Consider the following 57671-nt stretch of genomic DNA (forward strand, 5'->3'; position numbering starts at 1 on the left):
CCGGAATTGAAACTTTGGATAATCCGCTTCCACCATTAATGGCTGTTAACACAACAGCAGGTACTGGTTCAGAATTAACCCGTCACGCTGTTATCACAAATGAAAAGACACACTTGAAGTTCGTTGTTGTTTCATGGCGTAATATTCCATTGGTATCATTCAACGATCCAATGTTAATGCTTGATATTCCACAAGACATCACTGCTGCTACTGGTTGTGACGCTTTTGTTCAAGCCATCGAACCATATGTTTCAGTTGACCACAATCCAATTACTGATAGTCAATGTAAAGAAGCAATTCAATTAATCCAAACTGCTTTACCAGAAGTAGTTGCTAATGGTCACAATGTTGAAGCACGGACAAAGATGGTTGAAGCTGAAATGCTTGCCGGAATGGCCTTCAATAACGCTAACCTCGGTTATGTCCACGCAATGGCTCACCAACTCGGTGGTCAATATGATGCTCCTCATGGTGTTTGCTGTGCCTTGCTCTTGACCACTGTTGAAGAATATAACTTAATCGCATGTCCAGAACGGTTTGCTGAACTGGCTAAGGTAATGGGCTTTGACACTACTGGTCTTACCCTTTACGAAGCAGCTCAAAAGTCAATTGACGGTATGCGTGAAATGTGCCGGCTTGTTGGTATTCCATCATCAATCAAGGAAATTGGTGCTAAGCCAGAAGACTTTGAAATGATGGCTAAGAATGCCCTCAAGGATGGTAATGCCTTCTCTAACCCACGTAAGGGTACTGTTGAAGACATTGTAAAGCTTTACCAAAAGGCTTACGATGGTATTTACTAATAAGTAAATAAACACAAAGAGGCTGGAAATCAGCTCAGTCTCTTTACTGTTTTACGTATTAAACTGCCAGCCAACCTTACGGAGGTGGGACTATGAACTAGCCAAGCTAATTCTGTCCCCCTCTTTTTTTGTCTACTTTTAATTCTTAATATTTTGAATTTTTTTCACAAAGTTACTTGCAAGCGTATTCTTTTGAAACTATAATAAAAATTATTCTAAGAGAGAATAAGAGGAAAAGAGAAAATGATATATTTACTTGCTTTAATTCCAGCAATTGGTTGGGGTGCGATGCCATTAATTACTGGTAAAATTGGTGGTTCACCAGTTAATCAAATGTTTGGAATCGGTGCTGGAGCTTCAATTGTGGGAATTATTGCATATTTGATAACAAAACCAACCGTCAGTGTAACTGCTTTTTGGTTCTCGCTAGCGATCGGTTGTTTATGGACAATTGGACAGGTTGGTCAGTTTATCTCGTTTAAACATATGGGAGTTTCAAATACGATGCCCCTTTCTTCAGCATTTGTGTTAGTTATGACGTCGTTTGTCGGCATCTTTTTCTTTGATGAATGGCAAGGAGCCAGAGCATTAAGTATTGGGTTGACAGCGTGTGTAGTTGTAATTATTGGGGCTGTTTTAACCTCGATTTCGGACGGAACATCGGATAAAAAGGTTTCGACTAAGTGGGTATTATTTTTATTAGTAACAACAATTGGTTACTGTGCTTATTCGATTTTTCCTAAAATGCCACAGGTTGCTCATGAAAGTAGTCAGGGTATTTTCCTACCAGAAGTATTAGGAATTTTACTTGGTTCAGTAATTTATACTATTTGTTCGGGTAACGCTAAAGCATTTAAGCAAAAAGAACAATACTTAAATATTTTAGGAGGACTTTCATGGGGGATTGGTAACTTTGCCTATGTTTTTGTTGGTAAAGCTCTTGGAGTAGTGACTGCTTCAATTTTTGGTCAAATGAATGTTATTATTTCAACATTTGGTGGTATCCTACTTTTGCATGAAACCAAGACCAAGCGAGAAATGATATATACAGTAGTTGGAATTATCCTAATTGTAATTGGTAGTATTTTAACAGTAATTGCTAATTAATTATTGAAGATTTTAGGTAATATCAATAAATGAGAGAGGAAACGCGCAAAATCAGCTTTTTAACCGATTTTACGCGTTTTTTTAGTCTTATATTATTTCCCAGGTTATATTGTGCTATTTCTTATCAAGTAGATCAAACCTAATTTGTCCAAGTTGGAGTTTTTCAGGTTGCTTTGCGCCGTGAAAGATAAGTTTAAATAATCGATTTTCAACGCCAGCCGTGAAGACAAGTTGCTTATTTCCAATATTGATTGTATAGGTATCACCCTCGCTCACTACTTCTGCTTGTAAGAGGGCTGACCATTGCTTAGCTGCTTCTTCCGGGTCGCTAACATTAAAGATAGCTTGTTTAACAAAGAGGTCGCCGGCTGGGTGGAATTTAATTAATCCCTGTTTCTTTAGGTCTTCGCGACGTTTATCATCATCTTCACTCCATTGAATAAAGAATGGGGCAGGCAAATGATTAACAAGTTCGTCATCGACATAGAAAATCTTCCATTGAATGAGTTTGCCAGCAGGATCAATCCGTTTTCCATCAGTAATATCACCGACATTAAGGCCCAGTCCCTTTAATCGCCGGTGGGTTTCTTCGATGTTATCAGTCCGAATGGCAATTGTTGTGATTCGCTGAATACCAGCAAAATAATCCTCAACAGCATCATGAATTGCTGAGTTGTTTTCATATGGAAATGCCTTAGCTTTTTCCTTATTGGCGACTGTTAAGAGTTCAATATAGTTAAGTCCAAAATAATCTAGTGCGTTTTTCGTTCCCCAATATTCATGATGACCACCAGGGGTAAAGGCTAGCCCTTTAGAGTTAAAATAATCAATTGCATCTTGTAGATTAGTTACATCGACCATTGTATGATCCCAATTTAACGTTTCTGTCATTTTAATCACCCTTATTCTGTTTGCCTAATTCCTTTGTTCGTTTAACAGCAGCAAGGACAGCATTTTCGATTCCGGCTGAAAAAGAGCTTTTGTCTAACTCGTGCTGAGCTGTGATACCCACTCCGCCAGCAGAATTATTAATATCAAGTAATTCGGCAGGATGTTTACCACTTTGTTCTACAAATGCAGCGGCTGCGCGTAAATTCTCAAGAGCAAGTTTGTTTGCTTGTTGGCGAGGCATTCCGGCAAGCACGCCTGCGTTTGTAAAACTAATTAGAAAGTTATAGATATAGTTTGGTCCGGCCACGCCATATCCAGTAAATACATCTAGCAAGGATTCATCAATGTAATCGACTTTTCCAAAACTATTTAGAAAGTCTTCAATGACAGTTTGATTAGCTCGATCGTTTTTAACGACACCGCTATAACCCATGGCAACATCAGTCAAAGTATTGGGGATGATCCGCGTAATTGCAAAAAGATCAGCCTGACTAGCGAGTTGTTTAACGGTCACTCCGGCAATAATTGAAAGGACGTCCTTGGCATAATCATGGTTGACTAGTTCTTTCATGATTTGCTGCCAATCGTCTTGTGGCCGTACACCAAGAATTACAAGATCAGCAGTAGTAATTGCTGTCCAGTCAGGTTGTTGACTTGCTTGAAGATGATAAGTATCAGTTAAATAATTGACTCGGTCAGCCGAAATATCAGTAACTCCTGTGGTTTCAGCTTTTATGATTCCCTTCTTTAAAGCGGCTCGCAGCATTGCTTCAACCATTTGACCGCCACCGAATGCATAAATTTTGATTGCCATTGAAAAACATCCTTTCTACATGTATCTAAATTAATCCTAGCCTATTTTTGTATAAGACGCTAACCAAAAGACTTTTGTAAAATTTTAAATTCACTAATTGGTATAGGTGAAATTTGTGAGCGAACAAGGAGTGCTTTAATAATTAGCATTTACTAGACATACACACTTTTTATAACGATATATTGTTATGTAATGAACTTAACTAGTATCAAATGTTGAAAAAATCAGAGTGAAATTAGTTGAATTGGTCTATTGATTAGTTATAAAATGTAAGCGCTTAGTTAAGGAGGAACAATTATGGCATATCAAACAATTAATCCATATACTAATGAAGTTGAGAAGACATTTGAAAATACTACAGATGAAGAATTAGAACAGACATTAGCAACAGCCCATCAACTATACTTAGATTGGCGGAAGCATAATGACCTTGAGGAACGTAAGCAGGTAATCTTAAACCTTGGGCATATTCTACGTGAGCGACGTGAAGAATATGCAACGATTATGACAAAAGACATGGGTAAATTAATCGGTGAAGCGAAAGGCGAGGTCGACCTATGTACTTCATTTTGTGATTATTATGTAGCACACGCTGATAAGTTTTTAGCACCAGATATTATTGCAACAACTAGTGGTCGGGCAAAGGTTATTAAGCAATCATTAGGGACCCTTGTTGCAGTTGAACCATGGAATTTCCCATTTTATCAGATTGCACGGGTATTCATTCCTAACTTTATCGTTGGTAATCCAATGATTTTAAAGGATGCTTCAAATTGTCCGGCTTCTGCTCAAGCCTTTGCGGATGCCGTTAAAGAAGCGGGTGCTCCTGAAGGCAGTTTAACCAATCTTTTCTTATCTTACGACCAAGTAAATAAAGCAATTGCTGATAAAAGGGTTGCAGGAGTTTGCTTAACGGGTTCTGAACGTGGTGGTGCTACTGTCGCTAAAGAAGCTGGCGCAAACTTAAAGAAGAATACGATGGAGTTAGGCGGAAATGACGCCTTTATCATTTTGGATGATGCTGACTGGAATCTCGTTGAAAAAGTTGCTCCAGCAGCACGGCTCTATAATGCAGGGCAAGTATGTACCTCATCAAAACGGTTTATCGTTCTTGAAAAAGATTATGACCGTTTTCTAGAAATAATGAAGGATGCTTTTTCAAAAGTTAAAATGGGTGATCCGCTTGACCCTTCCACTACATTAGCTCCCTTGTCTTCAAAGAAAGCCAAGGATAAGCTTCAAGGACAGGTTGACTTAGCCGTAAAGAACGGGGCCAAGGTTTATTACGGAAATAAGCCAGTGGACTTATCAGGACAATTCTTTATGCCAACAATTTTGACCGACATTACGCCAGATAATCCAATTTTTGATCAAGAGATGTTCGGTCCGGTAGCGTCAGTTTATAAGGTTAAATCTGAAGAAGAGGCTATTGAACTAGCAAATAATTCAAGCTATGGTTTAGGAAATACCGTGTTTAGTAAAGATTATGATCATGCTGAGCGGGTAGCGGCGCAAATTGAAACTGGGATGAGCTGGATTAATGATGGTTGGGCCTCGTTACCAGAATTACCATTTGGTGGCGTTAAGCATTCCGGTTATGGCCGTGAACTTAGCGGTTACGGTATTGAAGAATTTATGAATAAGCACTTAATTTATGAAGCACGTCATTAACATTTAAGGCGTCATTTCTTAATTGAAATGGCGCTTTTTATTTCCCAGGAAATATCGTCCAAGGCAGGGATTATTGGTTATTTTTCTTGTAAGCTTTATAAAGGAATTATAAAATGAAAATAGTTAATTATAAAAGTTTTATAAAACAATAACAAACAATTATAAAGGAAGTATAAAAAGATGCCTGACAAAAATATGCTTAATCCATTTATGCCTAGCTTTGGTCGTTTTCCAAAAATTGTCATTGACCAGCAACAAGCACTAACAGACTATCTCACTGGTCTACAAGCTCATGATGCTAAGTACCAAACTTCGCTAGTGTACGGTACAAGAGGGGCAGGGAAAACAGTGTTCCTGTTAAATGTTCAGAAAGAATTAAAAAAATTAGATAATTGGTGCTTTATCCGGTTAAATAACGGGCAAGGTAATTTGCTATTTCAGTTAATGCACGCGCTACAGCGGGCAGCGGGAATATCGTTGGTTGATATGTTGAAGAGTATCAATGGGTTAAATGTAATGGGGAATGGTATTAGTTTAAATTCCATGCACGCGGCTAATCAGATTGATTACGATGATTATATTCCGGCGTTACTAGCCCGGCTAAAAAACCAAGGAAAATCAGTCTTAATAGGAATTGATGAGATCGAAATTAGCGATGACGTGCGAGCGTTCGGTTCCGAATACCAAACATTGATTGGCGATGATTTTGATATTTCGCTGTTAATGACGGGGTTACCTAGTCGAGTTTCTGAAGTACAAAATGATAATACATTGACTTTTCTCTTGCGGAGTCACCGAATTTATTTATCGCCATTAGATGCGGAATCAGTTTCACAAAGTTACGAACAAGCCTTCAAGAGTGGTAATCGCGAGATCGATTATGTCGTGTTAAATCAAATGAGTGAGGCGGTTAAAGGCTATGCTTATGCTTTTCAGACAATTGGTTACTATGCTTGGCGCTATAGCCAGAAATCACTATTATTAGACGACGGGGTATTAAAGCAAACTTTAGTTGCCTCAAAAGTTGACCTTTTTAGAAATGCCTATGAACGAATGTATATGGATCTCTCAAAAACCGATCGGGCATTTATTAATGCTATGGTTGAAACGGGGACTGACATTGTTTCGACTAATAAGTTACAACAGTTATTAAAACGCCCAGCAAACTATGTGTCAGTTTATCGTGCCCGATTGATGGACGACCAATTAATTTCATCACCACAACGGGGCTTTGTTGAATTTACAATGCCGTTTTTTGCGGAGTTTGTTAACCAATATAATGAAGAACACTTTATTTAATGGCTATAATTGCCTCTGAGTATTATAGAGGAAATAGAAGACTCATCTTATACTTAGAGGCTTTTTTCTTGTGGGAAGAAAATCTAAATCCTCAATAACGAAAAAGCGGTCTATTCTAGAAGATGCACTAAAAATTGACATTCCCCAAGCAGCTAGAAAGTACAAAATTGGGGACACAACGTTAGCTAACTGGAGGTCACTTTATAAGTAGCAAGGTCTAAACGCACTTAATTTGACTAGAAAAACGGCTTGACCACGAAACAATTCCGCAATCAAGCCGCCTAAAAATATTATCTATTTGACCTGTATCATTGATAGAATACAGTGCTGAATCTTATAACTTTGTGCCCCAGTTTAATTTGCCGCACAGTTTTATCATACTTGGAACTAATAATAGTCGAACAATAAAGGCATCGGCGAATACCCCAAATGCTAGTGCAAGACCCATTGATTGAATAATAATCTCATCAGTAAAAGCAAAACTAGCAAATACCGTAATCATAATCAAAGCAGCTGCAATAATTGCACTTCCCACTTTAGATAACCCTCGCTCAACAGCCAATGATATATTATTAGCTGATTTTAGGTATTCCTCATGAATTTGACGAACAAGGAATACTTCATAGTCCATTGCTAAACCGAATAGAATACCGATAGTAATAACGGGAAGGAAATTTAAGACTGCTGTTTTTCCAGGTAAATGTAGCAATCCGGCAAAATGTCCTTCTTGAATTGTGAAAGTGACTGCCCCTAGTGTTGCAATTATCGATAAGATAAAGCCAATCACTGCAACTAGTGGAATGACTAATGAACGCAGAGCAATCACTAGTAAGATAAAAGCAAAAACAGTAATGATCAATAAGAACTTGGGTAGAACAGAATTTAATTTTTCTGAAATATCAATATTCATTGCTGTGCTACCTGTTACCTTTATTTGTTGACCGTCAACTTTAATCTTACGAAGATTTTTAACTAATTTTTCTGTATTAATGTCATTGGAATCTGTCTTTGGTGTAACAGAAAGCATTAAATATTTACCATCCTGTGACGGAATAATAGGGGTTACCATTTTAACATTAGATTGATCTTGCACAGCTTTAACGTAATTAGAAGCTAACTGTGGCTTCTGGGTATTCCTAATCACCGTTACTAACATGCTATCATTTCCTGCACCATAGGCACGAGCTTTGATATCATAGGCTCGCCGTTCAGTAGTATTTACTTGTTTGGAACCGTCATTAGGTAATCCAAGGTGCATCTGTTGAATTGGTAGTGCTGCTAAAATCAAAATTAATAAACTGCAGCATACGGTAATAACACTATGGTTAACTACCGCATTCTTAATGAATTTAATTGGTAAGAATCGCTTATTCTGTTCTTGCTTTGGTCGACCAATTGCTGGACACAACTGTAAAGCAATTGGCACTAATAAAAGGGTTATTAACACGGTACTAATTACAGCAATTGCTGCCATGTTTCCCATGATTCCTAAGAACCCAATTCCCAGGACGTTCATACTTAACAATGCAATTACAATCGTTGCTCCAGCAAAAACAATCGAAGGACCGGTATACTGAACTGCATTAATCAGGGCCTGAGTTCTCTCCGCGTACTGACGTTCTTGTTTATACCTTGCTACTAAGAAAAGGGCATAGTCGATGCCGACAGCCAATGAGACCATCGCTGCTAAGGAAATATCATAGCTAGGAACATCAACGAACTTAGCACAGTAGAAAACACCACCAATTCCCGTCAGTAAACCAACTAATGCCGAAATGATTGGCAATCCTGCGGTGACTAAAGAAGTAAAGGTGATCGCAAGGATTCCTAATGCCACTAAAATACCAACAATTTCCGGTACTTCACTAACTGCAACCTTCTGACTTATTCCTGACAATTCAATTTGGGTATCCCGATTGCCATAATGGCTAGCTATTCGCTTAAGGTTATTAGTTTCGTGGTCAGTAATTTTCTTGTTCTTATAATTAACGGTAAAGTAGCCAACATGATCCTTTTGTGCTAACGTCCGTCCCATTACTGGCGAAATAACCGTTGCAACGTTTTTATCCTTCGCTAACGAGGCTTCTATTTTCCCCATTAACTTTTGATTTTTTGTTGTTGTTAATTTACTGTGACTTTTTAGGACCACCTGGGCCTGTGCACCATTATTCGATGGAAAGTGTTTCTTTACCAAGTCAGCAGTTTGCGACGCTGGCGTGTTATTAATCGCCAGTTCCTTTGTTGAAAGGCTACCACCGAATTTAAAACCGGCTAACAACATTATAAAAATGATAATTATTCCAACCCCCAAAATAGTTTTGGGATGAACTGTTGTCAATTTTCCGTAACGTTGAAAAATTTTTTCCAAATGATTTTCTCCTCTCTATTAATTCAACACATTGTCGTCATAAACACTAAATAGTATAAAATAGGATTTATATCCACTCAATCAACAATTTCTGTTGGATTGTTGAAATAAAATAATAAGGAAAATCAGTAATGACCAATAAAGTAAACAATAAACGCTCACTTGAAACTCAAACGATCCTAGCTAAAAATTTTCTTGAACTTTTACAAGAAAAACCCGTATCTCAAGTGACAGTAACAGAAATCACTAAGCGTGCTAACGTTAATCGCGGCACATTTTATTCTCATTATCAAGACGTTTACGATCTACTAGAAAAGTTAAGTCAGTCCTTTATTACCGATTTAACAGCTACAATTAAACTAAACGAACGAAGTCCTAATCTTGAAGAAAATTTAGAACAGATGCTAAAGACTATTCAACGTCATAAAACCGTTGCCCGCATTTGCCTTAATAATCTCCAAGCTGATAAAAGAGTTTCTAGAGCTTTTATTTCAATCAAAGAAGTCACTTTTAAGATTTTCCGTAAAGAAAATGAAGATTTGAGTGATTTTGAATGTGAACTTAAATATACTTTCTTTACTCAGGGTAGTATTGCTCTGATTTTGAAATGGCTTGACATACCAAACCAACTTTCTGTATCAAACGTTGTCCAATTACTCATGGCCCTTTATCTCTAACTCTTTATTAACGTGATGAATTCCGTAAGTAAAGTAAATGATTAATCCTAATGCAAGCCACCCAAGCATCAAGAATTTTGCACCAATATTCAATTTCCAAAAAATAATCGCAGAAACTATTGCTGAAAGTGCAGGCAGAATAGGATATCCAGGTACTTTAAACTTAGGAGCTGGTAAGTCTTTGCCTTCTCGTTTTCGAAGCTGATACATCGCTAAGGAGACAACGATAAAGGCAATCAAGGTCCCAGCAGAAACAAGGTTTGACAGAAAATCAAATGGAAGAACTCCACCGAGAATTGCCGCAGCGATTGTGACACCCCATAGTGCTACTCGGGGAGTCCCATTCGAGTCGAGCTTTTTAAGTCTTGCCGGTAGAAAGCCATCACGACTAAAGGAATAAATTAAGCGTGATGATGCTACGAGCATTCCGATTAATCCAGAAATCATACCTAAAATAGCCACTAATGATAATAAATTAGCTACAAAAAAGTGATGAGTTTTTCGCAAAGCAAAGGCTGCTGGCTCTGCATTGCCAGAATAAATAGAATATTTAAACATTCCCGTCAAAACAAGTGATACTGCTACAAATAGCACTGTACCAAGAATCAGGGTTCCTAAAATACCACGTGGCATTGTCTTTTGTGGATTAACCGTTTCGGCTGTGCTAGACGCAATTGCATCAAATCCGACATATACAAGGAACAGCTGTGAGGTACCAGCCAATACTCCTTGCCAGCCGCCAAAGTCCGTCCCAATCCGATGTTGTGGAATAAAAGGAACATAGTTTGCTGGATGAATTGCTGTTAATCCAACAGCAATAAAAATGATAATTACTACAACCTTCAAAATAACTAAAGTATTTTCTACTCGACTAGCCTTTTTCAGTCCCATAGTAAGTAAGGCTGAAGTTCCGATAATTACTGCAATGGTAAATATATCAACACCAAAATGGCCGTGAAGATCGATTCCTGATGTAATTGATTTGGGTAAATAAATATTAAAACTAGCTAGAAATCCCTGCATATATGCTGACCATCCGGACGCAACAAAAGATACAGAAATAAAGTACTCAGCTAATAGCGCCCAGCCACATAACCAACCGGCAAGTTCACCGAATAATATACTTACCCACGAAAAAGCCGAACCAGCAAACGGCAATACCGAAGCGTTTTCGGCATAGATCAATGCTGCTAATCCAGCACCAAGTGCACCAAGCAAAAAGGAAATTGAAACCGCGGGCCCAGCATGTCTTGCCGCTACAATTCCAGGTAAGGTGAAAATGGCTGTTCCGACAACCATACCGATGCCTAATCCAAGAAGGTCCCATAAATTAAGTGAAGGAGTTAAGTGACGATCCTTCTCCAAATATATTTCGGGGCGTTGTTTATACCAAATTTGCTTCCACCATTTCATAACATTCTCCTTAAATAATTAAATTTCATTAAGATTTAATTTCATTCTAGGCTTGGTTGTATAATCCATACAAGATATTAATTGTATGGATTACAATGTAGAAGAAGACGAGTTAAGTTCTAGTTAATGGCCTTAGATACTAACTTTGCTACTGTTATGTGAACTTATAAATTAAGTATGTAACCCTGTCTTACCCTTGTATTCAGGAACGGCCGCTTGATATAATGAGAAAAATTTAATCTAAGGATGGTTGTAGTGAGTAAAAAAGGAAATATAATTTTTGGAACGGTCTTTATTATTATCGGCGTGTTAAACTGGCTAGCTAAGGATATTGGCCTCGGTTGGTCGTTCGTAATTTTCGGGCTTACTTATTTTATCGATAATCTTGATAGAAGGTATTGGTATGTACATGGCGGCTTTATAGTGTTAGTTGGGCTAGTAGTTTTATTAACTAAAAGATTTCCCTTATGGCCGCCATTAATATTGATCTTAATTGGAATTGCCCTTTTGTGCTGGGATCGCTACAGACTAACCACAGCTCGATGAAATGAGAGAAACGTTCTTGCAATTTTATTTAGTTACTTATATACTTACTTACATAAGTAACTAACCATAAAATGGTTACTATTTGGAGGAATACACACATGACTGCGAAAAGAAACAGCCAGCGGAAACCACGATTGCGGAGACTATTTGCAACCCGTCGCCGCCGATGGATTGTAATAGGCGGAGTTGTTATTATTTTGTTGCTTATTGTGATTGCAGTACGTCATAATAATGCACAAAAAGCGGCTGAGAAAACAGAGTACAATGTCTTAAAGTTAACATCACAAACAGACTTTAATCTGACTGGAAAAATTGAACCAGTTCAGACACAGACATTAACGCTACCCTCGGGAAATTTACAAAGTTTAAATGTTAAAGATGGGGATCATGTAACACAAGGTGAAGCCATTTTAACTATGCATAATAACAATACGCAAGATAGTGTAGCTGAACTTCAAGCGGACCTTAGTAAGAGTCAGCGAACAATGAATTCGCAGCAGCAGACAGTAAATAACCTTCGTCAGCAACTCAATGGAATGACCAGTGGAGATGAAGGATATGCAGATCTTCAAAGCCAATTAAATGAGGCCCAAAATGCTTATGCTGATGCGCAAGCAAGTGTAGCATCAACTCAGCAGCGTCTTAATACTGCTTCAAGTAAAGTCAATCAAACCTTAACAGCACCTTTTGCTGGTTATGTCACGGTTGACCAGTCAAAACAAAATGAGCCGGTAGTTACGCTTTATTCAGACAGCCTCCAGTTCGTTGGTCAAGTTTCAGAATATGATTACAGCAAATTACACCAAAGCATAAATATTAAAGTGACGGCATTGGCAACGAAACGGACTGCTGATACCCAGGTCAGTTATCTTGCAACAATTCCAACTAAAAATTCTGGAAATAATACTAAATATGAAGTAACTGCAAATGTGAACGCTAATAAGTTTATGGCAGGACAAACTGCTAAAGCTTCGGTTAAGCAAGACGGGGTTCAAATTCCTAAGTCTGCTGTTCGCCATGGCAAAGTTTTTGTTGTCGGAGCAAATAATCGGGTACGAGAAACCGAGGTTAGCGGTCACGCATTTAATAGTTCATATATTGTGACAGATGGTGTCGATGCAGGTGACCGAATTGTGACGAACCCTAATAGTAAGCTTAAAGATAACGCGAAGGTTGATTAATATGATCACACTAAAAAACATCAATAAGTACTATCGGCAGGGTGATCATCGGTTTCACGTTCTTCATGATATTAATATTAGTATTGAGCAGGGTGAGTTAGTGGCGATCATTGGTGAATCCGGATCAGGGAAGTCAACATTGATTAATATTATTGGTTTTCTTGATGATGATTTTGAAGGGACATACTTTTACCAAAATCACCCGATCCACGACTATACGCGAAAACAATTCTCAAGTTTGCGAAATCAAAATGTCGGCTTCGTTTTCCAAAACTTTAAACTTTTACGGGAGTCAACAGTTGCAGATAATGTCGCATTACCGTTATTGTACGCTGGTAAGCGCCGAAAAGAGATTGGTTCACGGGTTTCGGAAGTTCTTAAACAAGTTGGTTTAGTAGGTTATGAGAACCAACTTCCTAAAAATATGTCTGGTGGGCAACAGCAACGAGTATCTATTGCCCGGGCAATATCAACACACCCTAAATTTTTGATTGCGGATGAACCAACGGGAGCCCTAGATACAGAAACTAGTCAAGAAATTATGAATCTTTTTAAGCGCCTTAATCGTGAAGAAGGAACTACGATTATTATGGTGACTCATGATCCGCATGTAGCAGAACAGTGTGACCGAGTAATTAAGATTATTGATGGTCGCGTGGTTAGCGATAGTAAGGATGGTGAACGAAATGCAAATGATTGAGCTATTTAAGTCTGCTATCCAATCCTTAAAGGCAAATAAAAAGCGGAGTTTCCTCACCATTATTGGAATTATGATCGGAATTGCGGCGGTAATTGCTATTCTTGGAATCGGGGATGGAATTACTAAAACAATGTATGATAAGTTTGGTAACAATGCTAAGCAAGGTCAGCAAACAACTGAAATTGCCTACAATCCAGACAATGTTAATTCGACGATTAATGGTTTTACACAAGAGCAACTGACGGATATTAATACCCAATTCGGTGGCGAGATTAAGAAAGCTGAAATAGAACAAGAGTCTGACAATCTTTCAACTCGTGCTGATATCGGTGATACGACCAAAACTGTAACGTTAAGTTTGCTGAAAAAGCCAACGCATAGTGTAAGCTTAATTGCGGGAAAGAATTTTACTAAAAATGAGCTTGAACTCGGTGAAGCCAATGCGTTAATGAGTGAAAAGGTTGCTATGCGGCAATACGGATCAGCACAAAATGCTATTGGAACAACGGTAACAGCGAACAATGTAACTTACACGGTCACGGGAGTATATAAAACGCAGGAACAATTTACAGATGATGGAAATCAAAATTCCTATGGTGTTGACCTGCTATTACCTAAGAAGCTATATTATCAAGGCGATAGTGCAAAAGAGGGGAATACGCTTAAGCTGACATTTAGTCAGGGAGCTAATGCAAGTGCAATTTCACGAAAAGTAGCTAAATACTTAAAGAATAATAGTTCAGCTGCGACTCAAGGAAGCTATCAGTACTTAGACATGGAAAAAGCGTTGAAACAATTCTCATCGCAAATGAGTATAATCACAACATTTATTAGTTTTATTGCGGCGATTTCACTATTTATTGCCGGAATCGGTGTTATGAATATGATGTACATCTCAGTTTCAGAACGGACACAGGAAATCGGAATCCGATTGGCAGTGGGAGCAACGCCATTTAATATTATGATGCAGTTCCTAGTCGAGGCCGTAATTCTAACGTTAACTGGCGGATTGCTTGGTTTTCTCTGCGGGGCTGGATTAGCTCACTTACTAGCACCGTTATTATCAAACGCGATAGGTGGCGGCGGTATTCATATCCACGCCCACGTCTCGCTTAACGCTTTCTTATTGGCATTTGGAACATCGGCTGCTGTTGGTTTAATTTTCGGAATTTTACCAGCGCGGCAAGCAGCTAATAAGAACTTAATTGATATCCTAAGATAAGAGAGCGTGACAGAAGCATCATGCCCTTGCAAACGCAAATAGGCCTCTAGAGTTCGGCTTTACCGAGCCTTAGAGGTCTATTTGTGTATATCATAATCTTTTTTATCTTATTATTTCTTCAATGATTGAGCAGTCTCGTTAACAAGGGTCTGTTGGTCGTTAGTAGCATAGAATTCGTTGACTAATGAACTGATTTCGTATGTGTTTTTATTAGTTGTTCGATCACTATCGTTGAGCGTCCATACTGTTACAGTTTTCTTTCCTTGATTTACACGGAAAAGAAGGGTACTGTCAGCAGTTCCTTCACCAAGAATAAAACGGGAATGATTTTTGTTCATAGTCAATTGTAATCCCTGGTTACTGCCAAGCCGGTCAGCACCATATGCTTTTGCATAAACTAGTGCAGCAATCTTGTAGTAAGAGAGAGTTTCCTTGCCTTGGGAAGAAGGAACAGTGACTTTCTTATTAGCGTTTTTGGCAACTTGTTGATTTTCCTTAGCGGTTGGACGGGCACTTGTGATTGCAGGATCAGCAGTCTTTGTCTTAGTGGCAGAGCTAGATTGCATTGCTTGGCTATTTGCGGAAGCAGAACTAGCATTAGCTTGGTTTGCTGTACTGCTACTATTTGAACTTGCTTGTGAACTAGGCTGACCATCTGGGTTAAAACCGAGTGAACTCAGGGAAACAGTAGAAGTTGTGTATTGTTGCTTAGCGGCCGAAGTATTAGCACCAGAAACTGGTCGCCAAACGGTCATTGTCTTACCATCACTATTGATTTTGTAGTAAATGGTATTGTCGTAACTTCCACGACCAATTCCCATTCGTCCGTTACTGTCTTTGAAAACATTTAAGCTTGGACTTTGATAAGCAGTACCATAGTAACGGTTATAAAGTTGTAATCCTAAGTCATCGACTACTTGTCCATCTTGAAGTAATTGGTGAGTATTAGAATTAGCGTTGCTTGATTGACTATTTTGTGTTGGTGTTGCTGATGGATTATTTTTGATTGATGAGATTGCGTGGTTAATCGTGGCTTTTTGCGTCGAAGTCTGATTTTCGGACTTTTGGAGACTAGAAATTGGCACGGTCTTCTTAGTATAGCCTTGCTTATAAGTTGGCGTATTAGGATCACCCTTTATCTGCCATATTGTAACTGTACCATCATTGTTAATTTTGAAGAAAGCAGTACTATCAGCGGTCCCTTGGCCAATTCCATAACGTCCATTACTATCTTTGAAGACACTAATACTGTGGGCATCATTAACATAATTTTGTCCGTAAGCGTTGGAATAAATAAGTGAACCAATTTCATTAACGTCGTTTGTATTATTGTTACTACGTTGAGCGGCATTGGCATTAGCTTCAGCAAATGATAATCCGGCAACTACGGCTAATGCAGCGCTAAATAGTTTAACTTTTTTCATGTTAAACCCCTCCAAAAATTTAATCATCGTCATTATACGCTCATTTTTTATGATGAAAACGCTTCTTTACTATTTCTTTACTTTTTAGTAAAATATTCAGCGAAATGCGACGAATTCTGCAAAAAAAGCTACGAATATTGCAAATTGACCTATAAAAGCAAATATTTAGGTATACTACAGGGATAAAAGTAATTATTGAGGAGCATTTGAGCTATGAAAAACAGGGGTAAATTAATCATTGTTTCATTATTAGTTGTAATTATCGTAGTATGTGGAGGCTACATGCTATTACGCCCATCGTCATCTAAGGATGTAGTAGCGGATAAACCAACAAAAACTGAGACGCTAAGTACAAGCAGCTCTAAGAAACATCATAAGGAAGCAAAGAAAGACAGTTCATCTGATGAGGCAGATAGTAATAATGCGACTGCTGGGGATGATAATGGAGAATCCGCTAATTCATCAGCACCAGTAAACAACGCAGATACTACCCAGCCAGCACAAAATAGCAATAATAACGCAGGTACTACTCAATCGGTGGCTGCTAATAGTAATCAAAATCAAAATACTGCTTCAACTTTCCGTAAAAGTAATGGTGCAGCAACGGTAAAGCAAATTCACCGTCAAGCAGCATTACAAAAGAATACTCACTCAGCACGGTCACAACAACCTGTGACAGTTCAAGATGGGATGAACTTTAGCTACCGCGCCGCCCAAAAAGCAGGAGTAGTTGACAGCAATATATCCGCGGAAGAGTTCTATAAGAGTGCCAAGGAAGGCAATAACTATGTAACATATAATGGTAAAACCGTTTATTACAAAGCAAATGGTAATGGACAGTATCAGGTTACGAATGTAAAATAATCAACTATGTTTAATGAGCAGATAAGAGAAATCCTATCTGCTTTTTTTACTGAAATTAACGAATTCTGCAAAAAATGCTACGAATATTGCAAATTGATCCAAAATTTTGATTTATATATATAATTTTTACTGAATTCAGTAAAAGGGAGTTTATTTATAATGAAAATTAATAAACATTTAGGGATTTATTTGGCAGCCCCGATTGCTTTAATGGCTATCTCGGTAACAAATGCAAACGCAGATACTGTTAGCCAAGACCAGATGCCAACAACTGTTCAAGCACTACCACAACAAAATAGTAATGTGCCAAGCAATAGTGTTGCATTAGCGGATAATAATCAAGCAGAAGAAAATGCGGCAACAAGCACAGAAGTTGCAAATGAGGTACCAAATTCATCAGCTATTGCTACAAGTACTACTTCAGACGTGGATAGTAGTTCTGTAAATCAAGATGATGATTTAAGTACTACAGAAACAGCTACATTTGCAAAACCAGCTAATTATGAAAATGAGGCTGAATCTACCCAGACATTTAATCCATCAGCATCTCAATCACCAGTGTCATACGCTCAATTATTTACATCATTGTATACAACAAACTATACACAACAACAAGTTAATAATGCGACGTATATCCATAATTACTTTATAAATCAAGGGTGGACGACAAATGCGATTGCTGGAATGCTGGGTAACTTTGTGTCTGAGTCAGGACTTATTCCAGATCTTCATCAATATGGTGGTGGCCCGGGATATGGAATAGCTCAATGGCCTGCATCAGCTGTTCAAGGTTGGTGTAGAAATAATGGATATGATTATCGGACTTTACAAGGACAGTGTGCATACATTCAATATCAAATGACGCATGGTCAACAGTACTATCCATCTCGTTATTCGAGAATGACTGCAAATGAATATATGCATAGTTATGATTCAGCTTATAATCTTGGAATGATCTGGCTTAATAATTTTGAACGTCCGGCTAATCGTAATCAACCTGCACGGGGTCAGCAAGCACAATACTGGTATCAATACTTCCAAAACAATGGTGGGGCTACAGCACCAGTAGAACAACCTACACAACCTTCAACATCTGGAAATGGTACCATGCAACAACGTGGAACATTCAGAGCTGCTTATGGGTTAAATGTACGTCAAGCTCCAAATACATCATCAGCTATAATGGCTAGATATAGTGGTGGACAAAGTTTTACATACGATTCCAAAGTAGAAGCTAATGGTTATCTTTGGGTATCATATATGAGTTATAGTGGTGCACGTCGTTATGTAGCAATAAAGAATTTAAGTACAGGTCAAACTTATGGTACAGATTCAAATAATTTTGCATTTAACAATCCGGTACCAAGCACCCCAACTCCTGCTCCAACGCCAAGCACGCCAGCGGATGGAACTACTATGCAACAACGCGGAACGTTCAGAGTTGCTTATGGGTTGAACATTCGCCAAGCACCAAGCACATCATCGGCTGTGATGGCTCAATACAGTGGTGGACAGAGTTTTACATATGATTCCAAAGTAGTTGCTAACGGTTATCTTTGGGTATCATACATGAGTTATAGTGGTGCACGTCGCTATGCCGCAATAAAGAATTTGAGTACTGGACAAACATTCGGAACAGATTCAAATAATTTTTCGTTTAATGGTATGAGTACAAATGTGCCAAGTACGCCATCTCAAACTCCATCTACTCAGGGCTCAAAAGCAGAGCAAATTATTTCGTTAGCACGTCAGCAACTTGGAAAGCCATATGTATATGGTGCAACGGGTCCTAATTCATTTGATTGTTCTGGACTTGTTCAATACGTTTATCGTCAAGCTGGAGTAAACTTACCACGAACAGCAGCTCAACAGTCTAACTGTGGCTACAGTGTTAGTATGAATAATTTACAACCAGGCGACCTTTTATTCTGGGGTAATCCTGGAAGAGCATACCACGTAGGTATCTATACAGGTAACGGAAATACATTGTTTGCTCCGCAACCAGGTCAAACAGTAAAAGAACAACCAATGCGCTACTGGATGCCTAATTTTGCACGTCGTGTTTTATAATTAAAAAAGTTTGTTTTTCTAGTTTAATATAGAAAACCCTACTGCTATAATGATGTAGTGTGTAGGGCATTTCTATGTTTAAATTATTAAGTTGGAGTACTTTTATGCGTAATTTATCTATTAAACGGCTAATAATAATCATACTATGCTTGTTAGTGCTGGTAGTAGGTTGCATGACAATCCATCAGCATCGTCACTTTAACAAAAATGTTAGTATCGATAATGTGGCGGTTGGTGGTTTAACTGCTGAGCAAGCCTTGAAAAAGTTACAAGATAATCCGCGATCACCAAAAATATATGTAAATAGTGATTTAGTATATGCAGAAAAGCAACCAGTTGCGAAATTTAGTAAAGCTGATGAACAAAAAGTAAAAAATGCATTACGCAGTCAATATACATTCTTTCCATCGACTAAATCAAAGAATATTTTAGTGAAGCCTCAAGACTTTAATCAAAATGTGATTCCACAGATTGATCAAGCAGTTAGTCGCAAGGTGAATGAACTAAATAATGGTCGAAAAGCTCCAATAGATGCTTATGCAGTATATGAGAATGGTAGCGTGCAGGTCAGACCAGCAGTCGGTGGAACCCAGTATAGTGTAGATGGATTGCATGAGAAGCTTGAAAAAGAAGTTGTTAGTGGGACAGTTAGATTAAAACCAATTTATAAAGCTCCGCTTTCGGCAAGTAGTAAAACTGTTCAAAATGAGAAAGTCAAACTTGAACAGTTATCAAAACAAACTGTGACATATCAAGTGCAAGATAAAAAATATCGACTAAATTGTACTGACATAGTTACTAGAGCAACATATCAAAATGGCAAATATTATTTTGATACAGCTGCAGCTAATTCTAAGGTTGATGAAATCAATAATAAGCAGTCAACTCTTGGTAAATCCTTTGAGTTTAAGACTCATGATGGGTCGGTAATTAAGACAACAGATGCAGGCTCATATGGATGGAAGATTAGTAAAAAGCAAGCTGGTGAAACCCTTGCTAATGCATTGGTTGATAATAAACAGACGGTAAATGCAAAGAGTGACATATACGGTAAAGGTTATAACCAGCATGGAACAGGATATGATACCACGTCTAATAACGGGATTGGTGATACCTATGCTGAAGTTTCAATAGCTGATCAACATGCATGGTTTTATAAAAATGGTAAATGTGTTCTTAGTACTGACATTGTTAGTGGGACAAATAATAAAGGCAATGAAACCCCTAAGGGTGTTTGGTATATCATGTATCAACAGACACCGTCTGTTCTCCGAGGGTTAAATGATGATGGCTCAAAGTATGCCAGCAAGGTACAGTACTGGTCACCATTTACCGATAGTGGGTGTGGTTTCCACGATGCAAGCTGGCGACATGACTGGTCGAAACATGCATATATGGCTAAAGGTGGGGGATCACATGGATGCATCAACATGCATCCAGATGTTGCTGGAGAAGCATTCCATGATTTACAGAAAAACGAACCTGTAATTATCTACTAAAGGAGAATTTATTCATGCGTCCAAGTGCTGAACGCGCAATAATGATTGCGGTAATTTGTTTTGTAATAACAATTATTATTTCTTTTGCTTTATCTCAGGGGTTTGTAAAATAGGGGTATTTTAATGAACTTAGAAACGAAGAAAAATCTAATAATTATTAATCTGTTTTATATTGGATTAATTTTACTGTATTGTATTTTGCACGCTGGACCGTTGAATTTAATGGTGTTTACTGGGATGTTGATTGTTGCAAATGTTGTTGGAATTTTAATTAAATAATTGGGAGAAGTGATATTATATGCTAAAAAAATATAAAAAGATCTCAGAAGAAAAACTAGCAAAAATTAATGGTGGGGGACGTGCTCTCAACTTTTATAGAAGTTGGTTTTCAGTTTTAAAAAAACATTTTAGATAATGATTACTTTAAGTGTAGCCCAATCATTTGTTTCTGAGTTTTTACAGATATTTGAAACGTTAATAATTTACTATCTTCTGCTGTACTTATTGTCTCTTAAGAAAATAATAGTAATTGGATTAACAGCTTTTGTTATCGTATCTATTCCTCTGACGGTAGGGTCCTTATATTCATTGCTTTTAGTAATAATATTATGGTTATTTGATAGAGTGAAAGATAAAACTAATATAATTATAAACAATATTCTTGCCATGATTACTAGTATTATAATGTCGTCACTATTTGACTTAGTAGATCATTATACTTATGCTTTATTTTTGCAAGGAAAGTCAAATATATTTATTTTAGGATGGTTAATTCCATTTAATGATTTGCTAGTTACAATTATATTTGGAATAATTGTTATAAAATTAATTAGGCCAAGATTAACATGGTTTATAGTTAACTTCCCGCGCCCAGTTCGCTTATGGAAGATAACATCTATCTATTTTCTCCTATATATTTGGTTAACTGTAGTTGCTGAGAAAGATGGGATAGCTAATGAATATGCTCCATTGATGCTAATAATGTACCTCATAATCATTTTTGTTGGTGGAATAGGGTTTGTTAGTTTTATTCGTAGTAATGCGAAAGCCCAACGACAACAGCAATTAATAAACAGCTACCAAAACCAAATAGCGACTGCCCAAAAAGTTAACGCTCAATATGAAGATCTTCGTCGCGAACGGCATGATATGAAGAATATGCTTCTTAGTGTTCAAGGTTATATTCGTGATCATAATGATGAAAAAGCAAATCAGTTGTTATCGACATTCTTACAAACTAATATTGATAGTAAGAACTACGAGGAAATTGACAATTCATTGAGTAGGTTAAACATTTCAGGTTTGCGCAATCTGATTAAAGAAAAAGCCTATAGAATAGTTGAACAAGAAATTCCGCTTGCAATTGAAGTTAATGCGAAAATAGACAGTTTACCTGGTTCTGAAGTAAAGACGGCACGAATTATTGGTATTTTGTTAGATAATGCGATTGAGGCTACTTCAAACCAAAAGAAGCCATATATCCAAGTTGCTTTACTAAGACATGATGAAGAAAATTATGAATTAGTGGTTGCTAATTCTTTAGAAAAGACACTTGACCTTAATAAGGCCATGAAATTTGAACATTCAGAAAAGGAGAATCATCAAGGGATCGGTTTATCAAATATTACGCAACTTGTGGATAATGATGATCGTTATTCATTTTCTGCAGAAGTTAAGGAGAAGGTAATTATTATGACTTGTTTTATTCAAGGAAAGTGAGAATAAAATGTTAAAAGTAATTATTTTAGAGAATAATGATTATCAATCTGATTATGTTGAGAAGTTGGTAACCCAGCGACGGATGATTAATGAAACACCACATAGCTACGATATGAAAGTGTGGTTGCAAACTGCTGATCCGCAAGAAGTAATTAGAAAAGTAGATAATGAAGATTATCTTGCAATCTTGGATATTGAATTAGATGGTGATATTAGTGGGATAGATGTTGCGGAACACATCCGTAAAAAAGCAGCATTTGCTGAAATAGTCTTCGTAACAGCTTATAAAAAATATTTACTGCACACTGTTTCAAGACGAATTGAGCCACTTGATTATATTTCAAAGGGAAAGGATATTGCCTCGATTACTGACCGTTTACGGAAAGATATCGATGAAGCATATTTGCGGTACCAGAGCTATATAAATGGTGGTCAGAAAAAGCAAGATAAATTTACTTATGAACCGATACGTGGTGTTAAAAGGCAGGTTAATTTTGACGATCTATACTATATTGAATCAGTCAAAAATGAAAACCGTCGTTTACGAATTGTGGGTAAAAATATTCGTATTGAATATCATGGTGAATTAAGAAAAATAGCTGACGATCGTTTATTAAGGGTAAATCAAAGTACGTTAATAAATCCCTTAGCAGTTCAGGAATTTAGCAAGAAAGAACGGCTTGTTTATTTTGGTAGCGATCGGGAATTAACAGTTACTGTGAGTTACCGTAAAGTAAAAATGCTAAGTAATTTTCTTGAAAACGCGTAAATAATAGAGGTCTAAGGATCGGTAAAACCGAAACTTGGACCTCTATCTATCTTTTATAGAATTTATTGACAACGCTTACGAATTCTGCAGAAAAGCATACGAATAATGCAAAATGAATTAAAACTATATTTTATAGTTATAATATTGTTATGGAGATAATTACCGTGGGAGGCAATTAAAATGAAAGTCAATAAACAGTTTTACAAGAGCTTTAACTTCTACTTTTACTCACTTTTTATTATATTGTGGTTTAAACCAGTATTAGAAGCAGAAAATCTTTTTGAATTAACCGTTTGTTCGGTATTTCTTATTGGGTCAATTATTGCTGTTTTATGGACTGTGTTTAAGCAACCAGGAAAAGAGTTAGAGCTTAATCGAGTATTCTACAAAAATATTGATTTCTACATTTATATAATTGTCACTTTCTTTTGGATTATTGCAATTCCTAAAGCAAGCAATATTTATGAAGAGATTATTTGTATTTTATGTACTGCAATCGGGATCTTCGCCGCTTTACGAATTCTGTTCAAAAAATAAATAGCATTTTTTAGAATACGAAGCCCAGAATTCTTATGATTTTGGACTTTGTTTCTTTATTCACTTAGAAAGGAAAGCAAAAAATGAATTATCCTCATTATGTAGCTCAAGTTGATGAGGCGGATTGTGGGGTTGCTTCATTGGCAATGATCCTACGTAATTTTGGTTCGATTTACCCAATTGCCAAGTTGCGTGATTTAGCACGAACGACTAAACAAGGAACAACTGCGCTCGGGTTAGTCAAAGCTGCTAATCACCTTGGTTTAGATGTAACACCAATTGAAGCTGACTTATCATTATTTGATGATCCAACAATCAAGTATCCGTTAATTGCCCATGTTGTAAAAGAAGACTTACTGCATTTTTGTGTTGTCTTCAAAGCTGATAGTGAATATATCTATATAGCTGACCCTGATCCGGCCACAAAAGTTAAAAAGATGACGCGAGCAGAATTTGGTCAGCTATGGTCTGGCATATGTTTGTTATTTGCACCGGCTGAAAAATATGTTCCGAAAAAAGAACCGTTGGCGGGACTTATGAGTATGTTCGGTCGATTAGTTAATTATAAAAAGGAAATTATAAGGATAGTTGTTTCTGCAGCAATAATTACTATTATTAGTATTCTTGGTTCATATTATCTACAGGTAATTATTGACCATTTTATACCGTCGCGAAATATTAGCGGGTTAAGTATTCTTGCTGGTAGTTTAGTGGTTGTATACCTGTTTAACTCGGTTTTTAATTATATTAGAGATTTTTTGTTAACTCGATTAGATCAAAAGTTAGCGTCACAAGTTAGCTTGCGCTATATTCAACATGTTTATAAGCTTCCAATGCGTTTTTTCTCAACACGAAAAACAGGAGAAATCACATCACGATTTGAAGATATTAATAAGATAATTGACGCCTTATCAAGTACGGTTATTTCAATGTTATTGGACGTTGGAATAATGATGGTAACTGGTTTAGTACTCTATATCTATAATAAGACGCTATTTTTAACGACAGTTGTTACTGTTCCGATTTATGCCCTTGTTATCTATGCTTTTAATAAACGTTTTGCTAAGCTAGATCAAGAGCAGATGGAGAGTAATGCTCAACTTACTTCTTCCATTATTGAAGACTTAAAGGGAATTGAAACTTTAAAAGTACTTCAACTGGAACAAAGCCGTTATGAAAATATTGAAGATAAATTTGCTAGATTCCTGCAAAAGAATTTGTCTTACGTAAAAACCAGATCATTTCAGGATTCAATAAAAATGTGGATTCAGTATGGACTAGTAACAATTATCCTGTTTCAAGGAGCTGTATTAGTAATTCAAGGTAACCTAAGTATTGGAATGTTAATGGCGTTTAATGCTTTATTAACTTTTTTCATTAGTCCATTACAAAATATTATTAATTTACAAACTAAGCTTCAAGAAGCCAAAGTAGCTAATAATCGACTGAATGAAGTGATGCAGGTTGAACCTGAAGAATTATTTGCAGATTCAGATACTCATTTAGAATTAGCAGGTGAGATTGACTTAGAACATGTAGGCTACTCTTACGAATATAGTAAGCAAATTTTACAAGATATTAATTTGAAAATTACTGATAATGGAAAACTTGCCTTAGTAGGGCTTAGCGGGTCTGGAAAATCAACGTTAGCGAAGTTGCTTGTTGGATTTTATGCACCAACGCATGGAGAAATAGATTTTAACGGGCAAAATATAGCTGAAGTTAGTCTTAGCGATGTTAGAAATTACATTCACTATTTACCGCAATCCCCACAATTATTTTCAGGAACGATTAAGGATAATTTATTAATGGGTACGAACCGCGCTGTCTCTGATAGTGAGATAGACAACGCTTGTAAAGCAGCCTTAATTTATAACGATATTCAAGAGATGCCATTAGGATACCAAACAAAGTTAGATGAAGAAGCGACTGCCTTGTCGGGTGGACAAAAACAAAGGTTAACAATTGCTCGTGCACTACTTTCTTCTGCTCACGTTTTGATTTTTGATGAATCAACTAGTAGTTTGGATCCGCTCACTGAAAAACGAATTATTGATAATCTGCTTAGAATTGAAGATCGGACGATGATTTTCATTGCTCACTGACTTTCAATTGCAAAGAGAGTGAATAAAATTGTTGTAATGAGGGACGGCAAAATCGTTGAAGAAGGCAGCCATCAAGAACTACTAAGAAAGCACCAAGATTATTATGACTTATGGAATGCATAAAAGCTCCGTTGACCACTGAAGTGGCGCGGAGCTTTTATTAATCAACTTTTACAAAACCGTCTTGAATAATTTTTGTACCATAAATTAAAGTATTCTCAACAGGACACTTAGCAGCAACATCGGCAAGGAATTTCTTGATATCTTCATCGGATTCGCTGCTTCTTAGGTGTGGTTGGTAATGGATTTCAGTGAACTTGCGGACATTCTTGCCGTCAGTAACATCTTCACGGTCAAGGTTACCTTCAATTGTTACCCAAAAGGCTTGTAAGTCAAAGTTACGTTTATTGGCTAATGCATGGGCGGTAATCGCTTGGCAGGCCCCAAATGAAGTTAAGAGAATTTCTACTGGATTCATCCCTGTATTAGTGCTTCCCGGTTCATCAAAAGTAATCTCAAAACCGCGTGTCCCAGCTGATACCTGCATCCCCGTTGTTGTTTTAGTAGCAGTTACTTTATACTTTGTCATCGATGGTCCCTCCTCGTATTGTTACTCATAGTTTACTTTTTCACCTATTATAGTTCAAATTAATTGCTTAGTACGAACACCCGCCAAATACACTGAAACTGCGCAATGATTATACGATATTTCAGAGATGACGGGTGTTATTTTTTTATAATTTAATTTCGTGTGGGGACTGTTTTCCGTTGAGAATAGCAAGAGTATCATCAAGTGAAAAGTCAACCATGTTTTGCACAGCGAGGTTAGTAAAGAAGGCGATGTGCGGAGTAAGGATTACATTGTCCATGGCATGTAATTCTTTAACGAGCGGCTGATCATCGAGTCCTTTTTCACGGCGGTCGGCAGCAGCAACTGTTTCTTCACCTTCAAAAGTATCAAGGGCAGCAGCGGCAATTGTTCCATTCTTTAATGCATCAACAAGGTCTGCGGTATTAACAACCGGGCCACGACTGGCATTCACTAGTCCAGCAGTTGGTTTCATTAGAGCAAAATCTTTAGTAGTAAGCAGTCCTTTTGAAGTCGGGTTTAAGTCAACGTGTAGACTTACGACATCGGCACGTTTTAGCAGTTCATCTTTAGGAACGAATTGTACAATCCCATCTAAATCAGTTCGTGGGTTTGTGTCATACCCAAGCACGGTTACGCCGAGTGCTTTTAATAATTTGGCAAGGGTTCCGCCAATTCGTCCGACACCAATAATGCCGATTGTAGCGGTATGAATTTCAACCGATTGTTCATCGCTAAACCAACGATAATCATTCTGTGCGACTTGATGGTCAAACCGGTAAGATTTCCGTAGTAACCGAAAGATCTGCATCAACGCAAATTCAGCGACACTCCGCGGTGAGTAGGCTGGAACATTAGTCACTGTTAAACCATTGGCATTAGCTTCTTTAATATTGATCATGTCAAAGCCGGCAGTCCGTGTGGCGATTTGTTTGAGACCATTTGCATGGAGCTTAGCGTAGATATCTTCGGGGAGTCTGCTACGTTGTTGGATTACTAATCCATCGACATCGGTAGTGAGGTCAACAGCCTCATCGATCAATTTCGGTGTTGTAATGATTTCAATATTATTTTTCTGTGCATAATCCTTAATGGCAGCTTGCTCATCATCTCGCACACTTGTCATTAAAATTTTAGTCATTTTAGTCCTCCTTATTAATGAACTCAGCGATATTAGTCATTGCCTGCTTTAATGTGTCCATGCTAGTAGAGTAACTAATACGAACATAACCTTGTCCGCCAGCACCAAAGAAAGAACCAGGAATTACAGCAACTTTTCCCTGATTAGCGAGGTCGGTAGCAAACTTTAGATCATTATTGCCAAATTGAGCAGGAATCTTAGCAAAAATGTAGAAGGCTCCGTTTGGCGTAGTAATATCAAAACCGAGCTGCTTTAACGCATCAACGACAAAATCCCGACGCTGCTTGTATGCTTCTTTCATTTTAAGGGTGGCTTCTTTCCCTGCATCAGTACCAAAAGCGGCAACAGCGGCGGCCATGGCAGGATCGGATGCGGCTGTAACCATCATAGCGTGGATTGCACTAACCGGCTTCATTAATTCTTTTGGCCCCGCGATGAAGCCGATTCGGTAGCCTGTCATGGCATGTGACTTTGAAGCGCCATTTAAGACAAGGGTTTGACCGGGAATAAAGCTGGCGATTGAAGTGTGTGGCCCGTCGTATACCAGTTCAGAGTAAATTTCATCAGCAATAACTACTAAATTAGTTGCTTTAATTGCTTCTGCCAGAGCCTGTACTTGCGCCTTGGTATAAGTTACACCAGTTGGGTTTGAAGGATAGTTTAGGATCAGCCCCTTAGCATTTGGGTGTTTATCAAGAACATTTTGGAGCTTGGCAGGTGTAAGAATAAAGTTATCATCACTAGTATCAATTTCGACAGGGGTCCCGCCTAAAATCTTAGTAACTACCATGTAGAGCGGAAATGTTGGTGTCGCAACCAGAATTTCATCTCCTGGATTAATGATTGCGGAAAGAGAAGCGTAGATACCTTCCGTTGCACCAACAGTAACAGCAATTTCATTTTCAGGATCATAATTAAGCTGATAACGATCCTGCATAAAATGAGCAATCGCTTGTCGAAGATCTAAAGTCCCATTGCCAGGAGCGTAATGCGAATCATTATCATTAATGCTATTAATGGCGGCCTGCTTCATTGCGTCTGGAACATTAAAGTCGGGTTCGCCAAGGGTTAATTTAATGATTCCGGGAATTGAACTGGCTTGATAGTCAAATTCACGGATTCCGCCGGGAGTAAGTTTAGCAAAATTATTGTTAAGACGATTAAGAATTCCTTTTTTAGTAGCTGGCATTGCCAATTCCTCCTATATATAATATGTAAGTTTATAAAATAAAGGAGCCTTGAATGCTATAAAATATAACATCCAAGGCTCCTTGATCAGATTGGAATGAGTATAAAAGAGGCTCTCAGATGTTTGGGGCTCATCCGAGAACGCCACAATGACAAAATCACTGCTGGTTAGCGGATGGTAATTTCGCTAAACCAGAAGGCATACGCTTGATGTAAGTGAAGTGTCGCAGTGATCATCATTATGTCCTCCTTTGATTAACTGATTACTAATAATTCTAATCATTTTTTAATATTTGTCAATAATAAATTGAGAAATTTTATTGATTATAAAAGCGTCTATTGACTACAGATGTAGATATAATAAGAATACCAAAAATTAAGGGTTATTAATTCAGTCTTAATCAAATGTTATATTTATATTATACAAATTTTTTTATTATTTTTAGCTATTTTTATTGTTTTACTCCACAAATGTGATATAATATTAATCGTAAAGGAAGTGGGTAGCAATGCGGATCGACATCAAACATTATTTGGAAGTTAACCACTTGACGATTTATCAAGTTTCCAAACGTTCCGGTTACGGATACACGACTTTACACAAATCGTTTAACAAACCACAGTCTAGTTCGACCTCGCTAAACCTACGTGATCTCGATGCCTTGGCGCAAGCTCAGGATAAGAGTATGTGGGAGGTCCTTAAAGAACTAGAAGAGCATTATCTCGAATGAGATTGTGGCGTTGCTGTAGCCACAGGAGATCAGATGCGTTAACTTCTGTCTCTCGGAATATTTAGACTACGAAACTTAGAAAATAAAATAATTATATTTAATTGAGGAGGGATTGCATATGGCTCAAAACCCAATGAATCCATTTGACAACGACATGAATGACATCTTCAACCAATTAATGGGTGGCATGAATGGTTTCAATTCTGATAATCGGCGTTACCTAATTAATGGTCGTGAAGTAACACCAGAAGAATTTGCTGAATATCGTAGAACTGGTCAATTGCCTGGCGGTGCAAATCCTCAACAAGGTCAACCAGGCCCTCAACCTAATGAAGGTAAGGATAGTATCTTACACAAATTAGGTCGTAATTTAACAGAAGAAGCTCGGCAACATGAACTTGATCCAGTTATCGGGCGGAACAAAGAAATTCAAGAAACTGCTGAAATTTTAAGCCGTCGTACTAAGAACAACCCTGTATTAGTCGGGAATGCTGGTGTTGGTAAGACAGCTGTTGTTGAAGGATTAGCACAAGCAATTGTTTCTGGTGATGTACCAGCTGCTATTAAGGATAAGGAAATTATTAGTATTGATATTTCTGGCCTTGAAGCAGGTACTCAATACCGTGGTAGTTTTGAAGAAAACATGCAAAAATTAGTTGATGAAGTCAAGAAGGCAGGGAACATTATCCTCTTCTTCGATGAAATTCACCAAATTATTGGTGCTGGTTCAACTGGTGATGCTAGCGGTTCTAAGGGTATGTCTGACATTATTAAGCCGGCATTATCTCGTGGTGAACTAACAGTTATCGGTGCTACTACGCAAGACGAATACCGTAATACAATTATGAAGGATGCAGCATTGGCACGGCGGTTCAATTCTGTTACTGTTAATGCTCCAAGCAAGGCTGATACGGTTGCTATCCTTAAAGGCATTCGTGACTTATACGAACGTCACCACAATGTAAAATTACCAGATGACGTTCTTCAAGCAGCTGTTGATTACTCTGTTCAATACATGCCACAACGCGCATTACCTGACAAGGCAATCGATTTAATCGATATGACTGCTGCTCACCTTGCAGCAAAGCACCCTGCACGGGACGCTAAGGCAATTGAAAAGGACATTGAAGCAGAAGAAAAGAAGCAAAAGGCTGCTGCTAAGAAAGAAGACTACAAGACAGCTCAAGAAGCTAAGGAAAAGATTGCTGATTTGAAGAAGCAATTGAGTGAAAACTCCGAATCTGACAAGGTTACTGCCACTCCAGAAGACGTTGCTAAGGCAGTTGAACAAATGACTGGTATTCCAGTTTCTAAGATTGGTGCTAGTGACGTTGAACGTTTGAAGGACATGGACAAGCGGCTTGAAGGTAAGGTTATCGGTCAAGATAAAGCCGTTGAAGCAGTTGCTCGTGCCATTCGTCGTAATCGTGCCGGATTTGACGAAGGCGACTCACCAATTGGCAGCTTCCTCTTTGTTGGACCTACTGGTGTTGGTAAGACTGAACTTGCTAAACAATTAGCACTTGATATGTTTGGTAGCAAGGACGACATTATTCGGTTGGATATGTCTGAATACTCTGACCGGACAGCTGTATCTAAGATGATCGGTGCTACTGCCGGGTACGTTGGTTATGAAGACAACGGTAATACCTTAACTGAAAAAGTTCGTCGTCACCCTTACTCAATCATCCTCTTAGATGAAATTGAAAAGGCAAACCCACAAGTTATTACGCTCTTGCTTCAAGTCCTTGATGACGGTCGTTTGACTGATGGTCAAGGTAACACAATTGATTTCAAGAACACTGTTATCATTGCAACATCAAACGCTGGATACTCTAACGATGCTCCAGTTAAGATGGGAAATAATGAGGATGAAGAAGACTTAATCAAGAAGTTGACTAATTACTTCCGTCCAGAATTCTTGAACCGGTTCAACGCAATTGTTGAATTCCACAGCTTAACTAAGGAAGACTTGAAGAAGATTGTTGACTTGATGCTTGCAGAAGTTAACCGGACATTGGCTAAGAAGGGCATGGATGTTAAGGTTACTGACACTGCAAAGCAATACCTTATTGATGAAGGTTACGATGAAGCCATGGGTGCTCGTCCGCTTCGTCGGGTTATTGAACGCGAAATTCGTGATAAGGTAACTGATTACTACCTTGATCACCTTGACGTAAAGCACCTTGTAGCCGAAATGAAGGATGGCAAGTTAGTTATCGTTGATGCTAAGGATGCAGAAAAGGACGATAGTAAAGAATACACTTCTCCATCTGAAGAAAAAGCTGAAAAGAAGGAAGAAGACAAGAAGTCTGACGAAGATAAGAAAGATGAAAAGTAATTTTCCTTCTTAATAAGAACTAGAAAAGCACGAATTAACTCAAAGGGGTTAGTTCGTGCTTTTTTGTCGTTTAAAGTTTGTTTTCTTCTATAGTATAGCGATGAATGGTGTCCCAATCTAAATTGAACCCAAGACCGGGAGAAACAGGGACTTTTAATCTCCCATTATTTAAACTGATTAAGGGTTTGATAATGTCATGAGCAAAGTAACGCTGGGAGGCGGAAATATCATTTGGGAGGGTATAGCCGGGGAGTGAGGCGGCAGCAATATCAGCAGCTCGAGCAACTCCAGAACCGAGCATTCCCCCGCACCAGCAATCTATATGATGGCTTTGCGCAAATGCTTGAATCTCCTTTGCAATAGTCAAGCCGCCAACCTTACTAACTTTGATGTTAATTATCCGTCCGCTGCCGAGTTGATACATTGCTTGCGCATCAGCGAGACTATTAATGCTTTCATCTAGACAAATAGGAGTAGTTAGCTGTTGCTGTAAGCGTGCGTGATGGAGCAGGTCATCGCTTTCTAATGGTTGCTCAATCATTAGTAACCCAAGTTCGTCAAGCTTTTTTAAGCGGTCAGCGTCCTTTAACTGATAGGCAGAATTAGCATCGGCCATTAGCATGAGCTGTGGAAACGCGTTTCGTACTGCTTTGAGATATTGATAGTCGGCTTCTGGCTTGATTTTAACCTTGACTCGCTGGTAACCAGCCTTAACTGCTTGCTGAACCTTTTGCACTAATATTGCAGGCGAGGGTTGGATTCCGATACTAATGCCAGCTAATACTTCTTTTTTATTGCCACCGATTACTTTTGCGAGTGATTGGTGTTTTCTTTTGGCATACAGGTCCCACATTGCAGTATCAATAGCAGCTTTAGCCATATTATTCCTTTTAATTGTGTGAAAAGCCGTGGTTAGTTGTGCAGGTGTAGTAATTTCTTGATTGAGTAATGTCGGAATAAGAACATCTTGTAGTAAGAGGTAGGCACTATCCCTGAATTCTTCAGTATAAAAAGGGATACTAAATGCGGAACATTCGCCGTAACCAGTGAAACCATCCTCGTCTTGAAGGGCAACCAGGATGAAGTCCTTTGTTTTCGTTTGACCAAAACTGGTCCTAAAAATTGACTGGAGGGGTAAATTAATCTTATAGAGACTTGCAGACGTGACCCTCATTTAAAGTCAGCTCCTTAATATAATCTTTTGCTTTTAGTTTGGAGTAAATAGGTAGAATTGTAAATGATAATATGCATAAAACGAGCGAAAATGAGTGCTCATTTATAATCGTAAAATGCTCAAAAATCATCAAAAATAGGTGAAAATGAAGCAAAAATCAGCTTAAATCTAGCGTTGACTTATCAGCACATCTGTTCATTTGGCGGAAGACAATTCAATCGATAGGCCCTTATGAATTGTAAGCTGGATGAATGCCTATATATCAAGGCTTTATGAGGTTACCACTTGTTAAATAATGAGCTAAAATTAGACAAAATGTAGTAGAAATAACTGTTGCTTTAACGACCAAACGTCTTGAAATAAGACAAAAACAAAGAAATATTAAGTCAAAATTTAGAGATTTTTAGGTGCTTTTAGCAGTAAATAAAAGGTGATTTAATAACCTATAATTATCACTGGAACGGGTTTAAAGTTTTTAAACTTTTTTTTGATTCTAAATGTTATTTAGGAAACAAGAATTTAGATTTACAATAACTTTATTTCACTAATCGTGTAATTAGTTTACAAACATTGAAATGACGGGATTTTTGCTATAAACAAAAATTTGTTCACGCGATTAATGAACAGTAATTTAGCTTATAAGTATGGATACTTAACAGGTGAATAGCCAAAATGCAAAAACGATCGTTTGAAAAATTCGAGCGCTTGTAATCCCTGAAAACCTTGATATAGTAGGAACTGTTAAGTCGTTAAGCAATAAACCTTGCATGAATAATTTATTTTCTTTTGAATATTTTTTCATAAACGGGGGTTTATTAAAATGAGAAATTCGAATACAAATAATTGGCGTTCAACAGCTTTGGTTGCGGGGGCAATCTTAACTGCAGGTGTCGTTACCACCACTACAACGACGAATGCACACGCCGATGATAGTCAAAATAATGCACAAGTAAGTACTAACCAAGTTACTTACGATCAAGTTAAGGCAACAGCTGATCAGCAACTCGCACAATTGCAATCAGCTAATGATAGTAAAGAAGCTCAACAAGCCACGGCCAACGAGCAATCAAATGCTGCGGATCTCGCACAGACCAATGCACAAATTGATCAATTAAAAGCTAGTCATGCTGCCTTAGAACAACAAGCTGGTGCTATTGCACAGGCACAAGCTTCAACTGCCGCTTCCATTGAAGCACAAACTTCAGCTGCTAATGCTGAATACCAACAACAAATCAGCGCACAACAACAAAACGAAGCCACTCAACGTGCAGCAAATGACCAACGGTACGCACAAGCTGTTAGTCAAGCTGCTGCAAATCAACAAGTTGTTTCTGATATTGAAGCACAATACCAGAAATCAGTAAATGAAGCAGCTAGCGCTCAAACAAGCCAAAACCAGGCTGCTACAGATAATTACAACACAGCTGTTGCTAAGGAAAACAATGCTTACCAAGGTAAGGTTTCCGCTCAACAAGCAACTAACGCAGAAAACATCAAGAATGCTGAAGCTTCTCTTGCTACTGCAACTGCTAATGCTAGCAAGTCTTATAATGTAGCGACAACTAATGATGTAGCTGTTGATGGCCGTGTTGCTAAGCCACAACTCAATGTTGAAGTACCTGATTACGTAAAAAACTATGGAATTCACCTAGAAGTTCGTGGATATAATGACGGTATTCCTGTATCTGCCTATACTCATCCTGAATTTGCTAACACTTATTATGGTGAATACCCAGATAGTTCAATTATTACAAATCAGGCTGCTGAATCAACTCCACATGATATTTCAGAAATGCCATTAGACTTCCAACCAGGTCTATTAAGCTATGATGCTAATAATGATCATTCTGAAAAAGTTTCTGCAAATGGATTAACAGCTAACCAAATTCAAGTATTACGGGCATTAGCTCTTTCATGGGAAAATGGTTTCCGTAACAATGTTTTTCAAAACTATCGTGAATTTTATAACGCAGTAAACAAGAATAATGGCTTTGCAAATGTTGCTCCACTTGATTTAGTAAGTACTGATCTTACTGACAAAATTGCTGATCAAGTAGCTACTAACCGGGCAAAGTACAATGTTGATAATAACAGTCATACTATTCAACAAAGCGGTATGCCTAAAGATGCTACATATAGCAGTGTTATTAACAATGTAACTGGCAACTTATACAATAGTTTAGCAAGCGAATTTAGTGGCAAGATAGTTTACAGTGACACTAACGAAAACTTAACTACTATGCAAGCCGGTACACCTACGCTTCTTAACTATGCTATTAATCTCTTCAACTCAATGCAAGGTATGTACTATGGTGAATTAGTAAATCCAACCCATATTGGTGGACATGCAAACAACCTTCTTCGTGCTGGTGTTCGTGCCGTTGGAATTGGCTTCCAAAAGCTAACTGACGAAATGACCATCAAGGATGGCTCAGGGGTTTCTGATCGTAGCAATCCTTCATATGCTGTAACGTTTGATCACACTGGATTTAACATTAATCATGAGGTTAACGCAACTAAGGAAGTTCTGAACCGCAATATTTGGGGTACTTCAACTGTTGATGCACAATTGAATGCTATCAAGTCAGCTCAACACCACGTTGACAAAGTAGCAGGTACAAAGACAGTTACACCAAGTGCTGAAGATGTTCAAAAAGCTACTGCTAATGAACAACAGAACTTAGCTAATGTTAAGGCTCAAGCACAAAAGGCTCTTGATGGCTTAGCTGGTACACACCAAGCTAACTTAGCTAAGCTTGAACAACAATACAATGGTGCTAAGGCACAAGTAAAGGCTAATTACGATGCCGCTGTTGCTAAGGCTGCTAGCGTTCGTGATGATGCTCTTAAGGCTAATGGTGCTGTTGATCTTCAAGCTTACAAGGCTCAATTGGATAATGCTTACCAAAGCTTAGTAAAGGCTGATCAAGTAGCTGCTCAAAAGTTTGCTGCTGATCGCGATGCTAAGATTGCTAATGCAAAGACAACTGAAAATGAAAAACTTGCTGCCAAGATTGCAGAATTAGTACCAAGTATCGAACCACAAATTCAACAATTACAAGCACAACACCAAGCAGTTGTTGCTCATGGTAATGAAGTACTTAATGCATTGAAAGCTGAAAACAAGGCTGCTTACGATAAGCTTGAAGAAGAATTTAATGTTCGATTAGCTACAATTCAACAAAATGAAGCAGCTAAGAAGGCTAGTGAAGTTCGTTTAGGCGATAATAAAGTTATTCTTCCTTCAACACCAGTAGCTAATAACAGTAAGGTTGCTACTGTTGCATTCCCAGCAGCCGCTAACCGTACTCAAGCACAAAACGCTGGTCGTGTTCAAACTGTTTCAGCTCCATCAATTGTACGGACAGCTACTCAAACACCAGTAGCTCCTGCTCCGGTTGTTGCAACAGTTGCTGGAAACGCTGTTAATGGTAATGCAGTTCAAGCACCAGTTGTATCACAAACAGCTGCAGTTACCGCAACTACTAATAATGGAACTTCTGCAACAAATAATGGTGCTCAAATGCCAGTTGCTGTTACCGCTAATAAAGCCACTAAGACGGATAACAGTAAGAAGTCAGCTACAAAGGCTGATGTAACTGTTGCTAAGAAGCAAGCACCTGCTAAGAAGAGTGAATCATCACAAAAAGTAAATCAATCTTCTATGTCAATTGTTGCTTTAGCCGCCACTGCATTACTTGGTACTCTTGGTATCACTTACAGCTCAAAGAAGCGCCACAACTAATCCGAAACGGTAAAATAAATAAAAAAGAGATTGGAACTTTCACCAATCTCTTTTTGAGTTTAAAGGTTATCAATAAGTGGTTGCATAAAGTTGTTATTGATTCGCGTGAACTTATGGTGAGATCCAATATTTAATTCATAGGCTAATCGTTCTGGATCATTTTTCTCGTTAACCATAATAATTCCTCGCTTTTGGAAATTGAAACTTTTAATGATATGCTGCATTGCTTTATTGCTCTTATGAGTATCAATCCGGAAGTTTTTAATTCCTTGCATTAGACCAACTGTAAGAAGATTTGAAAAGAGGAGCCTGCTCAAACCCTGTCCACGGTATGCATCGCTTATAGCAACACGGTGAATTGTGGCATAAGGTTCGTTAGGCTGACTCCACTGACCATGGGTAATTACTTGATAGGTTGGTTCAGGTGTAAGTTGTAAGGTGGCTGTTGCAGTAATATTATCTCCATTAACTAGGACCCAGTTAGTTTGCATTGAAATATCTTTAGCAAAAACTTTGCGATTTGGATATCCGTCTTGCCACTGAGGACTGTTGTTCTGCTTTAAAAATGCTTTTGCACTATCGATTATTTGCATGACTGCATCCAAGTCTTGAACTTGTGTACGTCGTAAATATAATTCTGCCAATTTAGTAACCTCTTCTGCTTAAATAGTGTTTCTATTGTACAGCAATTAGTGATCGGGTTGGAAAATTAATTAAGATTATATTTCAGAAAATAAGAGTTTGCGTTAGAATGAAAAGCAATGATATGAATGGGGGATAAGCAATGGCAATAACATGGACAATTATTATGTGGAGTTTGCTACTGGTTATTCTCGTAAATGAAATTGCTGCAATATATACCGTCTTTCGGGAAAAGCGTGATATTGCGGCGACATGGGCATGGTTATTAGTGCTAACGCTGATACCCGGCTTTGGTTTTATTTTATATGCGTTTTTTGGACGTAAACTACCTCATAAACAGTTGGAACGAATTAAATCACAGACGCAATTAAAACTACGACAGGCTTTGGAAGAACAAAAACAGCAATTTATCAATATGCCGAAGCCCAAAGACCAAACCGTTCAAATTTATCGGCGAACAATTATGCTTTTTCAAAGTATCGATGCTTCATTTTTGACCCGCCATAATAACGTCAGCATTTTTACGGAAGGAAATGCTTTATTTAAGAAATTATTTGATGATATTGCAGCTGCGAAAAAGAGCGTTCATGTTGAATTTTATACAATATACAATGATGAGATTGGTAACGAGCTGCGGACATTGTTAGAACAGAAAGCAGCTGAAGGCGTTGAAGTGCGGGTCCTTTATGATTCGTGGGGGTCAATGGGTGTCTGGCCTAGCTTTTATGATCATCTTCGTGAAGTAGGCGGTTACGCGGCACCATTTTTGATGTCTCGCAGTAACTTTTTTGATTTTCGGATAAACTATCGTGACCACCGTAAAATTGTCGTTATTGATGGAGAAATTGGCTATATTGGCGGTTTTAACATTGGTGACCAGTATCTAGGACGGGTCCCTAAATTTGGCCCGTGGCGTGATACTCATTTACGGATTATTGGTGGCGGAGTATATGGTCTCCAGCGACGGTTTATAGGTGATTGGAACGCCTCAATGAAAAAGGATGAAGATAAGATTTTTCACTACCATCCTTACTTTCGACCAATTAAGGTTCACGGAAATGTTGCGCTGCAAACAGTTGCTAGTGGTCCTGAAGCACCGTTAGAAAAAATTAAAATGGGGTATTTGCGACTAATTAATGCGGCCCAGGATCATATTTGGATTCAAACGCCTTACCTCATTCCTGACGATAGTATTCTTGATGCATTGCGGGTGGCAGCTCATTCTGGAATCGATGTACGGATAATGATTCCTTCAATGCCTGACCATGCTTTTGTTTATCGGGCAACCCAGTATTATGCTCGTGACCTTGCTAATCATGGCGTTACTATCTATTACTATCAGCAGGGGTTCTTACATGCTAAGACAATGATGATTGACGGTCGAATGGCCTCAGTTGGTTCAGCTAACCTTGATTTTCGTAGCTTTAAATTAAACTTTGAAGTCAACGCTTTTATCTACAGTCAGGATACCGTTGATGAGTTAGAAAAGATATTTGTTAATGACATTCGAAATAGTCGCGTAATTACACCTGAAATGTTTGCTAATCAACCACGCTGGTTAAGGATTAAACAAACTATTTCAAGGTTGCTTTCGCCGATCTTATAAAGGGGAGTAGAGGGAAAATCCTTACTACTCTTTTTTTAATATAGAGAATATACGTTCGCTTTTATGATAAAATAATAGAAGCAATTTAAGTGATGGAAAGGACTAGGATTATGGGAACACTGGGATTTGTTTTAGGAACGGCAGCGATGGATCACCAACAAGTACTGATTGACCAATTAGTTGACCAGATAAAGACTGCACCGGCGGAAGATACCTTTTATTATTTAGTACCGAATCATATTAAGTTTGAAACGGAAATTAATGTTTTGGCCGGACTGCGAAATCGGCAAGGTCTAACAGGTGGTGACCGTTTCGCTTCTTCCCGAGTTCAAGTTCTTTCATTTAGTCGATTGGCTTGGTATTTATTGCGAGATACGCCTGCGTTTCAAAAACAACGGCTCTCGAAGATTGGAATGGCAATGCTGACTTCACAGGTTGTCCAAGAACGCGCGAATGATTTGCACTTATATGCAAGTGAAGTCAAGCAGCCGGGTTTTATTCAGAAGATGACAGCACAGCTTGAAGAGTTAAAAAATGCCAATATTACCGCTGATGATCTGAGCGATATTATTTCCCGGGTAAAGCTAGCAAATGACCCAGCGGCAAATCAGGCCTGGCTTGCTAAAATGCATGATGTGGAGATCATTTACCATGCGTATGAAGAGAGATTACGGGATCGTTTTATCGGTAATAGTGAACTATATCGGCAATTAGTCGCTTATTTACAAAAATCGCCCAACACCGCAAAAATGCACTTTTTTATTGATCGATTTGCTCAATTTACCGCGAATGAACAACAAGTAGTGGAAGCATTGATTACGAATGCGGCATCAACAACAATTTCCTTGACGCTTGACCGTGGTTATCCAGATCAAAATCACCCTAATGCAAGTGAACTGCCGGTAAAAAATAACCTTTTTTACACATCAGCTATGCAATTTCACCGTCTTTGGAAATTTGCTCAGGCTCACGCTAAAGAAGTAAAGGTGCTTCAAAATGTAGCTTTTGCAACCACGCCTCGTGTAAATACTGATTTACAAAATGTTGATACTTACTTTAGGCGGTATGCAAATGAACCTATTAGTCCTGATGAAAGACAACAGCTTGCTCATGGGCAAAATGTTCAATTTATGTTAACGACTAATCGGATGACTGAATTAAATAATGTTGCGACTCAAATTCATCAATTAGTGACTAGTGGAAAATATCGTTACCGTGATTTCCTAATTCTTAGTCGCCATCTTGCTGGGTATCAAACAATGATTGAGCCAGTTTTTGCTGCCCATAAAATCCCAATATTCAATGATCATGAACGATTAATGGATAATCATCCGCTCGTAACAGTGTTGACAACGTTACTTGAACTTCCACAACGGGGGTATCGAACAGCAGATATTATCCAACTGTTAAAGACATGGTTATTAGTTCCACGGGCTAGTACTGGTGACCTAATGAGTGTCAGTGAGTTTCAAGCAGCTGTTTTTGCGACTGAAAATTGGTGTCTAAAGCAGGCTATTGAAGGAAAAAACGCATGGACAACTAATGATCCGGAAAAAATCAAGCAATTATGGCAAGCGCCGGGAACTAACCCGGATGACCCTAAGTATGCTCAATCACGGTTAAAACGGCTTAATGATCAGTTATCATTAGTGAAGAATTTTGTTTCTCAGCAAATTATCCCGCTATTTAATCGCTTTAAGCAAGCTCAAACAGGACAGGATATTGCCACAATCTTATACCAATTTTTGAATGCGATGGGTGTTACTGAACGCTTGTATGCTTGGCAAAAGTATCAAAGCAATCGTGATCTAAACCTTGCCCGTCAACCACAACAGGTCTGGTCAACCTTCTGTCAAATTTTACAGGAGTACGTTGATATTTTGGGCAAGCAGGAACTTCGCGATAATAACAATGAAATATTAGCTAACTTTAGTGAATTATTACAATCTGGATTTGCAGCCGCCCAGTACTCACAAATTCCAGCCACTCTTGACCAGGTGGTAATTTCCGAAACTGGAATTGTGCAGAGTCAAAACCGAAAAGTAGTATTTATGATCGGGTCAACAGATGATGTTATGCCCGAGATGCAAGAAAGTGACAGTTTATTAACAGATCAAGATAAAGATGTTTTGAGCGCTTACTTAGATGAAGATTTTCAATATTTGCCAGGGACCGCAATTGACCAATTAATTGATGAACCATTTGTGCACTATACTGGTTTTATGAATGCGAAGGAACGGCTAATTTTTTCAGCGCCGCATACGGACAGCGATGATAAAGAATTAGGGGTATCTCCGTACATGCGCGATATGGCACGTTACTTTGGTCAGCCATGCCATGAATATCCGCTTGTTATCAGTAAGGAAGGTCAAGAAAACGCCCCTGCCTTTGTTAGTGCTCCATTAGCGACGATTAATCGTTTGGTTGAAGTTAGCCGCCAAGTTCGTGATGAGCAGGGTATCGGAATTGATCATCAACCAGTTATGCCAGCAGGATGGCAGAAAGTTGCAGAAATATTAGTTGGATTAGCTAAAGAATGGCAGGCAAATTCGGATGCTCGGATTCAAGCTGAAGGGATTGCTTTAGGACGTCGGCTAGCACTAGTGGCTGCAGGTTTTCATTATCAAAATAAGGTTGATTCCCTGGGAAATAAATTGGCTCAGGCACTTTATTTACGAACAACTCCCGAAAGTAAGGAAGGGCAAGTCTTGTATGCTTCAATTTCGCAATTACAAGATTTTTACATCAATCAATATGAATACTTCCTTAAATATGGATTGCGACTTCAAAAACGAGATGAACTCACATTATCGACTGACCGAATAGGTACATTTTTCCATAAAGCAATGGAGAGTTTTGTAACAACAATTCGAGAACACGGATTGTTGTTTGCGGAATTGGCAAAAAAAGATAATCAAAATCAACGTGATCAGCTAATTGACCATGCGCTAGTTGCGGCCCAAGAAAACCAACCGACATTACTACGGTTAATAACTTCTTCAGCTCAAGCACAGTTTCAGTACCAACAGTTAACATCAATTGTTAAGACAATGCTAATTACTCTTTGTCGACAAGCTGAGTATACAGGGTCACAGCCGTATAAGACCGAGGTTCAATTTGGGCGAATTGGCAACCAGCAACCTGCTAATCTTGGATCGCTCAACTATCCATTGAAGGATAACCATCAGATTTATCTGCGGGGTCGGATTGACCGAATAGATAACCTTAAGCAAGGGGACCATGATTTTCTAACCGTTGTTGATTACAAATCTAGTAATCATCTTTTTGACCTTACATCTGCTTATTATGGTATTTCGCTTCAGTTATTAACGTATCTTAATGGATTACAAGCTAATTTAAGTGAGTTAGGAACTGTTAATCCACGGCTCGCTGGTGCGCTGTACCTACGCTTGAATAATCCAACAATTAAGGCGGCAGAATTAAAGAAGAATTCACTTGAGGATTTAAAATTAAAGGAACACCAATATAAAGGAATCTTATTAAATGATCCGCAATTATTGCGCGAATTAGACAAGAGCCTAGATAACCAAGCATTCCTCTACCCGCTGAAAGAGTATAAAAATGGCAAAATCAAGGCTAATAAAGAGGCATTACTTGTTACCCCTCAACAATTAGACTGGTTACAAGAAATGAATAAAAACCTGGTAATTAATGCCGGAAACCAGATTTTAAGCGGCGAGTTAAGGCTAAATCCATATCGATTGTTGACCGGAAGTAGTCGGCGAACAGGCTTAGACTTTAGTGATTACTTAGATGTATTTCAATTTGACAATATGCTGGACCAACAAAATTATCGGGACTTAAACCCTAATTTAGCAAAAGAAGCGTTTGACAACATAATGCAAGAAGATGAGGAGGATAAGGATTAATGGCTGGATTTAAACCAACGCCTGCGCAAGCTAAAGCAATTAATGATCGAGGCGAAAATATTCTTGTATCTGCTTCGGCGGGATCAGGGAAAACGGCAGTATTGGTAAATCGGACAATTGAATTGATTAAAGAGGGGCAGAGCATTGATCGAATGCTTCTAGTGACCTTTACAGACGCCGCAGCAAAAAATATGCGCGATAAGATCAGGGCAGCCTTGCAAAAAATTGTTCAAGATCCATCTAATTCAAAAGATTTAAGAGATCGGATGAGTAGTCAAATTAACCGGCTTGCGGCTGCTGATATCAGTACAATTCATGCATTTTGCCTAAAGCTAATAAAACGATATTATTATTTAATTGATCTTGACCCGCAATTTCGTCTTTTAACCGATGATACGGAACGGCTTTTACTTCAAGAAGATGTATGGCATGAAGTCAGTGAAGGTTTGTATAAAAGTGCTGAGGATAAGACTGCTGATCGGGCATCATTTAGTGAGTTAGTCCTTAATTTTTCCAGTGATCGTGATGATCAGGGATTAGATGATCTTGTTTTACGACTGTATGAGATTGCAAATGCGCAGCCGGACCCTGAAAACTGGCTTCGGAAATTACCCGATAATTATGACCTGGGTGAAGGACCGCTCCTCCAATCCGCGTTTTACCAGAAGCAATTAAAGCCGCTTGTTACGGAGAAGCTTGGACAGTTTATCCAAGACTATCGTGAACTAGCGATGCGGGCGGCTGATAATGAACTTATTAAGGCGGAAGAAATCCTTAAAAGTGATGGGGAATTGATGAAGCAGCTCTTATCAGCTTTAAGCGGAATCGATGTTACTGAGATTTGTCAGATGATGGCGCAACAAAAATTTGGTAGTTTTCGTGGACGCCCCGCTAAGGATGATCCACGTTTAGATATATTTAAAAATATCCAAAAACAACGAAACCAGCTAAAAAGTCAGTGGGAGCAAACTATTAGCGGATATTTAGGAAAGGATGATAAATCTAGCCTAAAAGCAGAAATTGTTGCTGACTTAACGGCTTTTCGGGATACATTTGCTGAACTGTTAACAAGGGCAACGGACTCGCAACTTGATGATAAGACTGTTGATTCATTACGGAAAGATCAGCAAATGATCCAAGAGATTTTAGCCTTATTTGAGCCGCCGACATGGAACAGTATTCGTGACTTGTTTGTGAACGCTAAATTTGCGCGAATGGGCGGCAAACCTAAGGATGATGAAGTAGCTGAAGAAGTTTATAAGTCATTAGGAAATGTGCGAACAGGTATCAAAAAGCAGTTTGACCAGTTAACAAGTCGCTTCTTTGCCTATGATGAAGAGCAATTCAGAAAAATTTCACAACAGGCACAAGCGCTCTTACGCGAGTTAAGCGAAGTTACGATAGAATTTCGGCAACGTTATCAACAAACCAAGCTGAATCGCCATGTCTTAGAATTTAGTGATTTAGAACACTATGCATATGACATTTTAACGCCGCCGGATAATCAGCCTAATTGGCAAGCGTTGGTGCAAGACTTGCAAAAGCATTATCAGGAAATAATGATTGATGAATATCAGGATACTAACCGATTACAGGAAAGTATTCTGATGAAGCTAACGTCTGCTGATCGGAAGAATTTATTTATGGTAGGGGACGTTAAGCAATCGATCTACCGATTCCGGGAAGCAGACCCAACATTATTTCTCGGGAAATATCAGAATTATCGTGATGGCGGAAATGGAGAAGCAATTGTATTAGGCGAAAATTTCCGCTCGATGACCAATGTGACTAGTTTTACTAATATCCTCTTTGAACAGTTAATGGATAAAGATGTTGGTGAAATCGACTATGATGAAGATGCGCATTTGAAATATGCCGCAACTTACTATGAAGAGAACGATAAGAACACGGTTCAACCAACTGAAGTATTACTATATGATGCAAACGCGGCTGATTCGGGGAAAGATGGTCTTGACCACGAAGATGATAAATTAGCAGGTGAATTCCGCATGATTGGACTGCGAATAAAGCAAATGGTTGAAAATCAGGAGTTGATTTTTCACCCGGACGATGGGCAAATGCATCCGATTAATTATGGCGATATAGTATTATTGGAACGAACGAAAGCAATTAACAATGCGTTAATGGAAGAATTTAATAAACTTAATATTCCGCTGACAGTTCATGATGTTGAGAGTTACTTTCAGGCTACTGAAGTACGAGTAATGATGGCCCTCCTTAAACTGATTGATAATCCGCAACAAGATATTCCATTAGCTGCCGTTTTGCGGTCACCAATTGTTGGTTTGAATAATCAGGAGCTTGCTTTTATTCGATTACAAAATCGGTCCGCTGATTACTACACCGCTCTTAAATCATTTATGAGCAATTATCAACGTAAAGCTCTCCGCCACCAATCTGTTTTTACAACGGAACAAACGACCCAGCTGTATGAAAAGCTAGATCATTTTCTGGATTTATTACGGACTTTCCGTCAGACGGCGCAACAGCAAACCCTTGTTGAATTGATTTGGCAGATATACGACCAAACAGGATACCTTGATTATGTGGGAGCAATGCCGGGTGGTCACCAACGGCAGGCAAATCTTCACGCGCTTTATCAACGAGCCCATTCTTATGAGCAAAGCAGTTTTAAGGGCCTTTATCAATTTATCCGCTTTATTGAAAAAATGCAGGAACATGACAAGGATTTAGGAGTAGCGCCGACACAATTAACTGCTAATACTGTCAACGTCATGACCATTCATGGGAGTAAAGGACTTCAGTTTCCGGTTGTCTTCTTAATCGATGCAACTCATGGTTTCAATAAGGGAGCGGCGCGTGAAAATGCCGTGGTTGATGCCGTAGCGGGGGTCGGGATTCGTTACATGGATGATCAGCGGGTAGTTTATGATACTCCGCAGCGCCAAGCAGTGATTGAAGAAGTCCGGCGTGGAGAACGCGCAGAAGATTTACGGGTTCTTTATGTAGCATTAACGCGGGCAGAGCAGCGCTTGATCATTACCGGATCGTTTAACGAAGAGATGCGTACTCAGAGCCTAACTGGGTCATGGGAACGATGGCAAAAAGCCTACCAAAGTAAGAATTTGCTCATTGGGTCGCAGCCACGGATAAATGCAAATTCATTTATGGACTGGATCGGATTAGCCCTAGCTCGTTATCCGGAGTTTAATGCTCAACGCTTAAGTCGAGGTAATGTAATTCTAGAAGAAAGTTCACTATCCGATACCAAAATAGCGGGTCTTGCGCCTGATCCTAATTTTATTGCTAGGACATATACAGCCACCGATGTTACAGATGAATTGGCTAAAATTGGCGAAAATGCAAGTAGTATCGTAACCGCAAATAATGGTGCAGCTGATAATGAAGTTCCGAGTCAAAAAATTGAAAAGATTTTACGGTACCGTTATCCGTATAGTGTTGCTACCAAAACAACTGCTTATCAGTCTGTAACGGATGTTAAACGGGTTTTTGAAGATCCTGACACACGTGATATGGCTCGCTGGGACTATGATCAACAACAAAAGGTCAAAACCCAGGGAATATACCTAAATAATAATTTTGATGTTCCTGCCTTTATTCGCCAAAATGATCAAACACCGGCTGCCACAGAAATCGGGACAGCCACCCACCTTGTTTTCCAAAAACTTTCTCTTGATCAGGGAGCAATCGATGTGGAAGCTGTTGAACGTGAAATTCAGCAATTAGTTGCCGAAAAATTAATTAGTCCGCCAGTTGCCGCGCGTATTAATCGTGAAGGAATAGCATCTTTCTATCAAACAACAGTTGGCCGGCAAATCATAAAACACCCAATGGATTACCACCGTGAAGTTCCGTTTTCAATGATTATGAATGGACACGAGCTGTTTCAGGGGGTAAATGCCAGCGATGACGAACGAATTCTAATTCACGGAATAATTGATGGGTACCTAAAAACAAATGAAGGAATAATTCTTGTTGACTACAAGACAGATCACATTAACTCGGATTATCGAGACTTTGATTTAGCGCGAATTAAGGATCGGTATCGCGGCCAGCTAGAGCTATATAAAGAAGCCCTGAATCTAATGGAAGGGATTCCAGTTGTCCAAATGGGTCTCTACCTGTTAGAATTAAGTGAATTCGTTTTATTTACAAAAGAAGGTGATTAGTTGGCTACCATAAAGGATATTGCACAAAAAGCTGGTGTTTCGGTATCAACTGCGTCTCGGGCATTAAACCATAATCCGCGAATTAGCGAAAAAACTCGCCAACGAATAGAAGAAATCGCAAAAAGGTTAGGCTATCAACCAAATTACAATGCACAAAACCTAACAAGGGGCGAGTCGAATATGGTTGGCATTATATTTCCGGTAACTAGTGATACTGCTCCGGCCAACCCATTCCATATTGATTTAATGCGGGGAATTAGCATGGCGTTAAAGCCGATTCATTATGAAATGGTTGTAGCAATAGCACCTACAGCTGATGACCTTTTGCAGAGTGTTAAATCAATGGTTGAGCAATCAAAGGTACACAATTTTCTGGTCTTCTATACTACAAAAAATGACCCAATTACTGAGTACCTGCGACAAAAAAAGCTTAATTTTGTCGTAATTGGTCATCCCAATCATCGCAAGGATCGGTATGTCGACAATGATAATATTGCCGCCGGTAGAGTAGCCACTGATTACTTAATGGATCATCAACAGGTTAAATGTCCAGCATTTCTCCAGTCCGCCAGTGATTGGGTATATGAACAGGACCGTAATCATGGGTACCAGCAAAGTATGCGGAATCATCAGCTGCCTGCGATTAGTTGGCGCTATACAGAAAATGGACCAGCTATTAAAGATTTTATTAAACAACACCCGCAAATTGATTCAATCGTTTGTGCTGATGACCTGTTGCTGGTACGATTAGTAAGGCAATTACAAGAATTTAACTTACCAACAATTTGTTTTAACAATAGTCGGCTTATGGGGATGTTAATGAACCAGGAAGATAAGGTTGACTTACAGCCGCGAAAATTAGGTCAACAGGCAGTTGAATTACTTTTCGAGCCTGGAGAACAATGCCGAATTGTTGATTTTAAAATAAATGATTAATTAAGAAAGGACCACGGATTTTATTGCCAGGGTCCTCTCTTATTTTTGCAATGGAGGGAATCATTAATGGAGAAGGTTTACATTGTTGCTGCTCAACGGACACCAATCGGTAAGTTTAATGGTCAATTAGCATCAAAAACGGCAGTTGAATTAGGGGCAATTTCAATTAAAGCAGCTCTTAAGAAAGCTGGTCTTACAGGAGCTGACGTTGATCAAGTATTGATGGGGAATGTTATTCAAGCCGGGACAGGACAAAATCCAGCACGGCAGGCCGCAATGAAAGCTGGCTTAGGGGAGCAGGTTCCGGCTATTACGATCAATGACGTTTGTGCATCAGGAATGTCGAGTGTTGACTTAGCAGCGAGTTTAATTCGCGCTGGGCAAGCACAGGTAATAATTGCTGGTGGGATGGAAAGTATGTCGCAAGCGCCATATGTACTTCCGCGTGCTCGAAATGGCTACCGGTTCGGAAATGGGACCTTACTTGATGCAATGCAAAGCGATGCGTTAAATGATGTCTATGGCGGATATCCGATGGGAATTACGGCTGAGAATATTAATGATAAATATCAAATTACTCGTCAACAACAGGATGAATTTGCATTTACAAGTCACCAACGAGCTGTCAAAGCGCAAAAAGCAGGTTATTTTGATTCTGAAATTGTTCCCGTTGAAGTTAAGCAGAAACGGACGACAATTACCGTTACAGCTGATGAGGCTCCCCGTCCTGATACTTCAGTGGAAGCTCTTGGTAAATTAAAACCGGTATTTAAGGCTGATGGAAGTGTTACTGCGGGTAATGCATCAGGGATAAATGACGGCGGGGCAGCCCTCGTCCTTGCATCTGCGACAGCTGTTGAACGTCTTAAATTAACGCCCCTTGCTGAATGGCAGGGGTCGGCAATTGTCGGCCTTGATCCAGCCTTAATGGGGTTAGGCCCGTACTATGCAATTAATAAACTATTAGCGAACCAGCAGCTTTCGGCAGATGAAGTTGAAACTTATGAAATCAATGAAGCATTTGCAACGCAAGCAATCGTATGTCAAGATTTGCTGCATTTGGATCCAGCAGCTGTAAATCCTTGGGGTGGTGCACTTGCTCTAGGTCATCCCGTTGGCTGCTCTGGCGCACGAATAATCGTTACGATGATTAACGAAATGCACAAAGATAATCATGAGCTGGGAATTGCGTCTCTTTGTGTAGGCGGTGGAATGGGTGAAGCGGTTTTGCTTAAGAAAATGTGATAATGAATATTATTAATAGTTAAGAAGGTTAGTGATTAGGAAAGCTTCAATCACTAACCTTCTTTATTAATTTAAGTGAATATATTTTAAATAATTAATTAATATAAGCTTAAGATTGGACCTATTTATGGCAATAACTTTAAATTGCAAAAAATATAACTCTTTCTAAAAAAAGTTGTGCAATCGGTTGCACAAATATTTTAAATTTGATATCATTAATATTGCAAAAATACATGAAGCGCTTACAATAATAAGTGTCTTTTGGAATTATTTTATAAGTTAAGGAGTTGTTAGCAATGAGTCAAGAAAAGTCCGCTGGGGCTGGATTACCAACTCTCTCAAAGAGTACTATCTGGATGATCAACTTTGGATTCCTTGGTGTTCAGACAGCATTTACTTTGCAGAGTTCTCAAATGAGTCGGATCTTCCAAACTATTGGGGCCGACCCTAACAACCTTGGCTGGTTCTTCATCTTACCACCATTAGCTGGTTTGATTGTTCAACCAATCATTGGTTATTATTCAGACCGTACATGGGCACCTAAATTAGGTGGTCGGCGGTTACCATACTTACTATTGGGAATGATCGTTGCTGTTATTGTTATGATTTTGCTTCCTAATTCAGGAAGTTTCGGTTTCGGGTATGGTTCACTGGCTGCCCTTTGGTTCGGTGCAATTACTGTTGCTTTACTTGACCTTTCATCAAACGTGGCTATGCAGCCATTTAAGATGATGGTTGGTGATATGGTTAATGATGACCAAAAGAGTTATGCATATGGGATTCAAAGTTTCTTATCAAACACTGGTGCCGTTTTGGCTGCTGTTTTCCCATTCATCTTAACTGCATGGTTCGGGGTTCGTAACACTGCTAAACGGGGTGTTGTTCCTGATTCAGTTATCATTGCCTTCTACGTTGGAGCAGCATTGTTAGTTGTTACTAGTTTATTTACTGTTTTCCGGGTTCACGAATATGATCCGGCAACATATGCTAAGTACCATGGTATTTCTGAAGACGATAACAAAGAGGGTGGAAACTGGTTCACACTCTTAAAACATGCACCAAAGGCATTCTGGACGGTTACGCTTGTTCAATTCTTCTGCTGGTTTGCATTCCAATACCTCTGGACATACTCAGCTGGGGCAATTGCCAAGAACGTTTGGAATACTGTTGATGCTACATCTGCTGGTTATCAAGCTGCTGGTAACTGGTACGGTGTGCTTGCGGCTGTTCAATCAATCGCGGCTGTCATCTGGTCATATGTTTTAGCTAAGGTGCCTAACAAGTACCACAAGCTTGGTTATGGTGGTAGTTTGCTTCTCGGTGCTCTTGGATTTATTTCAGTATTCTTTGTTCACGACCAATGGACACTGATTGTTTCATACACCCTTGTAGGTATTGCATGGGCTGCTATGAACACTTACCCATTAACCATTGTTACTAATGCGTTGACTGGTAAGCACATGGGTACTTATCTTGGACTATTTAACGGTTCAATTTGTTTACCACAGATTGTTGCTTCATTATTGAGTTTTGCTTTATTCCCATTATTTGGTCACTCACAAGTTCACATGTTTATCCTTGCTGGTATCGTTATGGTCCTCGGTGCTATTTCCGTTGCTACAATCAAGGAAACTTATGCTGAATAGAGAGTTATTAATAAAATAAATAAATTAATTAAGTTATAATAAAGGCGGGTTGAAAACTACCTTTATTTCAGACGAAAGGAATTGAGATTTTAATGAAACGTACATTTGATATTGCCCCTTGGCATGTAGCTACTCACAAGTGGGATCCACAAGACAAGCGTTTGCAAGAATCAATGACTAGTTTAGCCAATGAAAACCTTGGTATGCGTGGCTTCTTTGAAGAAGGTTACAGCGGTGACCACATGGAAGGTGTTTACCTTGGTGGTGTTTGGTTCCCTGACAAGACTCGTGTTGGTTGGTGGAAGATTGGTTATCCTAAGTATTTTGGTAAGATGATCAATGCTGTTAACTTCATGAAATTAATCATTAAGGTTAATGGTGAACAATTAGACTTAGCTAAGCAAACACCAAAAGACTTCAAGCTTGATCTTGACATGAAGCGTGGTGTCTTAGAACGTGAATTTACTGTTGAAATTGGCGGTACTGAAATGTACTTCAACTTCGAACGTTTCGTTAGTGCTACTCAAAAAGAATTAGTTGGTCAACGTCTTCACATTAAGAATCGTGGCAACAGCGATGCTAAAGTTGAAATCACAAGCATGATTGATGCTGACGTATACAATGAAGATGCTAACTACGATGAACAATTCTGGAATGTTTTAGGCAAGTCCGCTAATGGTGAACATGCTGAATTGACTTCCATGACTAAGGAAAACGACTTCGGTACTCCACAATTCATCGTTGGAATGAAGACTACTTCAAAGACAAACCTTGACCATGCTGGTGATGGTACTGATGAAAAGCACGCATACAACACCTTTGAAGGTACTGTAGCCGCTGGTAAGGAAGTTAACTTTGAAAAGCGGAGTATTGTAATGACTTCTCGTGACTATGATACTCAAGAAGAAATTGAAAAGAACCTTGATGAATTAAGCGCAAAGCTTGATACGCAAAGCTTTGATGACTTACTTGCCCCACACATTAACGAATGGGTAGACCGTTGGGTTAAGTCTGATGTTGAAATTGAAGGGGACGAAGGTGCTCAACAGGGTATCCGCTTTAACCTCTTTGAATTATTCTCAACTTACTACGGTAACGATGACCGTCTTAACATCAGTCCTAAAGGGTTCACTGGTGAAAAGTACGGTGGTGCTACTTACTGGGATACTGAAGCTTACTGTATTCCTGTTTACCTTGGTGTTGCCAACCCAGAAATTGCACGTAACTTATTAATGTACCGTTACAAGCAATTGGACGGAGCTTTTGTTAACGCTAAGGAACAACACTTGAAGGGTGCATTATTCCCAATGGTTACTTTCAATGGTATTGAATGTCACAACGAATGGGAAATCACTTTTGAAGAAATTCACCGTAACGGGGACATTGCTTTTGCCATCTACCTTTACACTAAGTACACTGGCGACAAGTCATACGTTCTTAATGAAGGTGCAGAAGTTCTTACTGAAATTTCTCGTTTCTGGGCTGACCGGGTACACTACTCACAACGCAAGAACAAGTACATGCTTCACGCGGTAACTGGTCCTGATGAATACGATAACAACGTAAACAACGACTGGTACACTAACTTGCTTTGTCGCTGGACTCTTAAGTACACCCTAGAAATCTTGGATGAAGTAGACAGCGATGTTGCTAAGAAGCTCAATGTCTCTGAAGATGAAAAGCGTCAATGGAAGTCAATTGTTGACAACATGTACCTTCCATACGACAAGGAACGTGATATCTTCCCAGAAAACGACGGCTTCATGGACAAAGACCTTAAGCCGGTTGCTGATATTCCAAGTGACCAATTACCAATTAACCAACACTGGTCATGGGATCGGATTTTACGTTCACCATACGTAAAGCAAGGTGACGTTATCCAAGGTCTCTGGGACTTCATTGATGACTTTACAAAGGAACAAAAGAAGAACAACTTCGACTTCTATGAACAATTTACTGTTCACGAATCAAGTCTTTCAGCTTCAGTTTACTCAATCATTGCTGCTGATATTGGTTACGAAGACAAAGCCGTTGAATTATATGAACGTTCAGCACGTCTTGACCTTGATAACTACAACAACGATACTTCTGATGGTTTGCACATCACTTCAATGACTGGTAGTTGGCTTGATATTGTTCAAGGATTTGCTGGTATGCGTGTTCGTGGTGATGAATTACACTATGCACCATTCCTTCCTAAGAAGTGGGATTCATACCAATTCCGTCAAATGTTCCGTGGTCGGATCTTGAAGGTTAAGGTTGATAAGCACGGTACTAAGATTGACTTAGTATCAGGTGACCCAATCACAATTGATCTTGACGGCAAGAAGCTTGAATTAAAGTAATTGTTGGAGGCATTTGAGATGAAGTTTGAAGATTTGAAGGGTTTTGCGTTTGACCTTGATGGTGTTATTGCTGATACTGCCCGTTTCCACGGTCAAGCATGGCACCAACTAGCTGATAAGGTGGGAACTGAATGGACTCCCGAATTAGCTGATGCATTAAAGGGTGTTAGCCGGATGGATTCATTAGAATTAATCTTAAAGGCTGGCGGTCATGAAAATGACTACACTCAAGAAGAAAAAGAAGCTTTGGCAACTGAAAAGAATGATAACTACATCAAGTTAGTTGAAACTTTAACGCCTGCTGATATTTTGCCAGGAATGAAAGATTTCTTAGACGAATTAAAGGCTAATGGCTACCATATTGTATTGGCTTCTGCTTCTAAGAATGCTCCTAAGGTTCTCAAGTACTTGCAATTAACTGATTACTTTGAAGGAATCGTTAATCCAGCAAACTTGAGCCATGGTAAGCCAGATCCAGAAATCTACTTAGAAGCCGCTAAGTTAATGGACCTTCCTGCTGACCAAGTAGCCGGTTTAGAAGATGCTCAAGCTGGTGTTGAATCAATTAACCGTGCTGGCGAATTATCAATCGGCTTTGGAGCTGACCTTAAAGATGCTGATGTTAAGTTCGCTAAGACTGGTGATGTATCATTAGCTGCAGTTAAGGCTCAAATGGACTAGTAAAATCTAGCTTTCCTAATAATAATTTATAAAAAGTTCGCTTAGAAACATCTAGGCGGGCTTTTTTGGTATGAGACGATGAAAAAACAAATTTTAATTATTATATTTACATTAATTATTTGCATTGGAATCGGGACTTTTATCCGAAATAGACAAGAAAGTAATCATAATGCACCGAATAATAGTAGCAGCCAAGTTGACAAAGGCTTAACTATAGAACTTACAGACCAGCAGATAGGCATATTAGCGGGGCTTGAAATTTATCCGAATTGGGTGAAGGAACAGCTGCGTAATAATAATCTAATTTATGGTGTAGTTAAACCAGGAGATACTGTTCCGACTGGAGTTAAGGATTATAGTTATTTAGTAGCGTCGGATAAAGCAGCATCGCCAATTATCTTTTTCAACGCGCATGATAATCAGTCGGTTACGATTAAATATACTGACCATGACGGCAACCAGCTCCATGTTAAAGAGATAACTGAAAAAGACCTTGTCCAAAAATTTTATCGTACGAGGGAGCAAAAGAAGCAGGTTAATAATGACGTTAGCTTATTACGAACGGAATAAGGAAAATTAAGAAAGGATAAAGTTGCATTTTATAAAAAACTATCGCCTGTTATAATATTCAAATTAAAAGGAGGAAACTGCGATGACAATCTACGGTCCATATGATGAGATTTTGCCCGAAATTTTGTCGCTGACAACTGAACGTATTAAGCAGCTAAATCAACAGGCAGTTTATAATAAACAGCCTAAACTCTATGAGCATTTAATTGCGCGGGTAAAAACACCTGAAAGTATGACAGAAAAGTGTGAACGCAAGGGCTATCCAGTCAGTACAGAATCAGCCCTGCGCAAGTGTCGAGATGCAGTTGGTGTACGGATTGTATGTAATTTTATTAGTGACATTAACCGGTGCCTTGAACAATTACGGCAAGCTGACTGGTGTCAAATCATTAAAGAAAAAGACTATATAACAAATGCAAAGCCCAATGGTTACCGCAGCTATCATGTAATTATTGATGAAACTGCACCATACCGCGATATTGACGGTAATCAGCCCGGACATTTCTATGTTGAGATTCAATTGCGAACCATTGCGATGGACTCATGGGCAAGTCTTGAACATGAAATGAAATATAAGCACAACATTGCTAATCCAGAGCGAATTGGACGTGAATTAAAACGATGTGCTGACCAGTTAGCCTCTTGTGATGTTCAGATGCAAACAATTCGTCAATTGATTAATTCAAGTGCGGGAGAGGACGATTAAAATGCGAATATTAGTGGCAGAAGATGAACAACAGTTAGCAAAAGTTTTAAAAACTGCGATGACGGCGAGTGGTTACCAAGTTGATGTTGTCAATGATGGCCAAGCAGCAGTTGATAGCGCAAAGCAAAATGCCTATGATGTGATTATTTTAGATATTATGATGCCGGTAAAGTCAGGGCTAGAAGCATTAGCGGAGATTAGGGCTGCGGGAAACCGAACCTATGTAATGATGCTGACGGCGATGGGTGAAGAAGATGACCGTGTTAATGGGCTGGATGCCGGGGCCGATGATTATTTGACAAAACCATTTTCTCTAAAAGAATTATTGGCTCGTTTAAGGTCACGACAGCGCCGCGATGACGATTATGGAAATGGTGTTCTTGAATTTGGTGACCTAACTCTTGATGGTAACGATCAGTTATTGCAGAGCCATAATTCAATTAGTCTAACGAATAAAGAAAACAGGCTATTACAGTACTTTATTTTAAACGCGGGTAAGGAACTTTCCGTCAATGAATTGTTAAGCCATGGATGGGACGAAGAAGAACAGGCGGACCAAGAGGATTTATGGATTAATATTTGTTACTTACGGCAGAAACTGCAGGCGATCCAGTCAAAAGTCATGATTACAGGTGAAAAAGAAGGACCATTTATGATTGCTCGTTAGGAGGCACACACAATGATTCAATGTTTTCGTTATAAATTTATTGCCCTTTCAACTTCGGCGTTAGTCTTTGTGATTCTAACTATCGTCGGCAGTTTGTGTGCTTTCACTTATTATCGGGCACATAAGGAAATTCAAAGTGTTTTAACGATTCTGGTTAATAATGATGGACAGATTCCACGAAAAGGCGTTCAGGCGGATTCTTACAACCAACCACAGTTTTCACGAGAGGGACTGCATCAATATCGCTACTTTACGGTTATTACTAGTCAAGATAATAAAATTAGCGAAATTCAAGATGATCAAATCGCAACGATTAGTCCCCACGATGCGCGAATTATGACTAACCGGGTTATAAAAAAGAAGATTAAAACAGGCCAAATCTACTATCATGGGGTGACCTATGCGTATAAGACCAGACAAACGCGTGGGCAGCAGGTTATTGTCTTCCTTGATGAAACCCTGTTAATGGCACGAACGAGATCGTTGATGCATACAGGGTTAATCCTAGGGCTAGTAGTTCTTGTTCTCTATACAATCGTCCTAACCCTTTATTCTAAACGGGCAATTCAGCCAATTATCCAGGCGGAACAGCGGCAAAAAGAATTCATTACTAACGCAAGCCACGAGTTAAAAACCCCGTTAACGGTAATCTCAGCCAATAATGAAATGCAAGAGATTATTGGTGGTGAAAATGAATGGACTACCAGTACGCGGCAGCAGGTTGAGCGTTTGACGAAACTGATTAATAACCTTGTATCGCTTGCTCGAATGCAGGAACAGCCGACAACCGCAATGGTACCGGTTGATATTAGTAAAGTTGCACGGGAGGCTGCTGGAAGCTTTAAGAGCGTGATATCAGCTGGTCAAAAACAATTTAAGGTTAGAATAAAGGATGGTCTGGTCGTTAGTGCGGATGAAAATTATTTACGAGAACTGATTAATATTCTATTGGATAATGCGAATAAGTATTGTGATCCTAATGGAGAGGTAGATTTGACAGTTGCTCAGGCAAGTCATGGTCGCAACATTGTTCTTAGAGTCGCCAATAGCTATAAAGATGGGCAAAAGATTGACGTGAAAAAATTATTCAATCGATTTTATCGGGTTGATGAATCCCATACTCGAGGGAAGAAATCCGGCTTTGGAATTGGCTTATCGATGGCAGAGTATATTGTGAAGATGTTTAAAGGAAAAATCACGGCTAAGTATGCTAATGGGAAATTGGCGTTTAACGTAACGCTTAAAGAGGTAGGAAAGTAAGATGAAGCATTGGCGCGCTCAATTAGGAATATATGCAATTCTTTGGAGTCTGATAATCGGAATGGTGACAGCAGGCTACTTAAACTTAGTGAACTGGGTAATTGATTTTATCTGGGCAGATTACCTGCAATATATGGGTAATATGAAAATTTGGTACCCATTTGTGGTTTGCGTCCCGCTAGGTTTCTTAATTGGCTATTTGAATAAGAAATGGGGCAACTATCCATTAACGATTGAAGAAGTTCTTACTAGTGTCCGTCTTAAGGGAAATGTCGACTATCATAAATGGTGGAAATCTTTCCTATTAGGGTTACTAGTTCTTGGTGCGGGTGGTAGTGTCGGTCCAGAGGCTTCCACAACGGTCTTAACTAGCAGCATGATAAATTGGCTTGGCGATCGTTTGCGATGGTCAACATTTATGGCTCAACAATCGGCTGCTAATATTTGGCGAGATAAAATGACCCCACAACAATTAGCGTCTGCCCCACGGTTTAACGAATTATTTCATAGTAAACGAGAACGGATATTGTCCGTGTCCTTGCTCGTTATTATTGGAATACTGGGAGCAGCAATTATCTTTAAAATGTTTCCTGAAGAAGGCGTCTTTGGCATTCACCACCGCCAAATTAATTGGCAATGGATTAACGTATTAACGGCAGTACCGGCTTTTCTCGTCGGTTGTGCTTTTGGCCGGCTATTTGTTCGTTGTGAAAATTG

Annotated in this window: 42 protein-coding genes and 1 pseudogene (2 of these 43 only partly in view); 33 read left to right on the forward strand and 10 right to left on the reverse strand. The window is 38.9% G+C overall.

Features of this window, described 5'->3' with window-relative positions; translation table 11 throughout:
* Nucleotides 1–803, forward strand: the 3' portion of a protein-coding gene (locus H5S41_RS09745; protein ID WP_182603158.1) for an iron-containing alcohol dehydrogenase. The gene continues 370 nt to the left of window position 1, outside the view; the window shows 803 of its 1173 coding nt (coding positions 371–1173); its start codon lies beyond the left edge, outside the window; the stop codon is at nucleotides 801–803.
* 243 nt (nucleotides 804–1046) lie between these two features.
* The gene (locus H5S41_RS09750; RefSeq protein ID WP_003665279.1) at nucleotides 1047–1910 is read left to right on the forward strand and encodes a GRP family sugar transporter; all 864 of its coding nucleotides are present in this window, start codon (nucleotides 1047–1049) and stop codon (nucleotides 1908–1910) included.
* A 114-nt stretch (nucleotides 1911–2024) separates the two neighbouring features.
* On the opposite strand, the gene H5S41_RS09755 is transcribed toward H5S41_RS09750, so the two are convergent.
* Together H5S41_RS09755 and H5S41_RS09760 are read right to left on the reverse strand one after the other, a co-directional pair.
* Nucleotides 2025–2801 (reverse strand): VOC family protein, encoded by a 777-nt coding sequence (locus H5S41_RS09755; RefSeq protein WP_035168956.1) that lies wholly within the window; start codon nucleotides 2799–2801, stop codon nucleotides 2025–2027.
* Between the two features lies 1 nt (nucleotide 2802).
* A complete protein-coding gene (locus H5S41_RS09760) occupies nucleotides 2803–3615 on the reverse strand; it encodes a pyrroline-5-carboxylate reductase family protein (RefSeq protein WP_182603159.1) in 813 nt (270 codons plus the stop codon).
* A gap of 297 nt (nucleotides 3616–3912) precedes the next feature.
* On the opposite strand from H5S41_RS09760, the gene H5S41_RS09765 reads away from it, so the two are divergent.
* Nucleotides 3913–5286 (forward strand): NAD-dependent succinate-semialdehyde dehydrogenase, encoded by a 1374-nt coding sequence (locus H5S41_RS09765; protein WP_182603160.1) that lies wholly within the window; start codon nucleotides 3913–3915, stop codon nucleotides 5284–5286.
* Nucleotides 5287–5466: 180 nt separating this feature from the next.
* Nucleotides 5467–6585 carry a DUF8462 domain-containing protein gene (locus tag H5S41_RS09770; RefSeq protein ID WP_182603161.1) on the forward strand — a complete coding sequence of 373 codons (1119 nt, stop codon included), beginning with the start codon at nucleotides 5467–5469 and terminating at the stop codon, nucleotides 6583–6585.
* A gap of 334 nt (nucleotides 6586–6919) precedes the next feature.
* On the opposite strand, the gene H5S41_RS09775 is transcribed toward H5S41_RS09770, so the two are convergent.
* Nucleotides 6920–8953, reverse strand: coding sequence for an MMPL family transporter (locus H5S41_RS09775; protein WP_182603162.1), 2034 nt, complete (start codon nucleotides 8951–8953; stop codon nucleotides 6920–6922).
* Between the two features lie 131 nt (nucleotides 8954–9084).
* Here H5S41_RS09775 and H5S41_RS09780 point away from each other — a divergent pair, with 131 nt between their 5' ends.
* Nucleotides 9085–9630, forward strand: coding sequence for a TetR/AcrR family transcriptional regulator (locus H5S41_RS09780; protein WP_182603163.1), 546 nt, complete (start codon nucleotides 9085–9087; stop codon nucleotides 9628–9630).
* Here the strand turns inward: H5S41_RS09780 and H5S41_RS09785 are convergent.
* Nucleotides 9607–11043: an APC family permease gene (locus H5S41_RS09785; protein ID WP_182603164.1), complete on the reverse strand. Its 1437-nt coding sequence runs from the start codon at nucleotides 11041–11043 to the stop codon at nucleotides 9607–9609. The genes H5S41_RS09780 and H5S41_RS09785 overlap by 24 nt on opposite strands.
* 644 nt (nucleotides 11044–11687) lie before the next feature.
* Between H5S41_RS09785 and H5S41_RS09790 the strand changes: the two genes are divergently transcribed.
* The 3 genes from H5S41_RS09790 to H5S41_RS09800 are packed head-to-tail and all read left to right on the forward strand — an operon-like array spanning nucleotide 11688 to nucleotide 14692.
* Entirely contained in the window at nucleotides 11688–12770 is a 1083-nt protein-coding gene (locus tag H5S41_RS09790; protein WP_182603165.1) for an efflux RND transporter periplasmic adaptor subunit, read from the forward strand.
* Between the two features lies 1 nt (nucleotide 12771).
* Nucleotides 12772–13470, forward strand: a complete 699-nt coding sequence (locus H5S41_RS09795; RefSeq protein ID WP_182603166.1) for an ABC transporter ATP-binding protein — start codon at nucleotides 12772–12774, stop codon at nucleotides 13468–13470.
* A complete protein-coding gene (locus H5S41_RS09800; RefSeq protein WP_182603167.1) occupies nucleotides 13457–14692 on the forward strand; it encodes an ABC transporter permease in 1236 nt (411 codons plus the stop codon). The genes H5S41_RS09795 and H5S41_RS09800 overlap by 14 nt, the downstream gene beginning before the upstream one ends.
* Nucleotides 14693–14802: 110 nt before the next feature.
* On the opposite strand, the gene H5S41_RS09805 is transcribed toward H5S41_RS09800, so the two are convergent.
* Nucleotides 14803–16116 (reverse strand): Lreu_0056 family protein, encoded by a 1314-nt coding sequence (locus tag H5S41_RS09805; protein ID WP_182603168.1) that lies wholly within the window; start codon nucleotides 16114–16116, stop codon nucleotides 14803–14805.
* 213 nt (nucleotides 16117–16329) lie between these two features.
* Here H5S41_RS09805 and H5S41_RS09810 point away from each other — a divergent pair, with 213 nt between their 5' ends.
* The 9 genes and pseudogenes from H5S41_RS09810 (at nucleotide 16330) to H5S41_RS09850 (ending at nucleotide 25802) form a co-directional block, all read left to right on the forward strand.
* Nucleotides 16330–16980 carry a RodZ family helix-turn-helix domain-containing protein gene (locus H5S41_RS09810; protein WP_182603169.1) on the forward strand — a complete coding sequence of 217 codons (651 nt, stop codon included), beginning with the start codon at nucleotides 16330–16332 and terminating at the stop codon, nucleotides 16978–16980.
* A gap of 159 nt (nucleotides 16981–17139) precedes the next feature.
* The gene (locus H5S41_RS09815) at nucleotides 17140–19050 is read left to right on the forward strand and encodes a phage tail tip lysozyme (RefSeq protein WP_182603170.1); all 1911 of its coding nucleotides are present in this window, start codon (nucleotides 17140–17142) and stop codon (nucleotides 19048–19050) included.
* A gap of 104 nt (nucleotides 19051–19154) precedes the next feature.
* Nucleotides 19155–20549: a L,D-transpeptidase family protein gene (locus H5S41_RS09820; RefSeq protein ID WP_182603171.1), complete on the forward strand. Its 1395-nt coding sequence runs from the start codon at nucleotides 19155–19157 to the stop codon at nucleotides 20547–20549.
* Nucleotides 20550–20672: 123 nt separating this feature from the next.
* On the forward strand, nucleotides 20673–20828 hold the full coding sequence (locus H5S41_RS09825) for a hypothetical protein (RefSeq protein ID WP_182598401.1): 156 nt from the start codon (nucleotides 20673–20675) through the stop codon (nucleotides 20826–20828).
* Nucleotides 20829–20847: 19 nt separating this feature from the next.
* The gene (locus tag H5S41_RS12165; protein ID WP_182598400.1) at nucleotides 20848–20964 is read left to right on the forward strand and encodes a bacteriocin; all 117 of its coding nucleotides are present in this window, start codon (nucleotides 20848–20850) and stop codon (nucleotides 20962–20964) included.
* A gap of 209 nt (nucleotides 20965–21173) precedes the next feature.
* On the forward strand, nucleotides 21174–22268 hold the full coding sequence (locus tag H5S41_RS09835) for a GHKL domain-containing protein (protein ID WP_231833081.1): 1095 nt from the start codon (nucleotides 21174–21176) through the stop codon (nucleotides 22266–22268).
* 7 nt (nucleotides 22269–22275) lie between these two features.
* Nucleotides 22276–23037, forward strand: a complete 762-nt coding sequence (locus H5S41_RS09840) for a LytR/AlgR family response regulator transcription factor (protein WP_182603173.1) — start codon at nucleotides 22276–22278, stop codon at nucleotides 23035–23037.
* A gap of 180 nt (nucleotides 23038–23217) precedes the next feature.
* On the forward strand, nucleotides 23218–23574 hold the full coding sequence (locus tag H5S41_RS09845; RefSeq protein ID WP_182603174.1) for a hypothetical protein: 357 nt from the start codon (nucleotides 23218–23220) through the stop codon (nucleotides 23572–23574).
* Between the two features lie 83 nt (nucleotides 23575–23657).
* Nucleotides 23658–25802 (forward strand): annotated as a pseudogene (locus H5S41_RS09850) (peptide cleavage/export ABC transporter).
* Nucleotides 25803–25839: 37 nt separating this feature from the next.
* Here the strand turns inward: H5S41_RS09850 and H5S41_RS09855 are convergent.
* The 3 genes from H5S41_RS09855 to H5S41_RS09865 form a co-directional block, all read right to left on the reverse strand.
* Nucleotides 25840–26268: an OsmC family protein gene (locus H5S41_RS09855; protein ID WP_153709454.1), complete on the reverse strand. Its 429-nt coding sequence runs from the start codon at nucleotides 26266–26268 to the stop codon at nucleotides 25840–25842.
* A 145-nt stretch (nucleotides 26269–26413) separates the two neighbouring features.
* Nucleotides 26414–27409, reverse strand: coding sequence for an NAD(P)-dependent oxidoreductase (locus H5S41_RS09860; protein ID WP_182603175.1), 996 nt, complete (start codon nucleotides 27407–27409; stop codon nucleotides 26414–26416).
* Nucleotide 27410: 1 nt separating this feature from the next.
* Nucleotides 27411–28598, reverse strand: a complete 1188-nt coding sequence (locus H5S41_RS09865; RefSeq protein ID WP_182603176.1) for an aminotransferase class I/II-fold pyridoxal phosphate-dependent enzyme — start codon at nucleotides 28596–28598, stop codon at nucleotides 27411–27413.
* A gap of 508 nt (nucleotides 28599–29106) precedes the next feature.
* Here H5S41_RS09865 and H5S41_RS09870 point away from each other — a divergent pair.
* Both H5S41_RS09870 and H5S41_RS09875 read left to right on the forward strand, forming a co-directional pair.
* On the forward strand, nucleotides 29107–29328 hold the full coding sequence (locus tag H5S41_RS09870) for a transcriptional regulator (protein ID WP_153709457.1): 222 nt from the start codon (nucleotides 29107–29109) through the stop codon (nucleotides 29326–29328).
* A 118-nt stretch (nucleotides 29329–29446) separates the two neighbouring features.
* The gene (locus tag H5S41_RS09875) at nucleotides 29447–31669 is read left to right on the forward strand and encodes an ATP-dependent Clp protease ATP-binding subunit (RefSeq protein ID WP_182603177.1); all 2223 of its coding nucleotides are present in this window, start codon (nucleotides 29447–29449) and stop codon (nucleotides 31667–31669) included.
* Between the two features lie 70 nt (nucleotides 31670–31739).
* On the opposite strand, the gene menC is transcribed toward H5S41_RS09875, so the two are convergent.
* Nucleotides 31740–32843: an o-succinylbenzoate synthase gene (menC, locus tag H5S41_RS09880; RefSeq protein ID WP_182603178.1), complete on the reverse strand. Its 1104-nt coding sequence runs from the start codon at nucleotides 32841–32843 to the stop codon at nucleotides 31740–31742.
* Nucleotides 32844–33663: 820 nt separating this feature from the next.
* Between menC and H5S41_RS09885 the strand changes: the two genes are divergently transcribed.
* Nucleotides 33664–36588: a hypothetical protein gene (locus H5S41_RS09885; protein WP_182603179.1), complete on the forward strand. Its 2925-nt coding sequence runs from the start codon at nucleotides 33664–33666 to the stop codon at nucleotides 36586–36588.
* 59 nt (nucleotides 36589–36647) lie between these two features.
* On the opposite strand, the gene H5S41_RS09890 is transcribed toward H5S41_RS09885, so the two are convergent.
* The gene (locus H5S41_RS09890) at nucleotides 36648–37232 is read right to left on the reverse strand and encodes a GNAT family N-acetyltransferase (protein ID WP_231833080.1); all 585 of its coding nucleotides are present in this window, start codon (nucleotides 37230–37232) and stop codon (nucleotides 36648–36650) included.
* 140 nt (nucleotides 37233–37372) lie between these two features.
* On the opposite strand from H5S41_RS09890, the gene cls reads away from it, so the two are divergent.
* The 13 genes from cls to H5S41_RS09955 all read left to right on the forward strand — a co-directional run.
* A complete protein-coding gene (cls, locus tag H5S41_RS09895) occupies nucleotides 37373–38836 on the forward strand; it encodes a cardiolipin synthase (RefSeq protein ID WP_182598390.1) in 1464 nt (487 codons plus the stop codon).
* A 110-nt stretch (nucleotides 38837–38946) separates the two neighbouring features.
* Nucleotides 38947–42726, forward strand: a complete 3780-nt coding sequence (locus H5S41_RS09900) for a PD-(D/E)XK nuclease family protein (RefSeq protein ID WP_182603180.1) — start codon at nucleotides 38947–38949, stop codon at nucleotides 42724–42726.
* Nucleotides 42726–46898 (forward strand): helicase-exonuclease AddAB subunit AddA, encoded by a 4173-nt coding sequence (gene addA / locus H5S41_RS09905; RefSeq protein WP_182603181.1) that lies wholly within the window; start codon nucleotides 42726–42728, stop codon nucleotides 46896–46898. Before H5S41_RS09900 ends, addA begins: the two co-directional genes overlap by 1 nt.
* Nucleotides 46899–47834, forward strand: a complete 936-nt coding sequence (locus H5S41_RS09910) for a LacI family DNA-binding transcriptional regulator (RefSeq protein WP_182603182.1) — start codon at nucleotides 46899–46901, stop codon at nucleotides 47832–47834.
* Nucleotides 47835–47900: 66 nt separating this feature from the next.
* Nucleotides 47901–49079, forward strand: a complete 1179-nt coding sequence (locus tag H5S41_RS09915; protein ID WP_182603183.1) for a thiolase family protein — start codon at nucleotides 47901–47903, stop codon at nucleotides 49077–49079.
* Nucleotides 49080–49375: 296 nt separating this feature from the next.
* Nucleotides 49376–50725, forward strand: a complete 1350-nt coding sequence (locus H5S41_RS09920) for an SLC45 family MFS transporter (RefSeq protein WP_163704933.1) — start codon at nucleotides 49376–49378, stop codon at nucleotides 50723–50725.
* 92 nt (nucleotides 50726–50817) lie between these two features.
* The gene (locus H5S41_RS09925) at nucleotides 50818–53070 is read left to right on the forward strand and encodes a glycoside hydrolase family 65 protein (RefSeq protein ID WP_182603184.1); all 2253 of its coding nucleotides are present in this window, start codon (nucleotides 50818–50820) and stop codon (nucleotides 53068–53070) included.
* A gap of 18 nt (nucleotides 53071–53088) precedes the next feature.
* Nucleotides 53089–53751, forward strand: coding sequence for a beta-phosphoglucomutase (gene pgmB, locus H5S41_RS09930; protein ID WP_153709469.1), 663 nt, complete (start codon nucleotides 53089–53091; stop codon nucleotides 53749–53751).
* A 78-nt stretch (nucleotides 53752–53829) separates the two neighbouring features.
* Complete coding sequence (locus H5S41_RS09935; RefSeq protein WP_182603185.1) at nucleotides 53830–54321, forward strand: Lreu_0056 family protein; 492 nt, start codon at nucleotides 53830–53832, stop codon at nucleotides 54319–54321.
* An 82-nt stretch (nucleotides 54322–54403) separates the two neighbouring features.
* Complete coding sequence (locus H5S41_RS09940; RefSeq protein WP_182598383.1) at nucleotides 54404–55027, forward strand: GTP pyrophosphokinase; 624 nt, start codon at nucleotides 54404–54406, stop codon at nucleotides 55025–55027.
* A gap of 1 nt (nucleotide 55028) precedes the next feature.
* Nucleotides 55029–55694, forward strand: a complete 666-nt coding sequence (locus H5S41_RS09945) for a response regulator transcription factor (RefSeq protein WP_182603186.1) — start codon at nucleotides 55029–55031, stop codon at nucleotides 55692–55694.
* Between the two features lie 12 nt (nucleotides 55695–55706).
* Entirely contained in the window at nucleotides 55707–56954 is a 1248-nt protein-coding gene (locus H5S41_RS09950) for a sensor histidine kinase (RefSeq protein ID WP_182603187.1), read from the forward strand.
* 1 nt (nucleotide 56955) lies between these two features.
* Nucleotides 56956–57671, forward strand: the 5' portion of a protein-coding gene (locus H5S41_RS09955; protein WP_182603188.1) for a chloride channel protein. Its footprint extends 475 nt past the window's final position; the window shows 716 of its 1191 coding nt (coding positions 1–716); the start codon lies at nucleotides 56956–56958; the stop codon falls past the right edge of the window.

The organism is Limosilactobacillus albertensis, from assembly GCF_014145555.1.
Lineage (GTDB): Bacteria > Bacillota > Bacilli > Lactobacillales > Lactobacillaceae > Limosilactobacillus > Limosilactobacillus albertensis.

Coding starts and splice junctions, on each gene's coding strand:
- H5S41_RS09950 (WP_182603187.1), top strand. CDS start 55,707: ATGATTCAATGTTTTCGTTATAAATTTATTGCCCTTTCAACTTCGGCG.
- H5S41_RS09900 (WP_182603180.1), top strand. CDS start 38,947: ATGGGAACACTGGGATTTGTTTTAGGAACGGCAGCGATGGATCACCAA.
- H5S41_RS09825 (WP_182598401.1), top strand. CDS start 20,673: ATGAACTTAGAAACGAAGAAAAATCTAATAATTATTAATCTGTTTTAT.
- H5S41_RS09820 (WP_182603171.1), top strand. CDS start 19,155: ATGCGTAATTTATCTATTAAACGGCTAATAATAATCATACTATGCTTG.
- menC (WP_182603178.1), bottom strand. CDS start 32,843: ATGAGGGTCACGTCTGCAAGTCTCTATAAGATTAATTTACCCCTCCAG.
- H5S41_RS09920 (WP_163704933.1), top strand. CDS start 49,376: ATGAGTCAAGAAAAGTCCGCTGGGGCTGGATTACCAACTCTCTCAAAG.
- H5S41_RS09865 (WP_182603176.1), bottom strand. CDS start 28,598: ATGCCAGCTACTAAAAAAGGAATTCTTAATCGTCTTAACAATAATTTT.
- H5S41_RS09945 (WP_182603186.1), top strand. CDS start 55,029: ATGCGAATATTAGTGGCAGAAGATGAACAACAGTTAGCAAAAGTTTTA.
- H5S41_RS09925 (WP_182603184.1), top strand. CDS start 50,818: ATGAAACGTACATTTGATATTGCCCCTTGGCATGTAGCTACTCACAAG.
- H5S41_RS09805 (WP_182603168.1), bottom strand. CDS start 16,116: ATGAAAAAAGTTAAACTATTTAGCGCTGCATTAGCCGTAGTTGCCGGA.
- H5S41_RS09800 (WP_182603167.1), top strand. CDS start 13,457: ATGCAAATGATTGAGCTATTTAAGTCTGCTATCCAATCCTTAAAGGCA.
- H5S41_RS09755 (WP_035168956.1), bottom strand. CDS start 2,801: ATGACAGAAACGTTAAATTGGGATCATACAATGGTCGATGTAACTAAT.
- H5S41_RS09875 (WP_182603177.1), top strand. CDS start 29,447: ATGGCTCAAAACCCAATGAATCCATTTGACAACGACATGAATGACATC.
- H5S41_RS09935 (WP_182603185.1), top strand. CDS start 53,830: ATGAAAAAACAAATTTTAATTATTATATTTACATTAATTATTTGCATT.
- H5S41_RS09765 (WP_182603160.1), top strand. CDS start 3,913: ATGGCATATCAAACAATTAATCCATATACTAATGAAGTTGAGAAGACA.
- H5S41_RS09940 (WP_182598383.1), top strand. CDS start 54,404: ATGACAATCTACGGTCCATATGATGAGATTTTGCCCGAAATTTTGTCG.
- H5S41_RS09855 (WP_153709454.1), bottom strand. CDS start 26,268: ATGACAAAGTATAAAGTAACTGCTACTAAAACAACAACGGGGATGCAG.
- pgmB (WP_153709469.1), top strand. CDS start 53,089: ATGAAGTTTGAAGATTTGAAGGGTTTTGCGTTTGACCTTGATGGTGTT.
- H5S41_RS09810 (WP_182603169.1), top strand. CDS start 16,330: ATGAAAAACAGGGGTAAATTAATCATTGTTTCATTATTAGTTGTAATT.
- addA (WP_182603181.1), top strand. CDS start 42,726: ATGGCTGGATTTAAACCAACGCCTGCGCAAGCTAAAGCAATTAATGAT.
- H5S41_RS09885 (WP_182603179.1), top strand. CDS start 33,664: ATGAGAAATTCGAATACAAATAATTGGCGTTCAACAGCTTTGGTTGCG.
- H5S41_RS09795 (WP_182603166.1), top strand. CDS start 12,772: ATGATCACACTAAAAAACATCAATAAGTACTATCGGCAGGGTGATCAT.
- H5S41_RS12165 (WP_182598400.1), top strand. CDS start 20,848: ATGCTAAAAAAATATAAAAAGATCTCAGAAGAAAAACTAGCAAAAATT.
- H5S41_RS09780 (WP_182603163.1), top strand. CDS start 9,085: ATGACCAATAAAGTAAACAATAAACGCTCACTTGAAACTCAAACGATC.
- H5S41_RS09870 (WP_153709457.1), top strand. CDS start 29,107: ATGCGGATCGACATCAAACATTATTTGGAAGTTAACCACTTGACGATT.
- H5S41_RS09790 (WP_182603165.1), top strand. CDS start 11,688: ATGACTGCGAAAAGAAACAGCCAGCGGAAACCACGATTGCGGAGACTA.
- H5S41_RS09760 (WP_182603159.1), bottom strand. CDS start 3,615: ATGGCAATCAAAATTTATGCATTCGGTGGCGGTCAAATGGTTGAAGCA.
- H5S41_RS09750 (WP_003665279.1), top strand. CDS start 1,047: ATGATATATTTACTTGCTTTAATTCCAGCAATTGGTTGGGGTGCGATG.
- H5S41_RS09815 (WP_182603170.1), top strand. CDS start 17,140: ATGAAAATTAATAAACATTTAGGGATTTATTTGGCAGCCCCGATTGCT.
- H5S41_RS09845 (WP_182603174.1), top strand. CDS start 23,218: ATGAAAGTCAATAAACAGTTTTACAAGAGCTTTAACTTCTACTTTTAC.
- H5S41_RS09770 (WP_182603161.1), top strand. CDS start 5,467: ATGCCTGACAAAAATATGCTTAATCCATTTATGCCTAGCTTTGGTCGT.
- H5S41_RS09860 (WP_182603175.1), bottom strand. CDS start 27,409: ATGACTAAAATTTTAATGACAAGTGTGCGAGATGATGAGCAAGCTGCC.
- H5S41_RS09840 (WP_182603173.1), top strand. CDS start 22,276: ATGTTAAAAGTAATTATTTTAGAGAATAATGATTATCAATCTGATTAT.
- H5S41_RS09915 (WP_182603183.1), top strand. CDS start 47,901: ATGGAGAAGGTTTACATTGTTGCTGCTCAACGGACACCAATCGGTAAG.
- cls (WP_182598390.1), top strand. CDS start 37,373: ATGGCAATAACATGGACAATTATTATGTGGAGTTTGCTACTGGTTATT.
- H5S41_RS09785 (WP_182603164.1), bottom strand. CDS start 11,043: ATGAAATGGTGGAAGCAAATTTGGTATAAACAACGCCCCGAAATATAT.